49 protein-coding genes and 1 riboswitch (2 of these 50 cut by a window edge) are annotated in these 57,671 nt (G+C 37.6%); of the genes, 38 read left to right on the top strand and 11 right to left on the bottom strand.

From position 1 onward, the window contains the following. The 3 genes from FD46_RS01615 to FD46_RS01605 form a co-directional block, all read left to right on the top strand. On the top strand, positions 1 to 443 hold the 3' portion of the coding sequence (locus FD46_RS01615) for a class A sortase (protein ID WP_057895443.1). The gene continues 232 nt to the left of window position 1, outside the view; 443 of the gene's 675 nt are visible here — the last part of the coding sequence; its start codon lies beyond the left edge, outside the window; its stop codon occupies positions 441 to 443. A 118-nt stretch (positions 444 to 561) separates the two neighbouring features. Next, on the top strand, positions 562 to 771 hold the full coding sequence (locus FD46_RS01610; protein WP_057895442.1) for a CsbD family protein: 210 nt from the start codon (positions 562 to 564) through the stop codon (positions 769 to 771). 102 nt (positions 772 to 873) lie between these two features. Then, positions 874 to 1,119 carry a GlsB/YeaQ/YmgE family stress response membrane protein gene (locus tag FD46_RS01605; protein WP_057895441.1) on the top strand — a complete coding sequence of 82 codons (246 nt, stop codon included), beginning with the start codon at positions 874 to 876 and terminating at the stop codon, positions 1,117 to 1,119. A 375-nt stretch (positions 1,120 to 1,494) separates the two neighbouring features. On the opposite strand, the gene FD46_RS01600 is transcribed toward FD46_RS01605, so the two are convergent. The 3 genes from FD46_RS01600 to FD46_RS01590 form a co-directional block, all read right to left on the bottom strand. Then, complete coding sequence (locus FD46_RS01600) at positions 1,495 to 3,480, bottom strand: ABC transporter ATP-binding protein/permease (RefSeq protein WP_057895440.1); 1,986 nt, start codon at positions 3,478 to 3,480, stop codon at positions 1,495 to 1,497. Positions 3,481 to 3,616: 136 nt separating this feature from the next. Continuing rightward, positions 3,617 to 4,048: a universal stress protein gene (locus tag FD46_RS01595; RefSeq protein ID WP_057895439.1), complete on the bottom strand. Its 432-nt coding sequence runs from the start codon at positions 4,046 to 4,048 to the stop codon at positions 3,617 to 3,619. A 30-nt stretch (positions 4,049 to 4,078) separates the two neighbouring features. Then, positions 4,079 to 5,647 carry an Nramp family divalent metal transporter gene (locus FD46_RS01590; RefSeq protein ID WP_057895438.1) on the bottom strand — a complete coding sequence of 523 codons (1,569 nt, stop codon included), beginning with the start codon at positions 5,645 to 5,647 and terminating at the stop codon, positions 4,079 to 4,081. A gap of 201 nt (positions 5,648 to 5,848) precedes the next feature. Between FD46_RS01590 and FD46_RS01585 the strand changes: the two genes are divergently transcribed. Together FD46_RS01585 and FD46_RS01580 are read left to right on the top strand one after the other, a co-directional pair. After that, on the top strand, positions 5,849 to 6,730 hold the full coding sequence (locus FD46_RS01585; RefSeq protein WP_057895437.1) for a diacylglycerol/lipid kinase family protein: 882 nt from the start codon (positions 5,849 to 5,851) through the stop codon (positions 6,728 to 6,730). 134 nt (positions 6,731 to 6,864) lie between these two features. Beyond that, a complete protein-coding gene (locus FD46_RS01580) occupies positions 6,865 to 7,785 on the top strand; it encodes an aldo/keto reductase (protein WP_057895436.1) in 921 nt (306 codons plus the stop codon). Positions 7,786 to 8,045: 260 nt separating this feature from the next. On the opposite strand, the gene FD46_RS01575 is transcribed toward FD46_RS01580, so the two are convergent. After that, positions 8,046 to 10,691 (bottom strand): cation-translocating P-type ATPase, encoded by a 2,646-nt coding sequence (locus tag FD46_RS01575; RefSeq protein ID WP_057895435.1) that lies wholly within the window; start codon positions 10,689 to 10,691, stop codon positions 8,046 to 8,048. A 179-nt stretch (positions 10,692 to 10,870) separates the two neighbouring features. Between FD46_RS01575 and mscL the strand changes: the two genes are divergently transcribed. From mscL to addA, 18 genes are all read left to right on the top strand, one after another. Next, the gene (gene mscL / locus FD46_RS01570) at positions 10,871 to 11,233 is read left to right on the top strand and encodes a large-conductance mechanosensitive channel protein MscL (protein ID WP_057895434.1); all 363 of its coding nucleotides are present in this window, start codon (positions 10,871 to 10,873) and stop codon (positions 11,231 to 11,233) included. Positions 11,234 to 11,705: 472 nt separating this feature from the next. After that, a complete protein-coding gene (locus FD46_RS01565; RefSeq protein ID WP_057895433.1) occupies positions 11,706 to 12,608 on the top strand; it encodes a helix-turn-helix domain-containing protein in 903 nt (300 codons plus the stop codon). 77 nt (positions 12,609 to 12,685) lie between these two features. Next, positions 12,686 to 12,826, top strand: a complete 141-nt coding sequence (locus tag FD46_RS10445) for a hypothetical protein (protein ID WP_169790349.1) — start codon at positions 12,686 to 12,688, stop codon at positions 12,824 to 12,826. Between the two features lie 135 nt (positions 12,827 to 12,961). Further along, the gene (locus tag FD46_RS01560; RefSeq protein ID WP_057895432.1) at positions 12,962 to 14,509 is read left to right on the top strand and encodes an ABC-F family ATP-binding cassette domain-containing protein; all 1,548 of its coding nucleotides are present in this window, start codon (positions 12,962 to 12,964) and stop codon (positions 14,507 to 14,509) included. A 12-nt stretch (positions 14,510 to 14,521) separates the two neighbouring features. After that, positions 14,522 to 15,163, top strand: a complete 642-nt coding sequence (locus tag FD46_RS01555; protein WP_057895431.1) for a L,D-transpeptidase — start codon at positions 14,522 to 14,524, stop codon at positions 15,161 to 15,163. A 182-nt stretch (positions 15,164 to 15,345) separates the two neighbouring features. After that, positions 15,346 to 17,082 carry a pyruvate oxidase gene (locus FD46_RS01550; protein WP_057895430.1) on the top strand — a complete coding sequence of 579 codons (1,737 nt, stop codon included), beginning with the start codon at positions 15,346 to 15,348 and terminating at the stop codon, positions 17,080 to 17,082. Positions 17,083 to 17,333: 251 nt separating this feature from the next. Continuing rightward, positions 17,334 to 17,966 (top strand): NAD-dependent epimerase/dehydratase family protein, encoded by a 633-nt coding sequence (locus FD46_RS01545; protein WP_057895429.1) that lies wholly within the window; start codon positions 17,334 to 17,336, stop codon positions 17,964 to 17,966. 67 nt (positions 17,967 to 18,033) lie between these two features. Continuing rightward, positions 18,034 to 19,455, top strand: a complete 1,422-nt coding sequence (locus tag FD46_RS01540) for a C69 family dipeptidase (protein ID WP_057895428.1) — start codon at positions 18,034 to 18,036, stop codon at positions 19,453 to 19,455. 38 nt (positions 19,456 to 19,493) lie between these two features. Further along, positions 19,494 to 19,958 (top strand): hypothetical protein, encoded by a 465-nt coding sequence (locus FD46_RS01535; protein WP_057895427.1) that lies wholly within the window; start codon positions 19,494 to 19,496, stop codon positions 19,956 to 19,958. Between the two features lie 286 nt (positions 19,959 to 20,244). Next, positions 20,245 to 21,084, top strand: a complete 840-nt coding sequence (locus FD46_RS01530) for a homoserine O-acetyltransferase/O-succinyltransferase family protein (protein WP_057895673.1) — start codon at positions 20,245 to 20,247, stop codon at positions 21,082 to 21,084. Between the two features lie 98 nt (positions 21,085 to 21,182). Then, positions 21,183 to 22,559 carry a hemolysin family protein gene (locus tag FD46_RS01525; RefSeq protein ID WP_057895426.1) on the top strand — a complete coding sequence of 459 codons (1,377 nt, stop codon included), beginning with the start codon at positions 21,183 to 21,185 and terminating at the stop codon, positions 22,557 to 22,559. A gap of 103 nt (positions 22,560 to 22,662) precedes the next feature. After that, positions 22,663 to 23,460, top strand: coding sequence for a glutamate 5-kinase (gene proB, locus FD46_RS01520; RefSeq protein WP_057895425.1), 798 nt, complete (start codon positions 22,663 to 22,665; stop codon positions 23,458 to 23,460). Between the two features lie 16 nt (positions 23,461 to 23,476). Further along, complete coding sequence (locus tag FD46_RS01515; protein WP_057895424.1) at positions 23,477 to 24,724, top strand: glutamate-5-semialdehyde dehydrogenase; 1,248 nt, start codon at positions 23,477 to 23,479, stop codon at positions 24,722 to 24,724. A gap of 96 nt (positions 24,725 to 24,820) precedes the next feature. Continuing rightward, positions 24,821 to 25,792 (top strand): ribose-phosphate diphosphokinase, encoded by a 972-nt coding sequence (locus tag FD46_RS01510; protein WP_057895423.1) that lies wholly within the window; start codon positions 24,821 to 24,823, stop codon positions 25,790 to 25,792. A gap of 134 nt (positions 25,793 to 25,926) precedes the next feature. Next, positions 25,927 to 26,580: a carbonic anhydrase family protein gene (locus FD46_RS01505; protein WP_057895422.1), complete on the top strand. Its 654-nt coding sequence runs from the start codon at positions 25,927 to 25,929 to the stop codon at positions 26,578 to 26,580. Between the two features lie 43 nt (positions 26,581 to 26,623). Continuing rightward, complete coding sequence (locus FD46_RS01500) at positions 26,624 to 27,940, top strand: C1 family peptidase (protein WP_057895421.1); 1,317 nt, start codon at positions 26,624 to 26,626, stop codon at positions 27,938 to 27,940. 254 nt (positions 27,941 to 28,194) lie between these two features. Then, positions 28,195 to 31,782, top strand: a complete 3,588-nt coding sequence (locus FD46_RS01495; protein WP_057895420.1) for a PD-(D/E)XK nuclease family protein — start codon at positions 28,195 to 28,197, stop codon at positions 31,780 to 31,782. Next, the gene (addA, locus tag FD46_RS01490) at positions 31,769 to 35,494 is read left to right on the top strand and encodes a helicase-exonuclease AddAB subunit AddA (RefSeq protein WP_057895419.1); all 3,726 of its coding nucleotides are present in this window, start codon (positions 31,769 to 31,771) and stop codon (positions 35,492 to 35,494) included. Before FD46_RS01495 ends, addA begins: the two co-directional genes overlap by 14 nt. On the opposite strand, the gene FD46_RS01485 is transcribed toward addA, so the two are convergent. Next, positions 35,491 to 36,336: an alpha/beta hydrolase gene (locus FD46_RS01485; RefSeq protein WP_057895418.1), complete on the bottom strand. Its 846-nt coding sequence runs from the start codon at positions 36,334 to 36,336 to the stop codon at positions 35,491 to 35,493. The genes addA and FD46_RS01485 overlap by 4 nt on opposite strands. Before the next feature lie 117 nt (positions 36,337 to 36,453). Between FD46_RS01485 and FD46_RS01480 the strand changes: the two genes are divergently transcribed. The 6 genes from FD46_RS01480 (at position 36,454) to FD46_RS01455 (ending at position 43,355) form a co-directional block, all read left to right on the top strand. Further along, positions 36,454 to 36,867 carry a helix-turn-helix domain-containing protein gene (locus FD46_RS01480; protein WP_057895417.1) on the top strand — a complete coding sequence of 138 codons (414 nt, stop codon included), beginning with the start codon at positions 36,454 to 36,456 and terminating at the stop codon, positions 36,865 to 36,867. A gap of 79 nt (positions 36,868 to 36,946) precedes the next feature. Next, the gene (locus tag FD46_RS01475) at positions 36,947 to 37,669 is read left to right on the top strand and encodes a TerC family protein (RefSeq protein WP_057895416.1); all 723 of its coding nucleotides are present in this window, start codon (positions 36,947 to 36,949) and stop codon (positions 37,667 to 37,669) included. A 17-nt stretch (positions 37,670 to 37,686) separates the two neighbouring features. Beyond that, positions 37,687 to 38,544 carry a Cof-type HAD-IIB family hydrolase gene (locus FD46_RS01470; protein WP_057895415.1) on the top strand — a complete coding sequence of 286 codons (858 nt, stop codon included), beginning with the start codon at positions 37,687 to 37,689 and terminating at the stop codon, positions 38,542 to 38,544. An 81-nt stretch (positions 38,545 to 38,625) separates the two neighbouring features. Further along, complete coding sequence (locus FD46_RS01465) at positions 38,626 to 39,615, top strand: aldo/keto reductase (protein ID WP_057895414.1); 990 nt, start codon at positions 38,626 to 38,628, stop codon at positions 39,613 to 39,615. Positions 39,616 to 39,817: 202 nt separating this feature from the next. After that, entirely contained in the window at positions 39,818 to 42,298 is a 2,481-nt protein-coding gene (locus FD46_RS01460) for a GH25 family lysozyme (protein WP_057895413.1), read from the top strand. 508 nt (positions 42,299 to 42,806) lie between these two features. Continuing rightward, positions 42,807 to 42,854, top strand: a riboswitch (PreQ1 riboswitch). Positions 42,855 to 42,863: 9 nt separating this feature from the next. Next, positions 42,864 to 43,355 carry a QueT transporter family protein gene (locus FD46_RS01455; RefSeq protein WP_057895412.1) on the top strand — a complete coding sequence of 164 codons (492 nt, stop codon included), beginning with the start codon at positions 42,864 to 42,866 and terminating at the stop codon, positions 43,353 to 43,355. A 252-nt stretch (positions 43,356 to 43,607) separates the two neighbouring features. On the opposite strand, the gene FD46_RS01450 is transcribed toward FD46_RS01455, so the two are convergent. The 5 genes from FD46_RS01450 to FD46_RS10440 all read right to left on the bottom strand — a co-directional run bounded on the left by FD46_RS01450 (position 43,608) and on the right by FD46_RS10440 (position 49,811). Beyond that, positions 43,608 to 44,003: a VOC family protein gene (locus FD46_RS01450; RefSeq protein ID WP_057895411.1), complete on the bottom strand. Its 396-nt coding sequence runs from the start codon at positions 44,001 to 44,003 to the stop codon at positions 43,608 to 43,610. A 124-nt stretch (positions 44,004 to 44,127) separates the two neighbouring features. Further along, entirely contained in the window at positions 44,128 to 45,033 is a 906-nt protein-coding gene (locus FD46_RS01445; protein WP_057895410.1) for a proline-specific peptidase family protein, read from the bottom strand. A gap of 65 nt (positions 45,034 to 45,098) precedes the next feature. Next, positions 45,099 to 47,531, bottom strand: a complete 2,433-nt coding sequence (locus tag FD46_RS01440) for a Xaa-Pro dipeptidyl-peptidase (protein ID WP_057895409.1) — start codon at positions 47,529 to 47,531, stop codon at positions 45,099 to 45,101. Positions 47,532 to 47,663: 132 nt separating this feature from the next. After that, positions 47,664 to 49,052, bottom strand: coding sequence for an APC family permease (locus FD46_RS01435; RefSeq protein ID WP_057895408.1), 1,389 nt, complete (start codon positions 49,050 to 49,052; stop codon positions 47,664 to 47,666). 582 nt (positions 49,053 to 49,634) lie between these two features. Further along, positions 49,635 to 49,811, bottom strand: a complete 177-nt coding sequence (locus FD46_RS10440) for a hypothetical protein (protein ID WP_169790348.1) — start codon at positions 49,809 to 49,811, stop codon at positions 49,635 to 49,637. A gap of 131 nt (positions 49,812 to 49,942) precedes the next feature. On the opposite strand from FD46_RS10440, the gene FD46_RS01430 reads away from it, so the two are divergent. From FD46_RS01430 to FD46_RS01395, 8 genes are all read left to right on the top strand, one after another. Continuing rightward, positions 49,943 to 50,500, top strand: a complete 558-nt coding sequence (locus FD46_RS01430; protein ID WP_057895407.1) for a guanylate kinase — start codon at positions 49,943 to 49,945, stop codon at positions 50,498 to 50,500. Positions 50,501 to 50,576: 76 nt separating this feature from the next. After that, entirely contained in the window at positions 50,577 to 51,014 is a 438-nt protein-coding gene (locus FD46_RS01425; protein ID WP_057895406.1) for a Fur family transcriptional regulator, read from the top strand. A gap of 62 nt (positions 51,015 to 51,076) precedes the next feature. Beyond that, on the top strand, positions 51,077 to 51,550 hold the full coding sequence (locus tag FD46_RS01420; RefSeq protein WP_057895405.1) for a hypothetical protein: 474 nt from the start codon (positions 51,077 to 51,079) through the stop codon (positions 51,548 to 51,550). Positions 51,551 to 51,561: 11 nt separating this feature from the next. Continuing rightward, positions 51,562 to 52,380 carry a DUF6681 family protein gene (locus FD46_RS01415; protein ID WP_057895404.1) on the top strand — a complete coding sequence of 273 codons (819 nt, stop codon included), beginning with the start codon at positions 51,562 to 51,564 and terminating at the stop codon, positions 52,378 to 52,380. A 335-nt stretch (positions 52,381 to 52,715) separates the two neighbouring features. Next, a complete protein-coding gene (locus FD46_RS01410) occupies positions 52,716 to 53,450 on the top strand; it encodes an amino acid ABC transporter ATP-binding protein (RefSeq protein ID WP_057895403.1) in 735 nt (244 codons plus the stop codon). 12 nt (positions 53,451 to 53,462) lie between these two features. Next, complete coding sequence (locus FD46_RS01405; protein WP_057895402.1) at positions 53,463 to 54,302, top strand: transporter substrate-binding domain-containing protein; 840 nt, start codon at positions 53,463 to 53,465, stop codon at positions 54,300 to 54,302. After that, positions 54,299 to 54,937, top strand: a complete 639-nt coding sequence (locus FD46_RS01400; RefSeq protein WP_057895401.1) for an amino acid ABC transporter permease — start codon at positions 54,299 to 54,301, stop codon at positions 54,935 to 54,937. The genes FD46_RS01405 and FD46_RS01400 overlap by 4 nt, the downstream gene beginning before the upstream one ends. A gap of 14 nt (positions 54,938 to 54,951) precedes the next feature. Continuing rightward, positions 54,952 to 55,605 carry an amino acid ABC transporter permease gene (locus FD46_RS01395; RefSeq protein ID WP_057895400.1) on the top strand — a complete coding sequence of 218 codons (654 nt, stop codon included), beginning with the start codon at positions 54,952 to 54,954 and terminating at the stop codon, positions 55,603 to 55,605. 241 nt (positions 55,606 to 55,846) lie between these two features. Here FD46_RS01395 and hflX read toward each other — a convergent pair whose 3' ends face one another. Next, positions 55,847 to 57,100, bottom strand: coding sequence for a GTPase HflX (gene hflX, locus FD46_RS01390; protein ID WP_057895399.1), 1,254 nt, complete (start codon positions 57,098 to 57,100; stop codon positions 55,847 to 55,849). Between the two features lie 355 nt (positions 57,101 to 57,455). Between hflX and FD46_RS01385 the strand changes: the two genes are divergently transcribed. Next, a protein-coding gene (locus FD46_RS01385) for a peptide ABC transporter substrate-binding protein (protein ID WP_057895398.1) crosses the window boundary here: on the top strand, positions 57,456 to 57,671 show its start. 1,413 nt of this gene lie beyond the right edge of the window; 216 of the gene's 1,629 nt are visible here — the first part of the coding sequence; it begins with the start codon at positions 57,456 to 57,458; its stop codon lies beyond the right edge, outside the window.

Genomic DNA, 57,671 nt, shown 5'->3' with positions numbered 1-57,671 from the left:
ACGATTCTGGGTCGATCGGTAAAATTTCCATTCCAAAGGTGGGTTTATATTTACCTATTTTTTATGGAATTGATAATGAAAATCTACTGCGTGGAGCAGGGACCATGAAACCTGCAGAAAAAATGGGCGAAGGAAATTATGCCTTGGCAGGGCATCATATGAGTAATTCGACAATCCTTTTCTCTCCGCTTGCAAAAGTTAAGACGGGTATGTCCATATATCTTACAGATGGAGCTAAAGTCTATCGTTATCGGGTAGTTCAAAAAAGAACAGTTGATAAGTACCAAATTAACTGGATAAATGATGTACCACAAAAAAAATTAGTAACGCTAGTAACATGCCTGACAGCAACTGCGGGAGAAACAAATAGAATTTTGGTCCAAGGAGAACTTGAGCAAGTTCAAGGTGTAACAAAAGATACTTTAAGATATTTTGCTGACTAAAGTGCAAAAAAATTGCTTAAAATATTATGCTTTGTTAGACTTGTAATGTAAACATATTTAACCATTTAGCAATTTGGTTAAATTAGTGTAAGTTATATGAGTGAAGGGAGATGTGACTATGAGTTTGAAGAACAGAGCTGATAATGCAAAGGATAAGGTAGCCGGAAAAGCAAAAGAGACTGAAGGCAAGGCTACAAATGATAAAACACGTGAAGCTCAAGGCAAGGCACAAGGAGTTTTGGGCAAAGCCAAAGATAAGTTCGAAGATGCAAAGGGAGCAGTAAAAGAAACTGTGGATGATTTAAAGAAAAAGATGGATAAAAAATAGAAAAACTGCACAACATCATAGTAAGTAATAGTTTGTTACAAGCTATTTATTTGTCCTTTTGTTAGATAGTTATCTCAATTATATTTAAGGGGGAATTGGAGTATGCATTGGTTATGGGTTTTGATCGTAGGTGCAATTATTGGTGCAGTTGCAGGCGCAATTACAAGTAAAGGAAAGTCAATGGGCTGGATCAGCAACATTGTTGCCGGCCTTATCGGTTCAGCTGTTGGTGAAGCTATTTTGGGTTCGTGGGGACCGCAATTAGCTGGAATGGCAGTTATTCCTTCAATAATAGGGGCAGTTATCCTAGTATGGTTGGTTTCTTTCTTGCTTTCTCGAAGAGGATAGAATTGTGAAAGACTAACCGGAATAAAATATTTTTTTGGTAAAAACAGTGAGTAACAATTATGGTTGATTATTCATGTTTAAGCTTAAAGAATTGGTTATTGCAACTAATATGGCTATTGTAAAATAAAAATAAGGGATCAGGTCAAAACCTAGGTTTTGACCTGATCCCTTATTTTTTAATCTTTTAATCTGTAGTACGAAGAATCAATTTTTTTCATTTAACCACGAATTACTTATAGTTAAACCACACTGCTCATAATTTGTAGTTAATGTTCGAAGCCTAACGTTAATGACACAAGCTTTCTTAGTCATATTCTTTTTAAAACTTTAATAGCATACATATAGTGTTATTTGTTATTGGTCGTTTAAACAGATTTATTCAGCTGAAAGAGCCTCAATTGGATTTAAACGAGAAGCTTTTCTAGCAGGCAACAGTGCAGCAATCAATGAGATAAAGAGTGAAACTAGAATTGCGAACACAACATTGCTTAAATTGATTTGAACAATATTGAACTTAATTAAGCCATAAATCGCGTGGTTGAGTATAGCACTTACAATCCAGGCAATCAATAATGCGAAAATTGCTGAAAAGAAGCCGATCATCAGTGATTCTGCAGTAAAGAGTCGTCTAATATCTTTTTTACGTTCACCTAGTGCACGCAAAATTCCAATTTCCTTTGTTCTTTCTGCTACAGACATATACATCGTAACAACAATCATAAGCACTGAAACTATCAGTGAGATTCCTGCAATTGCAGCTAGAACAGTTGAAGCAAGGCTGACATAGGTATTAACTGTATTAAGAATATCGCCGACAGTCATTACTGCAAAAGCATTTTTACCGTCAATTTTCTGATTTCTAATATTATTAGCAACTTTGTTAACATTATCTAAGCTTTTAGCGTTAACAGAGATGAAATTAGGTTCGGTACGTGCGCCGGCATCTTTTAGCAAGCTACGGAGTGCACTGTAATTCAGTAAAGTAACTTGACCACCAACACTACTTGAACCAGTAATCCCAGAAACCTTAAGATCAGCTTTTACTTGTACAGGTGTATTTTCAGAAGATAACCAGTTAATTACCACACTAACATTTTTGCCTATCAAAGAACGATAATTATTATTTCCTAAAAGCGCAACAGCTTGTTCTTTAGAAATAGCAATCTGTTTTCCCTTTGGCCAATTACCATTCTTCAAGATGCTATCTGCAAAGGCTTTGGTATAACTCTGAATACCTGATGAGTTGCTGTTGTTACCATTATAGCTAAGTGAATAGGTTCCCAATTGATAGCCAGGTTCAACAGAAGTAGTTCCCTTAGTCTTATTAATTTTAGAGAGCTGCTTATCTGAAATGAAAAACTTAGTTGGATCTTGATTAAATTCTTGCATAGATTGCTGTGCTTGAGTATTGGAAAGCTTTTTACCACCAGGATTACTCATTACAGTCATTGAACGTGGATTTGCTAATGAATTGACCTGATCTTGAATATAAGAATTAATACCGTTGCCAAGTCCACTGAAAAGTAAAACGGCGAAAATTCCAATAGCCGTTCCTATTACAATCAATGAATTTTGCTTAAAATTATAAAGGAGATGTTTAAATGCTGAGCGGTAGCTTGCACCGGCCCTCAAAGGGCGGGACTCAATTTTTTGAGAATTGTTATTTTCGGCATATGGTTCACCTAAGTGAACATCACTATCGATTTTTCCATCAACTAAATGAATAATTCTTGTTCCATGATTTGCAACTTCTTGCGAATGGGTTACTGCAATTACAAGTTTGCCATCTTTAGCGATTTTTTTCAAAATAGTCAAGACTTCTTGAGTGTTTTTAGAATCCAAAGCTCCAGTTGGTTCATCTGCTAAAATTATCTCGGGATCACTGGCAAGTGCACGTGCAATCGCAACGCGTTGCTTTTGCCCACCAGATAACTGATTAGGATGTTTTTTAAGATGCTCGCTTAAGCCAACTTGTTCAAGCAGCTCTTTCGCACGTTGAATTCTTTCTGAATGTGAAAGGGAAGTCATGTCAAGCGAAACTAGTACATTTTCGAGTACTGTTAAATGAGTTATCAAATTGTATGATTGATAGATGTAACCAATTGTTCCACGTCGATAATTATCGAGTTGTTTTTCCTTTTTGTGGTCCAATTTTTCATTATTGAGGAGTAGCTCACCTGAAAATTCACGATCAAGTCCACCGATAATATTCATTAAAGTTGACTTGCCGCCCCCCGACTCTCCTAGTATTGAGACAAATTCACCAGAATTGAATTCGAGATTGATCCCTTTCAAAACCTTACTTTCTTCTTTTCCAAGGAAATAAGATTTATGGACGTTGCTGAGTTTTAATAGGCTCATAAAGTTAATAACTCCTTTTTTAGATGGGTATCATTAATACTAACATATTGAAAATTTTTTTGAAAAAAGATTATGCAATTGCCAACGAAAAATATTCGCAATTGCATAATCTTTGATGTATACTAGTTAACTCTTATTACCGCACAACAAGGACGGAGATCGGTGCATACTTTGCCATATAAGCTGCTTGACTGCCGAAGTGTCGTCGGAGTCCCTTTTTTGATTCAGAACCGATGATCAAGATATCCGGCTTTACCTTTGGGATTACATCCTTAACGATTGCCTCACCAGCGTTACCTTCAGCAATAACAGTCCGCACCTTGTTAACTCCTGCATCTAGAGCTTTTTCACGATAATCTAGGATATGTTCTTCAAGCTCTGAACGCTCGCCATGGATATAATCTTTGTCCATTGCTTGGAAGACACTGAGCTCGTTGCTTTCCAAGATAGAAGTAATGATGAGTTCCGCGTTTTCTTCTTTTGCACGTTTAATAGCATAATCAAAAGCTAAAAGTGCATCTGCCGAATCATCAACGCCTACAAGAATTTTTTTAACATCTTTTATCATCTAAACATCTCCATTCATTTACGCTCCAAGTTATTCAGTTTTTTTGGAATTAGCGAAACGTTTATTGCCGTAATATAAATCAACAACAGTCCAAATCAATAGGAGAAGTACACAAAGAATCAAAAAGTAAGCAATGTTATCTGCAAGTACCAGCTGGGCTTTAGAAGCCTCTGAACCAAAGAAATCTTCAACTTGACCCGGTAAACCGATTAAGTTTAAGTAAGTCAATCCAAGAACAGAAATCCACCCTAAAGCTTTTATCCAAAGTGTATTTTTGAAACGTTCTCCCATTTCTGCACGGCTATCAGTCATCATTAAAAGAGGCAGCATGGAAAATGGCAAAGCAAATGCTAAGAATACCTGAGAATTATTCATCAATGTGTTAAGAGCCGTATGTTCTGCGATCTCACTTTTTCCACTAGTAAGTATAACGCAGATCAAAACGGGAACGACAGAAATCAACCGCGTGACCAGCCTGCGTAGCCATAATGGCATCCTTAAATGGACAAAACCTTCCATGATAACCTGCCCAGTTAAAGTACCTGTGATAGTTGAATTTTGGCCAGATGCCAGTAATGCGACTGCAAAGAGAGTAGAAAGGATTCCTGAACGTGCTACTTCGATTAAAATCCCATTACTTAACATGGAAGTATCTGAAAGTGCATGAAACAAGCCAAAGAATGAAGGATCTTTAACGGCACCTGTTTTGAAAACAGCAACTCCCATGATTAATAGTAATGAATTAACAAGAAATGCAGCAGATAACTGGATGTTTGAATCCCAAGCGGTAAAGCGAACAGCCTGCGCAACATCATCTTCGTTGCTATGATCGATTTTACGTGTCTGTGAAATAGCAGAGTGCAAATAAAGGTTATGCGGCATAACGGTAGCTCCGATAATACCTAAAGCACCTGTCAAAGGAGTCTGTCCACCGATACTTGGTGAATTTGCGAAAGTCTTGCCTGTGGGAATAAAACCTTTAAACATATCTCCCCATGCAGGATTGGAAAGTGCAACTTGGTAGATAAAGATAAAGAGGATTACAAGGATCAAACAAACAACAATTGCTTCAATCTTTCTAAAACCGATTTTAGTTAATAAGAGCAGTAACAAAACATCGAAAACCGTTATAAAGACGGCAATTACTAATGGAATATGGAAGAGAAGATAAAGTGCAATTGCTGCACCGATAACTTCTGCAATATCTGTGGCCATAATCGCTAATTCAGTTAAAAGCCATAAAACGATTCCAAGAGACTTGCTAGTACGTGCACGAATTGCCTGGGCAAGGTCCATCTGGCTCACAATACCAAGTTTGGCAGCCATGTATTGTAAAAGCATCGCGATCAAACTTGACATTAAGATAACGGACATTAAAAGATATTGGAAGTTTTGTCCACCAGTAATAGACGTTGACCAATTTCCTGGATCCATATAACCAACAGCTACTAAAGCTCCAGGTCCAGAATAAGCAAAAAGCGTTTTCCAGAATCCCTTTCCGCGCGGCACGGCAACTGTACTATTGATTTCCTCAAGGGACGGTCCATTGGCATATTCAATTAGTTTATGCCGATTTTGCTTGTTTTTTTCTTTGCTCAATTTTGTTAACCACCTTTCAAGAATCTCTGAGCTATTCACATTGTACACCCAATTTTACACATTGAAAACAATTTTTAGGCGCACCTCAGAAATTAAGAAAACAGCTTAATAATTATTAGCATTCAAAGGTAGTTGTGCAGATGAAATATTTGGGAATATGTTAAAGTTAAGGGTGAAAAGCAGAAAGTTGGAGTTGTCGAAATGAAAAAATTAACAGTACTTTTTTTTAATCCGCGTGCAGGGGATGGAGCAGCACAAAAAATTGCAGTCGAAGTGAAAACTAGGTTAGTACAAAGAGGTGAAACCCCATATCAGTTTGATAGCACTACTAAAGCTGAAGCTGTAAAAAAGCTGCGGGAAACTTTAGCAAAAAAACAGATCGCAAGAATTATCTGTATCGGCGGCGATGGAACTTTGAATGTTGTTGCAACTGCACTGATTCATGCAAGAGTCCAAGTGCCTGTGGGCTTGATTCCGGCTGGAACGGTTAATAATTTTGCAAAGAAGTGGAAAATTCCATTAGAGGCAAAAAAAGCAATTGAAGTTGTTTTGAGCGGGAAACAGCGTTTGGTTGATATCGGAGTTTGCAATGAAACTGCAATTATCAGTTCACTTGTTTTTGGAAGTCTTGCAGATATTTCAAATGATGTTAAGCAAAAACAAAAACAAAAATTTGGGCTTGGAATTTATGGTTTAAGCGCTGTGAAAAATCTTAGTAAAAGCCGCTCATATAAAGCACTGTTTTTTAACGATTCTTTTTCGCTATATGCCAAAGTATGGGTTTGTTTAATAACAACCTCTAATTATATTGGGGGACGTCAGTACTTGGAAAAAACCTACAATGGATTGCACATTACGATGCTTAATAATATGAAAATCAGCAAGTTATTAAACTATGGTTTTTTTGCACTGACCGGAAACCTCCGTCGTTCAACAACACTGACTTCTTTTGACATAAAAAAAGTGATTATCAGGCCAGAAGATGGTCAAACAATGGTTGTCAGAATTGATGGTGACGAAGGCCCAATGCTACCGGCAAAGATCAGCTGGTTGCATCATTTTATGAAAATTTACGTAAAATAAAACAAAGATGTTAACAACTTTTTATTATTTTTATATCTCTAGGTTTTACTGAAAACACTAAGCAAAATTACAGTAACTTTTGGTCTGCTTGTCTTATAATTAAAGTTAGTTCAAAATAAATTGGAGGAATGCTGATGACTCACGAGATTAAAATAGGTAATTCTGATGTGGTAGTCTCACCTAAAATTGGCTTGGGAACTAATAAGGTTGGTGGACATAATCTGTTTAAAAACCTTAAGGATGAAGACGGCTATTCTGTGGTGAAGACTGCCTTAGATAGCGGAGTTTCGTTATTGGATACCGCATTTATGTATGGACTCGGACGTTCAGAAGAAATAATTGGAGAAGTTTTACGGCAATATGATCGCTCTAAAGTAATTATTGCTACCAAAGCTGCACAAGATCCGCAAAACGATTATAAGATTAACAACGATCCGGCGTTTTTAAAAGCGGCTGTTGAGAACGCACTTAAAAGGCTGCAGACTGATTATCTCGATATTTTTTTCATTCATTTTCCGGATGAAAAAACACCAAAAAATGAGGCTGTTGCAGCATTAGCTGAATTAAAAAAAGAAGGGAAGATTAGAGCAATTGGTGTTTCTAATTTTTCACTTGAACAGATTAAAGAAGCGAATCAGGATGGCCAAGTTGATATAGTTGAAGATAGCTACAATCTGGTTTCTCGAAAGGCAGAAAGGGAGCTTTTTCCTTATTTGCAAAAAGAGCAGATTTCATTTGTACCTTATTTTCCGCTTGCATCTGGGTTACTAACAGGTAAGTATAGTACGGAAGATAGCGATAAATTTAAGCAGTTTACAAAAGCAGAATTTACGGATATTATTACTGCTCTTTCGCAAGTACGTGAATTGGCAAAAAAACATGGTGCCACTGTTGCCCAGATCTTTTTGAGCTGGTACTTGCAAAATCCAGCTATTAGCGTGGTTATTCCAGGTGCACGTAAGCCGGAACAGGTAAAAAGTAATGTTGGAGCACTTAATGTTGAACTAACACAAGGTGAGTTTGAACAAATTGACAAACTTTTTGCTGATTTTTGATCTCTCTTAATACGAAAGCTTCAACTTAGTTAAAGGGTTATGTAATGGGAAACGATAATCTTTGAGTGCTTAACTATTAGTATTCAAAGATTATTTTTTAAGTTTTAAGAAAAAATTGCAAGAAAACAAAAAGAGGGGCTGGACCAAAATATGACTTTTGGTCCAGTCTCCTATTTTAACCTGAAATATGTGAATTAACGTGTTTAATGTTCAAAGCCTAACGACTATTTAGGCCCTTTCTTTTTGATATAGACGAAGCTTTACTTATAAAGAAGTTTACGTTGTATAAATTTGACAATTTCTACGATAATCAGCATAAGCACTCCACCGATGAAAACAGCCAGCCATTGCTGTGGTGCAAGCGGAGTAACTTTAAACGTATCATTGAAAGCAGGTAAAAGAATAGTAGCAAACAGCAAGATTCCAGAGATCAAGATAGACCAGTTAAACATTTTGTTGTTGAACAAGCCTTTTCTAAAAATTGAACCATGAAGTGACTTAGAGTTGAAAGCATGGAACAGCTGAATTAAGCCCAGAGTAGCGAAGGCCATTGTTAAAGCGTCCGCGTGGATCAAGGCATAGGAATGATGGAAGGGATATTGTAAGGCAAACCAGTAAACACCTAAAGTTAATCCCCCTTCTAGTATTCCTTGATAAAGAATGCTGGACATTACCCCATCGCTGAAAAAGTTGGAGCGGTTACCACGCGGTTTTCTTTGCATGATGGTTGCTTCAGCATGTTCAATTCCTAACGCAATTGCTGGGAAAGTATCAGTAACAAGGTTGATCCATAAGATTTGAGCAGGAGCAAAGATATCCCATCCTAACATTGTCATAAAGAAGAGGGTGAGAACTTCCCCCAGGTTAGCAGATAGAAGGTATTGAATTGCTTTTTGAATATTTGCGAAAACTTTGCGGCCTTCTTTAACTGCTACAATAATAGTTGCAAAATTATCATCAGCCAAAACAATATCACTGGCGTTTTTTGAAACTTCTGTACCAGTAATACCCATGCCGACACCGATGTCAGCTGTTTTAAGAGCAGGTGCGTCATTTACTCCGTCACCTGTCATTGCCACGATTTTTCCTCTATTCTGCCAAGCTTTAACTATTCTTACTTTATGCTCGGGAGCTACACGAGCAAATACTGAGTACTGTGTAATAGTTTTGTTAAGGTCTTTTGTAGAAAGATTATCAAGTTCACTGCCAGTAATGACCGCATCCTTTGTGTCCTTTTTAAGAATCCCTAAACGCTTAGCAATTGCAGTAGCCGTATCTTTATGGTCTCCTGTAATCATGAGGGGCCTAATACCTGCTGCGCGTGCTTCTGCCACAGCTGCGTGGGCTTCGGGACGTTCAGGATCAATCATTCCGATCATTCCTACAAAAATCAGTTCTTTTTCGAGATTTTCAGAACTAGGAGAACTTGAAATGGTCTTTAATGGCGAATATGCAAAACCTAATACACGCAAAGCTTGAAGAGCAAGCTCATGGTTAACTTCCAAAATTTTTGTGCGGTCTTTTTCTGTGATCTTCCTGATATTACCGTGATCTTCAATTTTGGTGGTTCTTTTTAAAAGTTCATCAATAGCACCTTTTGTCATTACATATTTCTTTTGGTTGTGTTCAACTACAGCAGACATTAACTTCCTTGTTGAGTCAAAAGGTAATGCAGTGATCCGGGAAAAGCTGTTGTGCAACTCTTCGACAGCTGTTTTTTTATTTAAATAGTATTGAACAAGAGCCGTTTCTGTGGGATCGCCTACTAGCCCCTCGGCAGTTTTCTGACTGTCATTTGCAAGGACCATAATTTGAGTCAGATGATCATTAGGCCCGAAATCAGCATTTTCAGCTTCCTGAAGTTTGTCTGGAACATATATTTTCTCAACTGTCATTTTATTTTGGGTAAGAGTCCCTGTTTTATCAGAAGCAATTATCTCAGTTGTTCCTAAAGTTTCAACTGCGGGCAATTTTCGAATTAGTGCATTGCGTTTAGCCATTGTCTGTGTTCCAAGCGCAAGAGTGATCGTTACGATTGCGGGTAAGCCTTCAGGAATAGCTGCAACAGCCAATGAGATGGAAGTCAACAGCATTTCAAGTACAGATGCGCGATCAGCTAAAATACCGATAACAAAAACCAGAACAGCAATAATTAAGACAAGTACACTGAGAATCTTGCTGAGATGGATAATATTCTTTTGCAAAGGAGTAATTGACTTATGAACGCTATTAAGCATTGCAGCAATATGCCCTACTTCAGTATCCATCCCAGTAGCAGTTATGACACCTTCTCCTGTGCCGTAGGTTACATTCGTATTCATGTATGCCAGATTTTTACGATCGCCTAATGAAAGATCTGATTCTTCAAGAGATTCTTCGTTTTTATCAACTGGAACGGATTCTCCTGTCAAAGCTGCTTCTTCGATTTTTAAAGAAGCTGTTTTTATTAAACGCAAATCGGCAGGAATGATATCGCCTGCTTCAAGTAAGACGATGTCGCCCGGAACGAGTTCAGAACTTTTTATTGTCTGAACCTGACCATCTCTGCGCACATGCGAAGAGGGAGTGGTCATTTCTTTGAGAGCATTAATTGCATTTTCGGCCTTTGCTTCTTGAAAAACACCAAAAGCTGCATTTAGTATTACTACTAAAAAGATTATGATAGCGTCAGAGGCATCACCAGCAAAAAAAGCAATAACAGCTGCAATTATTAAAATGATAATCATCAGGTCTTTAAATTGACTGAAAAATTTTTGCAGCAATGTACTGCCCTTTTGCTCGCTTAAGACGTTGGGGCCGTATTGGTCCAAACGTTTATCAATTTCAGCTGATTTCAGCCCGGTACTGCTAGTGTGAAGCTGCTCCAGTACTTTTTTAAAGGGAAGCTGGTGATATGTTTGTTTCATTGTGTGATAATCCTTTCTTTATACTAAATTTAGTTTAGCATACGGTAATCTTTTTAGGAAGTTTAATACTCACTAAAGGAACATATTTTGCCGCTTTACTTTTAACAGTTACATTTAGTTGAAAATTTTATTAATTATTGTTACATTTAAACTAATTTAATTACATAGGGGTGTTTGAGTTGATTCGAGAATTTAAGGAGTTTATTTCACGTGGAAGTGTTATGGATCTTGCTGTTGGGGTAATTATCGGAGGAGCATTTACTTCGATCGTTAAAGCTTTGGTCAGTTACCTGATTAATCCTTTGATAGGTTTATTTGTCGGAGGAATGGATTTTTCAGATTGGGTTTTGAAGATTGGAGATGCAACTTTTAAATTTGGCAGTTTTATTAATGCAATTATTAATTTTTTGATTATTGCTTTTGTAATCTTCCTGCTGGTAAAACTTGTAAATAAGGTAACACATAAACAAAAGGAAGTTCCGATTACCCCTGAGGTTCAGTTACTAGAAGAAATTCGTGATCTTTTGAAAAAGCGGGATTAATGGAGCAAAACTAAAGATACTAAGCAGTTTTTAAGCTGTGTAGTGTTTTTTTTTATAATTTTTTTTGCATTTTTGCCGAAAATTAAATTTAAATTTCAAAAAAGATTAGCCGATATAAAAATTTAGAACATTATTAGAAAAATAAAGGGAATTCATAAGGAAAAAGCAGAAATAGTGGTTACTTTTAGAGAATAATCTGGTATCATAATTTCCGTACGTTGGGTACTAGAAAGTATTTATAAGTTTCCAAAATTTTCTTGATTTATGGTATGTGTATCTCTATTTTAAAACTTATTACCTAGTATATTGTTTATTTCGTGTTTTTATCAATACTGTTATGGGGGCTGGCTTAAGAAAAAGCAAATAAAACGCGACAATTTTTTGAGGATTCGTTTACATAATAAAGCACCATTTTTATACACATTATATATATTAAACACATGTGCACCAATTACTAAAAAGGGGCGAGAAGATGAAGACAGGGGAATTGGTCAAGGATATACGTACTGCAAAGGGGATTAAGGCAAAAACAATTTATGATAATTTACTTTCACGTTCAATGTACTATAAGTATGAGAGTGGATTGGTAGAGACAACGGCAGACACTTTCTTAAGTATTTTGGACAGATTGAATGTAGGCGCAGATGAATTCATGAAGCTTTTCGGTAGCATACTCAAAAGAGGGGATCACTATGGCAGTTATCGTCATGATTTGAAATTGGCATTTACACAGGAAAACTTAACAGAAGTAAAGGCAACTGAAAAAAAGATTGAAAGAGAATATCAAACTACTCAGCTTTTACGCTTTCATTATTTAGCTGTGATAGCATCTGCAATGAAGAAAAAGCTTGGTAAGACGAATGAAAGTGTTTTGAATGAACGAAGAGAAGTTGTGCACTATTTAGCTAGAGCACGTCAATGGGGATACTTTGAGTATTCATTGTTTATTGATTCTATCCTTATGTTTGACAGTTCTTCAATAGAAAAGCTTTTACAGAATCATGACTGGAATGAAGATGATGAAAGTCATGACAGAACGCTAGAGAATCTGAAGGTAAAAACACTTTGCAGTGCCATCCTCCTTTTTATGAAAGCCGATAAAAAAGAACATGTAGCATACTATTATAATTTACTTAATAAAATTAAAGTTGGTTCTAGTAACATAACTGCATTAAGTAATAAAATGTTTTTTGAAGGCCTTAAAATTATTAATGATGGTGATTATGAACAAGGTCTTAAAATTATTTCAGACATTTTTGCATTGTATCAAAAATTAGGAATGGAGAGCCTTTATAGGCACCATGTTGCTATTTTACAGGAAATGTTAAGCATTAAGCTTCAAAAGTCGAGGCCGCGGCGCAGGCGTAAAGCTTAAAAAAACCAACTTGAAAAAAAAGAAAATAAAGTTTAATATGAAGTGATGCACAATATACGAAAGGAGGAATTTCTCAAATGTCACAAAATACACATGTAGGGGTAGCTAATGACCGTCGTCCCGTAAACCAAAAAAATATCAAAAAGCGTCGTGCACAACATCAAAATGTTTTAGACTTTTTGAAAAGTCGTGCAGAGTTAGAAAAATCAGCAAAATAAACGGCTTATTTTTTCTTAAAAATGATTGGCCAGCATGGGGCGTCAGTGACGTTTTGTGGTGGCTTTTTTGATAGAAGAAATTATTGGCTGCGGAAAAAAATATGATATAATCACCCGGTAAGAGGATGGAGAATAATGAGTATTTTAGAAGTTGAAGGTCTTTCGCATTCATTTGCAGAAAAGCAATTGTACCAAAACGCCGAATTTAGGCTGAATAAGGAAGATCATATGGGAGTTATAGGGCAAAACGGTGCAGGAAAAAGTACGCTTATTAAGATAATTACTGGCCAAGAATTGCCTGATGAAGGTAAAATTAAGTGGCAAAGAGGAGTTAAGATTGGTTATTTGGATCAATACGCACAAACTGCGCATAATCTGACAATCTTTGATTTTTTAAAGTCAGCTTTTACGAAATTGTATCAGATCAGTGCAGCTCAAACTAAATGTTATGAGGAATATGCTGCTACTTTGGATGAAGAATTATTGGAAAAAGCTGGCCAATACCAAGAACAGCTTGAAGCCGGACGCTTTTACGAGATAGAAACACGGATCGCACAGGTAATGACAGGCCTAGGAATTGATGCGATCGGCAAAGACAAGGAAGTTGACCAGTGCAGTGGAGGACAGCGTTCTAAAATTATTCTAGCAAAACTTTTGCTTGAAGAACCCGATGTCCTTTTACTGGACGAACCGACTAATTATCTTGATACTGAGCACATTGAATGGCTGATTGGTTATCTTAACGGTTTTTCTGGCTGTTTCATGGTTATTTCGCATGACTATAAATTTTTAGAGCAGATTACGAACACAATTATTGACGTTGCATTCGGGAAAATTACTAAATATACCGGGAGTTTTAGCGCAGCAGTCAAGCAGAAGGAACAGAAAAAAGAAGTTCAGTTAAAAGCTTATGAAAAACAACAACGCCAAATTGAAAAAGATGAGGCTTACATTAGAAGAAATAAAGCCGGAACACGTTCTACAATGGCTAAGTCACGCCAAAAAAGGCTTGATAAGCTGGAACGAATTGATCCTCCAAGCGATTCAATGCAGGCACACTTTAAATTTCCTTACAGTGAGCTTCTTTCTTCGGCTACTCTTGTAGTAGAAGAGCTTTCTGTTGGGTACAAGGTGCCATTACTGGAACCTGTTACTTTCTCACTCAGCCACGGAGAAAAAGTAGTTCTTAAAGGCTTTAACGGAGTGGGAAAGTCCACTTTGATTAAGTCGATTTTAGGTTTGATTCCAACTTTTGGCGGCAGCGCTAAATTTGTAGATGCAGCAGAAATTAATTATTTTACACAAGACCTTGAATGGAGTAATCCAAATCAGACACCATTGAGTATAGTTCAAGATACCTATCCCCGGTTGGAAGCAAAAACTGTGCGGCAGCGTCTTGCACGCGCAGGGTTAAGTCCGGCTAATATTTTAAAGCCGATTCATCTTTTGAGCGGCGGAGAGCAAACAAAAGTAAAATTATGTATCCTTGAACTTAAACAAAGCAATTTCTTAATAATGGACGAACCAACTAACCATTTAGATGAGCAGACAAAAAATGCTTTGCGGGATGCATTAATCGCTTTTCCTGGAAATATTTTGCTAGTTTCGCATGAAGAACAGTTTTATCGTGGATGGATAGATCGGATTTTTGATGTTGAGAGTGTCAGGCTTAATAAGGACTAAAGGATGGGACAGATGAATAAGAAAAAAGTAATTTCATGGGCCATTGCAGTGATACTTGTGGTCATTGCTGTTTGGAGTGTAGTTTATATGCACCAGACCGAAAAGAAAAATGAAGTAAAGATTGCTAAGCTGGCTAAAAAAGAAGCAGCTTTAAAGAAAAGGAATATTGATCCTGATATGCGGCGTCCCATTAATTGGCGTAAATCTTCAGAAAAAAAATCTTATCCGAATGCAAAGCTGATTCCAAACCTGTGGGTTAAAGTATCGCTTTCTAAACAAAAAATGTACATAATGTCCGGTAAAAAAACAATTTACAAGATGTATGTTTCTGCGGGCACCAATGAAGCGGGTTTTCCAAACAACAGCAAGAAGAAGTTTCCAAAAGGGACTTTCCATATTCAAGAAAAAAGAGGGACCTTTTTCTATTCACCGGTTTTTGATGAGGGTGCTAAATACTGGGTATCGTGGAGAGGTGACAGCAAGAGCATGATTCATACTGTTCCAACTGATGAAAAGGGAAAATATAAGCTCGACCAGGCCCAAAAATTAGGGAAGAAAATGAATACCAATAGCAGTATCAGGTTATCTGTAAAAGATGCTAAATGGTTTTATAAAAACGTAGCTGCCGGTACCAAACTTGTAATTAAAAAATAACAAAAAGGTCTTTGCCAAAATGATATGCGGCAGAGATCTTTTTTTATTTTTTGAAAGCAGGTTTTTCAGGTTAGTTGAAAATTTTAATGCAAAAACCTGTTGTGCAAAATATTTTTGCAGTAAGATTGAAAGTGAGCCCGCATTAATGAGCTATTATTATATGGTTTAGGGAGTGTTTTTTTATGGCAAATACAAAGGGATCGGACTTGCTGGTTGACGTTTTAGCTGACTGGGGAGTCCAAAATGTGTACGGTCTGCCAGGTGATTCTATTGATACGACAGTTGATGCTTTGCGCAGACAGCAGGAAAAAATAAAGTTTACTCAGGTTCGACATGAAGAAGTAGCTGCATTAGCAGCTGCAGCAGAAGCTAAGTATACAGGTAAATTGGGAGTTTGTTTATCGATCGGCGGTCCAGGTGCAATTCATTTATTAAACGGTTTGTATGATGCTAAAATGGATCACGTTCCAGTATTGGCATTATTGGGTCAGGTAACTTCTTCTTCACTGAATGAAGGCTATTTTCAAGAAGTAAATACGGCTAAGTTGTTTGATGACGTTGCTGTTTTCAATAGAAATATTACTTCTGTAGATAACCTGCCGGAAGTTGTAGATCAAGCGATCAGGAGTGCCTATGAAAATAAGGGAGTAGCAGTTCTAACAATCCCAGATGACATCCCCGACCAGAAGATGCAGGGTGAATATAAATCTTCAGCACGGGCTTTCTCACTGGCAACGCCGGAAGTAAACGAGGCTCAGCTTACACAGGCTGGCCAGTTGCTGAAAGAAGCTAAGAAGCCGCTTGTTTTATTAGGTGTTGGAGCTAGAAACGCTGGAAAAGAAATCAAACAATTTATTGAAAAAAATAATTTGCCATTTGTTGAAACTCTTCCTGCAAAAGGAATAATTGCAGATGACCATCCAAATTCTTTGGGTCAGGTCGGCAAGTTGGGGACAAAGCCTGCTTATGAAGCGATGCATAGTACAGATCTGCTTTTTCTTTTTGGAACTAACTATCCGTACCTTCCATATCTTCCTGCAAAGGGGCAGGCTAAGTGTGTTCAGGTTGATCTGAAGGCCGAAAACTTAGGAAAAAGATATGGCGTAGATGTTGCTATTCAAGGTGATACGGCAAAAGTAGTTAAAGCACTGAATACTCAAGGTGTCCTTCATCAAAATGAAAATTTCTTGAAAGCATGCCAAAAGAGTATGTCTAACTGGAATAAGTGGATGGACTCAAAGCGCAAGTTAAACACAAGTCCTGCTTCTCCTGAAAGTCTTGCGGCTTATATTGATGAAACTGCGCCGGATGATATGGTATATTCAATTGATGTCGGAACTTCAACCTCATGGGCTGCAAGGTTTTTACATGTTAAAGAAAGCCAAAAGTTTGGAATTTCGTCATGGCTGGGCACGATGGGCTGCGGGCTTCCAGGTGCGATTGCTGCACAACTGGCGTATCCAGAGCGTCGAGTACTCACACTTAATGGTGATGGCGCCTTTGCAATGGTCATGCAGGACTTTGTAACTGCAGTCAAGTACAAGCTGCCTATCATCTGTGTGGTTATCAACAATCAAAAACTGGCGTTTATTGAATATGAACAACAGTCTGCTGGACAATTGAATTATCAAATTGACCTTGCTGATATGGACTATGCTCAGTTTGCAAAAGCTTGCGGAGGTGTTGGTATTACTGTAAAGTCCAATGATGAATTTAAAGCAGCTCTTGATAAAGCATATACGATCAAGGATCGCCCGATTTTGATTAATGCCTATGTTAAAGATGATGCACCGTTACCAGGCAAGATAGTTATGGATGAAGCTAAGGGTTATATGAAGTTTGGCCAAGAATACCTGGAAAATTATTGGAAGATACCTGAATTACCTCCTCTTAAGGATATTTTAAGACAATTCTTTTAAGTGCTGCTTTTTTTAAATATGTTGTTAAATTAAACGATTATTTTAGGAAAAGAGTACGTAAAGGTCGTGAAAAAGGACGATGACAAACTATGAATTTTGTCATCATCCTTTTTTGCTAAAAATGATGAAAGTATTTCAGAAATTGTTTTATAACTTTTCTTATTTTGGGTTTAAATGCCCAACGACGGCCTTTTTTGTTTCAAGATGGTGGTGTGATATAGTGTGGATTAAGAAATGAAAGGGTGCTGTAAATGAAGATTATATTGTTGGGAGGTTCAGGTTTTGTCGGACAAGGATTAATAGCTGAGATGCTTCAAGATAAAAATTTTGAAATTACCAGCATTTCTCGTTCAGGCGGTAATGCCGTACTTTGGAGACGCTGGCCTCAAGTTAAGTGGATTCAAGCCGATCTCAGTGTTAATGAAGCTGCTTGGCAAAAACCGCTTTCTGAAGCAGATTGGGTTGTTGACCTGATAGGGGTGCTTTTTGCACCTGATTATACTGTGTACTATCAAAAAACAATCGTTCCTTTGCAGAAGGTAATTCATTTTCTGCAGTTTGAAGCGCTTAGACCCAAAGTGTTATTTGTATCTGCTAATGCAGCTCCACGTCCATTGGCCGACTATATTCATGCTAAAAGAGAACTTGAAAAACAGTTGAAAGAACGGTTGGTTCAACGGGTGTTTTTTGTTTATCCAGGTTTAATTTATGCACCTGAACGTCCGATGGTCAATTTAATGGGCAATTTTTTGAGAAGAAAAATAACTAATCGACTAGCCCCGCACCTTGTCAAATCACTGCGTCCACTCAAACGCTGGGAATTTTCTCAAGAGGTTAAGAAAGTTTTGCTGTCCAAAAAAAGCTGGTTGTGTGTAAGAAACTAAAAAATGACAGTTGCATAAGACTGTAAGGACTTTATAATTAAGAGTGTTAATTTTTGAGGAGGAATAAATGGTAATGGAAAAAGCATGTACGACCATTTTGGTGGGGAGAGAAGCCACTATTGACGGCTCAACAATGATTGCACGTAATGATGACACCTTCTTGCCGCTTACACCGCAGCGCTTTTTGATGAAACCCGCAAGTAAAAAAGAAGGCAGAAAGCTCGTTTCTAATCAAAATGGGTTTAAAGCTCCTTTGCCTTCAAGTAGTTATCGTCTAACTGTTACTCCTAATGCTGATATAAAACATAATGGGGTTTTTGATGAGAGTTCTATTAATGAGAAGAATGTAGCAATGTCCGCGACCGAAAGCGTATACGGTAACGAAAAAGCACTTGCCTACGATCCGCTTGTACCAAACGGTTTAGCAGAAGACAGCTTGCAGACGATGGTAGCGCCATATATTGATTCGGCTCGTCAAGGCGTCACATATTTGGGAAGCTTGATTGAAAAGTATGGATCTCCAGAAGGAAACGGTGTTTTGTTTGCTGATAAAGACGAAGTCTGGTATATGGAGATTGTTACTGGACATCATTGGGCAGCAACACGTATCCCTGATAATGCGTACGCAATTGCAGCAAATCAGGTGGCACAGCAGCAGATCGATTTTGATGATCCAGAAAACTATTTGTGGTCAAAGGGCATTCAGAAGTTTGTTGAAGAGCATCATCTCAATCCAGATAAGTCTGGTTGGAATTTCAGACATATCTTTGGAACAGATACAGAAAAAGATCGGCATTATAATACACCGCGTGTTTGGTTCGGCCAGCGCTATTTAAATCCTAAGACACAGCAAGATCCAATGTCCAGTGAGTTACCTTTTATCTGTTATGCTGAACGATTATTGGCAGTGGAAGATCTGGAATATATTTTAGGCTCACATTATAACGAAACTCAATATGATCCTTTGGGGCATGGCAGTGAGGAAGACCGTCTTAAATTTCGGCCGATTTCTCTTAATCGTACTCAAAATTCACATGTTCTCCAACTGCGTAATGATGTTCCTGAAAAGAATTCTGCTTTGATGTGGATTTGTTTTGGGATCCCATCCTTTAGTCCTTATGTGCCCTTCTATACTAATGCCGATGATACTGACCCAAGCTGGAGCAAAACCCCACTTGAATTTGATATTAAGAGCGCCTATTGGATGTATCGAACACTCTCTATGCTGGTTGAATCTCACTATGCAAAATTCATTCAAGCAGATTTAGACTACTTGAAGGACTGTCGTGAACTTCAACGAACAATGATTGCTGCCGCGGATGAAAAGGTAGCTGAACTTACTGACATTAAAGCAACTGCTTACTTGACACAGAAGAATTACGAATTAGTTGCACAAATGCGTGAAAAAACAATGGCTTTGATTGGTCAATTGGTTATGAAAGGTTTGACATTCTCAAAGCTAACTTTTAATATGGATAAGAATCTTTAATAGAAAGCGGAACCCGAAAGTTTGGATGTGAATCAAGGATGAAGATCAAGGTCGGAGAATTTATTGAGAAAGTTGAAAATGATGGTTTTTACAAGAAAGAGCTGCCCGTGATAAATTGTAAAAGTGCAGCTCAGTTTGTATCGCAGTCACTTAGTGCTTTTTTTACAGAATTTAAGAAAAATATAGAAAAAGAAGAACTTGTTCAAGTAAAACAGCCGATTTTAATGGGTACTAACCAGATTTTATTAGTTCTCGAAACTGGAATAATCAATTTGCCTTTTGCTAATACGAAACAAGTCGATAACTTTTTCGAATTGAATGATGAAACACAAGAGGTTGTTAACCTGGTAGTTGCAGCTGATAAATTAAATAAATCTGGATTACGGATAGATTCATTTGGGACGGTAGCTGCTTTTAATAAAGAAAGTGTTGTCATTGAACAAAAACTGACTAATAATGTTTTGGATAAATTAGCGGTAATTGAAGAAAATGCCGCTAAATAATAGAGCTAATTATAACAATGTAAATATTTTATTTGTTTAAAAAACGTGCCAGAAGTGAAGTGCTTTCAAGACTTGTTATTTAATAACCTAGTTTTGCAAGGTATTTAACTTTTGGCATCTTTTTTAATTTATAATCTTTAAAAAAAACAGCGGAGCTGCATTCTTAGTCTTAAGCAGTAATAATGTTAGACATGTTTTTCTCAATTAATTATACTAGAATTTTTTTAGTTGATACGCTAAAATTAAAAATCAATAAAAGATTTGTTGTCCAATACGCAAAAAAATGATGGGAAGACAACCTATGAATATCGGAATTTTAAACATTATGCACGATAAAATTGATACGAAAAAGCGTTTTGATAGTGTGCTGAAAGCAGCAAAACAGTCTTTAAAAATAACTTATTTTTATCCAACAATGCATTATAGGGGAAGAGAAGTTCCAGAATACCTTTTAAAATTTGCAGAACCACTTGCCTTAGATAAGGTTAGTAAAATGGATGCTTTTATTGTTACGGGGGCTCCGCTTGAACGGCTTGACTTTAATGAGGTGACCTATTGGAAAGAATTGAAAGAACTCTTTGCATTCCTTAAGAAAAATGAAATGCCACAATTGTATATTTGCTGGGGTGCAATGGCAGCTGCAAATTATTTTTATGGAATAGATAAAAAGATGCTGGTGGAAAAAATTTTTGGTGTCTATCAGCACAAAATTTCTGGTACTTGCTTACTTTTAGAAGGATTAAAGTCTGGCTTTAAAGCTCCTCATGCACGCTATGCGGACTTGAACAAAGATCAGATTTTATCTTCTGATATGCTGAAGATAAATGCTTTATCCATGAATGGCGAATTGTTTTTGATGGAAGCACGTACACAACCGCAAACTTTTTTATTTGCGCACCTTGAATACGGTAAAGATGCACTGACGAAAGAATATCAGCGTGAAGCAGCTGCTTACCCTGAAAAAGCAGCCAGCTTGGCTAAGCCGCAAAACTATTATTTGAATGAAAATAAAATGACAGGTGAACTTTTCTCTTGGGCAAATACCCAAAAGGTCTTCTTTGAAAACTGGCTGAAGCGAATTTATTGTCAAAAAAGAAATTTAGACATAGATAAGCTCTCATTTTAATTTTAAATTGTTTTGGATAGTATGTTCAGCCGCTCAATGAACGTGAAAAATGATATGATAATGTTATATGAAGTAAGAATTGAAATGGGGAATGAATTTTGACAGGTGGCCAATTGGCAACTAATTTGATCATTATGGTTGTTGTTTTTTATTTTGCAGCCTTTTTTGTTGCTACGGAGTTTGCACTCGTTCAAACTAGAAAAAGTGCGTTGGAAAGTGCACTTGATGCAGGAAAAGGTAATCGGCGCAAGTTGCAGACAGCCTTAAAAATGGTTCAAAATTTAAATGAATACTTATCAACTACTCAAGTAGGTGTAACTCTTGCAGGAATCATTCTTGGCTGGATTGGTGAAGGAACAATAGAAGTACTGATCGTAGATGCATTAAGGATTGCACCTGTTAGTGAAACAGCTTTGCATGCTCTTGGGGCCGTAATCGGGGTAATGCTGTTAACTTACTTAGAAGTTGTGCTGACAGAGATTGTTCCTAAAAATTTAAGTATTGATATGCCGATGAAAATGATGATGCTGGTAGTTACGCCTCTACATTATTTTCATATTCTTTTCTATCCTTTTGTATGGCTGTTAAACGTTTCTGCAGCAGCAATCATTCATTTATTTGGTTTACGTCCTGCAAGTGAAAGCAACGATGTTTTGACACAAGCAGAGATTTTGCGACTATCCCGAAATGCTGTAACTGGAGGGATGCTGGATAAGAATGATCTGCTTTATATGCAAAGGGCGTTTGATTTTAATGATAAAATTGCTAAGGATATTATGGTCGATCGCACGAGCCTTGAAGTGGTAGATATCACCGATTCTGTTAAAACGGTGATTAATTACTATCTGCGTCAAGGGTTTAGCCGTTTCCCTGTAGTAGCAAATAATGATAAAGATAAAATTTTAGGGTATGTTTACATTTATGACTTGATCAGACAGGCTCAAGTTGATGACAGCATTTTGGTCAGCAAGCTTTTACGAACGATCATTACTGTCCCGGAAGTTACTCCGATTCAGGGATTATTGCAGCAAATGATTCAAAAACAGACACCAATTGTAGTAGTTTTAGATGAGTATGGCGGTACAAGCGGAATCGTAACGGATAAAGATATTTATGAAGAACTTTTTGGAGTTGTTAAAGACGAAATCGATAATGTTTCAAGCGAATATATTTTTAAAAATCCAGATGGATCATACAAGATTTCAGGGAAAACAACTTTATATGATTTTGAGCGTTTTTTTAGAACCAAGAATAAAGATTTTGATGAATCAGAAAGTGTTACGATTGCGGGTTATTTATTGGAAAACTATAAAGTAAAACGTGGCGATGTGATTACAATTGGACAGTTTGACTTAAAAGTAGTGGACTTTAATCGTAATTATATTGATTGGCTTGAAGTCAGAAGACATGCTGTAAAATCAGAAGAAGAACCGTCTGTTCCTCAGGCAAAGAAAGAAGACACAAAAAAAGAATGATCTGGTCTTCTTGTTTACAATGGAGATAGACATTTCTTTACCAGTACTATATGATTATTGCAATATAAGTACCTTAGAAGCTAAAGGAGAAGTGACCGAACAAATGCGGCAAATCAATGCAAAACGAATTGTTATCAAAGTTGGAACGAGTACCTTGACGCATAGTAATGGGAAGCTGAATCTGCAAGCAATCGATCAGCTTTGTTATACATTAAGCGGATTAGTAAATGAGGGAAAAGAAGTTGTTTTGGTTTCATCTGGTGCAATCGGGGTCGGCTTGGGAATCTTAGGGCTGCAAAGTCGCCCTGTTGCTATTCCAGAACAACAAGCAGTCGCTTCTGTGGGACAAACACAGCTGATGACGGTTTATCAGCAGCGTTTTTCCGTTTATGGACAAAAAATCGGTCAGATTCTTTTGACTCATGATGTAGTTGATTATCCAATAAGCAGACAAAATGCGCTAAATACCTTCGAAAATCTGTTACAGCTGAACGTTATTCCGATTGTTAATGAAAATGATGCTATTGCAGTTGACGAGTTGGATCATCATACCAAGTTCGGCGATAATGATCAGTTATCTGCAATTGTTGCAAAGGCCATTGGAGCTGATCTTTTGATAATGCTTTCTGATATTGATGGTTTTTATGATAAAAATCCGCGTAAGTTTGACGATGCATCTTTGATTGATAGGGTAACTGAAATCGACGATGCAACCTTTAAACTTGCGGGTGGACGGGGTACCAAATTCGGCACAGGCGGAATGATTACAAAATTAAAGGCAGCAGAAATAATGTTAGAAACCAAAAAAGCGATGGTGCTTGCAAATGGTGAAAATCCTTCGATTATCTTCAAATTACTTGATGGTACTAACCTAGGAACCTTATTTATGGGGACTGACTAAGAACGGAGGGGAAGAAATGGCTTATGATTTAACAGTACTTGGGAAAAAAGCTGAAGCTGCTTCATATCAACTGGCACAGTTGGAGACAAAGAAAAAAAATACTGTTCTGTTGGCAATGGCAAAGGGTTTACGTGACCGTACCGCAGAGATTATTGCAGAAAATAAGCTGGACCTAAAAAAAGCTGCTGGGTTGACACAAGCATTTGTTGACCGTCTCACACTTGATGAAGCCAGAGTTGAACAAATGGCAGAAGGACTTGAAAAGGTTGCACAGCTTCCTGATCCGCTTGGAGATCTGGTTGGCGGCTGGGTTAATGAAGCCGGGTTGCAGATTGCACAGCAGCGTGTTCCGTTAGGAGTGATCGGAATTATCTATGAAGCACGTCCAAATGTAACGGTCGACGCTGCTGCTCTGTGTTTTAAATCCGGTAATGCCGTGATTTTGCGTGGCGGTAAGGAAGCTTTGCATACCAACCTGAAATTGGTGTCTATTTTGCAGAATGCTCTGCGAAATACTGGAGTTACACCGGCAGCCTTGCAGATTGTAGAAGATACTTCGCATGAAGTAGCTAATCAGTTAATGCAGCTGACTGAATATTTAGATGTATTGATTCCGCGTGGAAGTGCCCGTCTTATTCAAGCAGTGGTTAGAAATGCAAAGGTACCTGTGATTGAAACAGGCGCTGGCAACTGTCATCTTTATGTTGATAATGCTGCTGATTTGGAAATGGCAAAACAAATTATCATTAATGCCAAATGCCAACGTCCTTCTGTTTGCAACGCAGCTGAAAAGCTGCTGATTCATAAAGATGTGGCTGCTTCTTATCTGCCGCAGATAGCACAAGCCTTATGGGATCACCACGTTGAGCTCCGGGGCGACAAGCAGACACAAAAAATTTTGGGAAGTAGAATCAAGCTGGCAACAGAGCAAGATTGGTATCAAGAATATAATGATTATATTCTTGCGATTAAGGTTGTTTCTTCTCTTGAAGAAGCAATTGCACATGTTAATAAGTATGGAACAAAACATTCAGAAGCTATCATTACTAATGACTATAAAAAGAGTCAGCGTTTTTTGGCGCAAGTCGATGCCGCTGCAGTATACGTTAATGCTTCTACAAGATTTACTGATGGATTTGAATTTGGCTTTGGTGCGGAGATTGGTATTTCTACACAAAAACTGCATGCTCGCGGTCCAATGGGATTGCTGGCCTTAACTACGACTAAATATTTGATTCGCGGAAACGGCCAAATTCGAAAATAAGGAATATGCCTTACAACCTATTCGGCTAATAAAACAATAGTATTATAAGCTGTTTTTTATTATAATAACTAAAAAGACATTAATTTGGAGGCAATCATGGTTGAAAAAAAGGAACAGGGTAAATTAAAACTGTTCGCGTTAAATTCAAATCGGGAACTGGCAGAAAAAATTGCAGATGAGTTAGGTGTTGGGCTGTGTGCAGCGTCAGTTAAACATTTCAGCGATGGTGAGATACAAATCAGTATCAACGAAAGTGTTCGTGGAGCTGATGTTTTCATAATTCAATCTATTTCTGATCCTGTTAATGAAAATTTTATGGAATTGATGGTTATGATTGATGCATTACGTCGTTCAAGTGCCGGAACCATCAATGTAGTTTTGCCATATTATGGTTATGCGCGTGCTGACCGTAAATCACGTCCCCGTGAACCGATTACTGCTAAGTTAATTGCTAATTTTATTCAGCTTGCCGGCGCGGATCGGGTGGTTACAATGGACTTGCATGCAGGCCAGCTGCAAGGCTTCTTCAACATTCCAGTGGATCATTTATTGGCAATTTTCGTACAAGCCCGTTACTTTATTAACAAGGGAATTACCAGCGATGTTGTAATAGTTGCTCCAGATCATAATGGAGTGAAGGCTGCGCGTAATTTAGCAACATTGTTGAAAGCACCAATAGCGATTGTTGACAAAAGAGAGACTAAACGAGTTGTAGATGCAAAGAAAATGACAATAATTGGCGACGTAGTTGATCGGCGCTGTATTGTCTTTGATGACATGATCGATACTGGCGGCAAAGTGGCTGATGCTGCAGCTGCTTTAAAAGCCGCAGGAGCAAGAGAAGTCTATGCTTGTGCTACCCACCCGATTTTTTCAGGAAACGCTGTTAAGGAACTACAAGATTCTGCTTATACAGAAGTAGTTGTTACTGATACTATAGAAATTCCGCAGGAAAAGCGTTTTCCTAAGCTGAAGATCCTTTCAGTATCGCAGACTTTTGCAAAAGCAATCAGTTTAATTTATAACAATAGGTCCGTTGATGCACTCTTCAATAAGAATCGTCTTTGATTTGCTGAGTATTGTCTTATAAGATTGAAAGGTCCTGCATGATTAAGTGCGAGGGACCTTTTTGTGGCTAAACAAGAATAAAAATTTTAAAATATCTAAGACAAATTTTTATCTGAAAAATGGAGGAATAACTTATGCTGGATTATCAACATCAAAAAGATTGGCCAGACTTTCCTTCAACTTGGCAGTCTCCAATTAAATTTTCATTAGAAAAAGCAAAAAAAGTTAAGTTGGATGAATGTGAAGTCAAGTTTACTGCAACCTATGAATTTTCTAAGGTAACAGCTAAGGGAAACAATTTACAATATGATGGCAAAGGCCAGACACTTATTTCTGGAAGGTACTTTACATTTCAACAGCTTCATTTTCATTTGCCTGCAGAACATCTTTTAGAAGGAACAGCAGCATACCCGCTGGAATTACATTTTGTACAAAAAAATGAGGTTGGCCAGTTGGCAGTGATAGCTTTTTTTGTAGAAGTTGGTGATTATAACGAAGCTTTAGCTCCTTTTTTTCAGCATTTCAAACTGCAAGAAGGTGCTGGAGCAGATTTTAAACAGCATTTGGATGTGAACAAATTGCTGACAAAAAAAGCTAATGTTTATCGTTACTTAGGTTCATTAACTACGCCGCCCCTTCTTCGCGGAGTTGAGTGGTGGGTTTTTGAACAGCCGCTTGCAGTTTCAAAACAACAGTTGCAGATTTTGCAAAAAGATTTTACTAGACCAAATGCGCGGGCTGTTCAGCCCAGAAATGAACGCAATATTTTATACTATGATTTGCAGTAGTATTCATTTTATAGTTTAAACAATTCGGAAAGCAGGCTTTTATATGATGAAAGATTTAACATTGGAGGACATCAAAATTTTTCGGTCTGGTTTTACAGCGAAGCAGGTTTATGCAGTAGCAGCACGTGCTGTTCAAAAAAATGGTGTGAATGCTGCTAGTGAAAATTACGCTGCAAAACGTGATCTTAACAGAACTTTTTCAGTTGAACTTTCAACAGATAAAGTTACTAATCAGAAGAAGAGCGGAAGATGCTGGCTCTTTTCAACACTGAATACATTGCGCCATCAATTTGCTGTGCAATACAAGATAAAAAATTTTCAGTTTTCACAAAATTATAATTCTTTTTACGATCGTTTAGAAAAAGCAAACCATTTCTATGAAAGGGTAATTGAGACTGCTGGATTACCGTTTGATAATCGTTCTGTAAAGGAATTGTTTGCAGCTCCTGATGATGACGGCGGGCAGTGGGCAAATGCAGCAGCTTTGATAAAAAAATACGGTGTGGTTCCGCAATCAATTATGCCAGAAACCTATAATAGCGAAAAAACAGATGAGATTAGTGATGCGTTAATATTAAAGCTGCGAAAAGATGGGGTGAGATTGCGGACTTTAACTAATCAAAATAAATCAAAAGAAGAACTTGCTGCTGCTAAGAATAAGTACCTAAAGGAGATTTACCGTATGCTGGTTTTTGCCTTTGGCGAGCCGCCTTTGGCTTTTGATTTTGAGTATCGCGATGATGAACACAAGTATCACCTTGAGCGCAACCTTACTCCACAGCACTTTTTTGAAAAGTATGTTTCGTGGAATTTTGATGATTATGTTTGTTTGACGAATGCTCCTGATCATGAAATGGAAAGCCTTTATGGTTTGCCAAGTCAGGATTATATCTTTGATGGTAAAAAGATTGTTTTTGTTAACACTGAACTAAAGGCATTAAAAGACGCAGCAATCATGCAGCTTAAAGATGGACAGTCAGTTTGGTTTGGAAATGATGTTGCTAAAGATCTTGAACGAAACCAAGGAATTTTGGACCCAGCTTTTCATGAACGGGCAGAACTTTTTGATATAGATCTGAGATTAACCAAGGCAGATCGATTACGGACAGGTGAAGCAAGCGTTTTACATGCAATGACTCTAGTAGGTGTCGATCTGATTGACGGCAAACCGACAAAATGGAAAGTCGAAAACAGCTGGGGTGAAAAGATTGGCGACAAGGGTTATTTCGTAATGAGCGATGAGTGGTTCAACGAATATGTGTATGAAGTGATCATTAACAAAAAGTATCTTCAAAGTAAACAAAAGCAGGTTTTGCAAAAAGAAATGATTGCTTTAAAACCGTGGGACTCTCTTGCATAATTTTAGTGAAGTACTAGTAGGGGTTGTATCAGTAGTCGCTAGGCTTTGAGTATTAATTGCAAATTACGGACCTAGTCTGAATTTGACTGTGAGTAATCAGTAATCTCATGGTTAAGCGGAAAAGGCCGGCTATTGAAACACGTTGGTTTTTATATTACTTAAAAAAATAAAGGGGCCAGGTCGAAAGCTAATTTTGACCTAGCCCCTTTATGGTAAAATAAGCATAAATGAAGTAGAAAGGAGTTTTTCTGTAAATGAGCTTAGGATTTATTTTAGGAAAAGCATCTGCTGATCATCAAAAAGCGTTAGCAGCACAGTTGGTTTCTTTGAAGAAGAAAGATCCGCAGGGCAAGTTTTATTTTCTTGTTCCTAATCACATTAAATTTGCCTCTGAAGTAAAAGTTCTTCACCAGTTGAAAGCCTTAACAAAGAGTGAGCAGACTTTATTTGCAGAGAATTCTGTTCAGATTTTTTCGTTTTCGCGGTTAGCTTGGTATTTTCTCTCAGACACTGCTTTTTATCAGACACCGCGTATTTCTGAAGCTGGGCGTAATATGATCATTCAGGATATTTTACAGAAGCATCAGGATGAACTTACAGTTTTTAAAAGCGAACAAGAACAGCTTGGTTTTGTTAGTCAAATTAGAAAACAGCTGGATGAATTCGAAAAGGGCTGTATTACGAGTGAGGATCTTGTGCAGTTTGCCTCAAAGACACCAGATCAAATGGATTTAAGAGCCAAATTGCATGATCTATCTTTGGTTTACGCAGATTATACTCAACAAACTGCAGGAAAATACCTTGATAATAATGTGTTGTTAGAGGAACTTGCAAATGTTTTGAACGAAAAAGATATGGAGCATAGTTACTTTTTCATATATGGTTTTACCCAATTTACAGCGAGTGAATTCCGGCTTGTTACAACTCTGTTTAAAAAATCAAAACTGACTTTAGTATCTTTAGTACTTGATAGGGCTTATACAGAGCAGGTTCCTGAAACGCATGAACTTTTCTATCGTGCTGGCTTGCTATATTTTAAACTTTATCAAGCTGCCAAAAAGGAAAAAGTTCCGCTTTTAGTGGACAGCTATGTAAAAGATAAACGTGTTGAAAATCCGACATTGATTACACTCGAAGATTACTGGATAGCATCAACAAGGATGAGTCCGTTAAAAGAAAAGCATGCAGCCGTAAAATCTGGCTTGCAGTTTTTTTCCGCTGATAATCGTTATCATGAAGTAGCAGAGGTTGCCACTCGCTTGCGCCAGCAGGTTGCTTTGCATAATTACCATTATCATGATTTTGCTGTACTGACACGGCATTTAGATCTTTATCGGAATATAATCGGCCCAGTTTTTAAGCAATTCGGTATTCCTTATTTTATTGATTTGCAAAAACAGATGAGTGATCATCCGTTAGTTGAATTTATCAATGCTTTGTTTGCAGTCCATAAGCGTTATTATCGTTATGACGATATGATGCGCCTTTTAAAAACTGAACTTCTATTACCTCAAGAAAATGGCAAGGATATGCCAGTTTCTTCTTTTCGTGATTATTTGGATGTAACAGAAAATTTAGTTTTGAGGTTTGGCTATGAAGGCAAGCGCTGGCTGCAAGAGGATGATTGGGATTATTATCGCTTTTCAGATGCAGACACTGGGGTGCATACTGAATTTGAAAAAGAACAAACCAGAAAAGTTAATTGTATTAGGCATTTTGTAAAGAAAGTTTTGCCGCCCTTTTTTAAAAAAATGGAAAAGGCAAAAACTGGGCGTGAAGGGGCTTTTACCCTTTGTAATTTTCTAGTGGAAAACGGTGTGGTTAAAAGATTATACGAGTGGCGGGATCAAGAGCTGGCTGCTGGTCATCTGACAGAAGCAACACGTCCAGAGGAAACTTGGGATACTTTTTGCCAACTGTTAGATGAATATGTAATAACACTCGGAGAAACAAAGTTTGACAATGAACGTTTTATTGAACTTTTGCAAAGTGGATTTGAAGGAGCTGAGTATAGGCAGGTTCCTTCTACTCTTGATCAAGTAATTATTTCTGAAACCGGTATGGTGCAGATGAATGACCGCAAGGCAACTTTTTTGATTGGTGCAACTGATACGGCAATGCCTGATCGAGTCAGCCTTAACGATATTCTGTCTGATGAAGATCGTCAATTTTTGGAACCTGTTCTCAGTGAAGATCAGTTTTTGAATGAAGAATCTGCAAAGCAGCTTGCAGCAGAGCCATTTCTAAGTTATTTGGCATTTATGAGCAGTTCTACCGCACTTTTTGTCTCATATCCGCTCAGCAACGATGGAGAAGGAATGCTGCATCCCTCTCCTTATACAGAACGAATCAGAAGGTATTTTGAGCTTCCTCTTGAGCATTTTGGACATGAACCGCTTCTAGAAGATAAAGATACTGATATTTTACTGCATTATACGGGTACTAAAAGAACGACTTTATCCCATCTTTTGTCAATCAGCCGTCAGGCAAGAGCTCGTTACAGTGAATTACCTTCTTTGTGGGCGAAACTCTACTTTGAATTAAAGAATAATCCGCAAAGTGCTTTTTTGACGAAAAAATTGTTTGCAAGCTTGGATTATCAGAATACCCCTGAAAAGCTGCGTTCAGAGACTGTTGAATTATTATATGGTGATACAATTAATACTTCGATTTCAAAGCTTGAAGAGTTCTATACAAATGAGTATGCCTACTTTTTGAAATATGGGTTAAAGTTGCAGGAACGTGATGTTTTTGAACTTTCCGCTGCAAATACAGGCGAATTTTTCCACCTGGCGCTAGACTCGCTAGTTAAAGTAATTAATCAAAAAGGATTGGACTTCGCTGCACTTTCTGAAGAAAGCCTGGATGCTCAATTAAAAATAATTACTGTTCAAATGCTGAAACTGCCTCAATTTCAAATTTTAAACAGCTCACAGCGGATGAATTATCTAAGTCGTCAGCTTACAAAAACAGTAAGGCAAATCAGCTGGGCACTTCGTCAGCAAAGCGTTCGCAGCAAGATGAGGCCTAAACATACTGAGGTTCTTTTTGGCCATGTAGGAGCAAAAACGGGACTCAGACCGCTGCAATTTGAACTTTCTGGTAAGCGTAAAGTAAATGTCAGGGGAAAAATAGATCGTATTGACCAAATTAAAACGGAAAATGAAATTTATCTTGGAATTGTTGATTATAAATCGAGTGCACATAATTTTGATTTTAGGGATGCTTTTTACGGGGTATCTCTCCAGATGCTTACTTATCTTGATGCATTGGTGAAAAATCTCGACTTGTTAAGTGAAGATAAAATGAATATTTCTAAACCTGCGGGTGCCCTGTACATGCATTTGTATAATCCCAAGTTAAAGATGAAAAGTATTGTGAAGCAATCGAAAGAAGATGCTTGGCTGAAAGCTAACAAATATGATGGGTTATTGGTAGCTGAGCCGCAGCTTCTAGGACAGCTCGATCAGGAATTAGAACAAGAAAGTAGCGGACATTCAAAAATTTTTCCTTTCAAAAAAAACAAAAGCGGCATATTTGGTTCAAGCAGTCTTCAACGTCATCAACTTGTTACGATGAATGAGTTGTTATTGTTATTGCAGCATAATGAAGAGCTTATCCGTAAGGCGGCTGAAAAAATTTTTGCAGGGGAACTTGCGCTTAACCCTGTTCAGTGGCCGGATAAAAGAACGGCTTTGCAGTACTCGCCTTTTAAATCTATTTTCCAATTTGATGCAATGCTGCCTGAAAATAATTATCGTGTGCTGCCGCAAGCGACACCTCAAGATATTTTGGCGACGTTAAAAGAGAAAAAAGGAGGATCAAAAGATGGCAAAGATTAATTTTACTCCAGCACAAAAAGAAGCGATTGAAGAAAAAAGTGGTAATATTTTAGTTTCAGCTTCTGCTGGTTCGGGAAAAACTCGCGTACTTGTAGAACGAGTTTTACATCATCTGCGTTCTGGAATTGGAATTGACGAGATGCTGATAGTAACTTTTACAGAAGCAGCAGCTGAAGAAATGCGTGAGCGAATTCAAAGTGCTCTCCAAAAAGAAGTCAGTACAGCTCCTGTTGAAAAAAAACAGTGGTATGTAACACAGCTGACAAAGCTTAATACTGCTAATATAAGTACTTTGCATGCTTTTTGCCTCCATCTTATTCAACGTTATTACTATATCATAGGGCTAGATCCTGTTTTTAGACTTTTAAGCGATGATACAGAACGTGAATTGCTGCGTGAAGATGTTTGGAATGAAGTCAGGGAAGAGTTTTACGGACAAAAGGATGAATTATTCGAGCAATTAGCACAAAACTTTTCAAATGACCGCAGTGATGAGGGATTGACTGATGTTGTTTTTCGTACGTTTGATTTTGCAGGTGCTAAAGCTGACTCAGCAAGTTGGCTGCATCAAATACCTACTATTTATCAAAATGAGAATGAAAATTTAACTGAAAGCTCTTTATATAAGAAAAAACTGGTTCCTATTTTAACTGAACGCCTAAAACAAGCTGAAGCTGTATTTGAAGCTGCAGCCGGCATTGCAAAAAATTATTCTTTAAGCAAGTTTGAAGAGACTTTGAAAAAGGATCAAGAAATGGTCGAGGAGCTACTTCAAAAGCTTCAGACTGAATCTTGGAATACTTTGCGCAATATTTTTCAAAATTTAACTTTTCAACGAGCGCCACAGTTAAGAAAACTGGAAGATGAACAAAAAAAGGCCAAAGATGAATTACTGGGGTTGAGAAATGCGGCCAAGAAAGTTGTTAATGATCTTAATGACAAATACTTTTTACTTGATGAGAAACAAATAAAAGATGTGCTTCAAGAGTCCCAGAAGTTGGTTACTGAATTAATGCGAGTGGTTGTTTCTTTTTCAGAAGCATTTACTGCTGAGAAAAGGCAGCGTCATCTTCTGGATTTTAATGACCTTGAGCATTTAGCCCTCAAGATTCTGCAAGGAAAAACACCGGAATCAAGACAGGTACAAGAAAATCTGCAGCAAAAATTTTCGGAAATATTGGTTGATGAATATCAGGATACTAATCAGCTTCAAGAAACGCTGATAAGTCGGCTGGTGGGAACGGCTGGAAACTTATTTATGGTAGGGGATGTCAAACAGTCTATTTATGGTTTCAGGCTGGCTGATCCAGCCTTGTTTTTACGTAAGTATCACGCCTACGCCCAAGCTGAAAGCAATGGTAAAAGGATTATTCTTGCAGAAAACTTCCGTTCGGTAAAAGATATAACTGCTTTTTCAAATTTGATATTCATGCAGCTGATGGATAAACAAGTCGGCGGCTTAGACTATGATAAAAATGCGCAATTAAAATATGGTGCAAACTACTATCCGCCAATGAAGACCGAAACAGAGGTCTTGATTTACGAATCGGAAACAAAAGAAGAATCAAAAAAAGAGAAAGAACCTTTTGACGAAAGCTTTACAGTAGATAATGCGGCTGAAGGGCAAGTACTCGTAGCGGTCCAGAAAATAAAAAGATTACTGGCAGAAAATAAAAAGATTTATGATCGCAAGCTGGGGGAAAAAAGAAATGTACAATTTGGCGATATTGTTCTGTTGGTGCCTACCCGTAATAATAATCTTTTAATTATGAGTGAATTTCAAAAAGCTGGACTTCCTGTTTACATTAAGGACGCACAGAATTATTTTCAAACAACTGAAATCCAGATAATGCTTTCTTTATTAAAAATAATTGATAATCCTTATCAAGATATTCCCCTTGTAAGTGTTTTGCGTTCACCAATAGTGGGGTTAAAAGAAAATGCACTTGCATATTTGAGAATTAACAAAAAAACGGGCGACTATTATCAGGCGGTTAAAACTTTTCAAAAAAACTTTGACCCGCGTAAAGAAAATGACTTTGGGCAAAGGGTTTATGAAAAAGTAGGCAAATTTTTGAGAATGTTGACGAGCTTTCGTGATTTGGCTCACCAAAATCAGCTGGCAGATTTAATCTGGGAAATATATGATCAGACCGGCTTTTTGGATTATGTAGGGGGGATGCCTGGCGGGGCTCAGCGTCAAGCTAACTTGCATGCTCTTTATGAACGTGCAAGTGAATACGAAAAGATGAGTTTCAGGGGACTTTTTCAATTCATTAGGTTTGTTAATAAATTGCAAAAAAGAGATCAGGATCTAGCAGAAGCAAATTCTAAAGTAGCACAAGATGCTGTGCAAGTGATGACGATTCATGGAAGCAAGGGCTTGGAATTTCCAATTGTATTTTTGATGGATGCAACCCGCCAGTTCAATGAACGTGCCCTTAAAGAAGATTACCTGCTTGATGATACTCAGGGATTGGGAATTACACTGCTTTTACCGAAGGAACGTATTAAAGTAGATACTTTGCCTAAGCTTATAATTAATGAACATAAGCAAAGGCAAAATGCAGCCGAACAGATGCGTCTTTTATATGTAGCTCTGACACGAGCGGAACAACAGCTTTATATTGTAGGAACATATCGAACTAAAAAAGAAGCAGTTTCTAAATGGAAACAAGCATTCCAAGCTGAGGGAGTTACCCTAGGAAGTAGTTTGCGCCAAGAAACTAAATGTTTCATGGATTGGATTGGCATGTGCCTGATTCGACGAAGCGAAACACAAGCACAATTTGGGTTGGAACAGCCTAAACTGGCAGAATTAGAAAAAAACACAGCGCATTTTAAAATTAGTTTCTTCACGCAAGGTGAACTTAAGCCGGCTCAAAAACAAGAAGGTGCTGATTGGCTTAAACAACTGGAAAGTAAGAAAGGAAACGTTTTTGATTCGCAAACAGAGCAAGTCTTTCAAAAAGCTGCAGTTATTTTAAATTACAGCTACCCCAATGATGAGCTTACGAAGACTACTGCTTATCAGTCTGTTTCGGACATCAAGCGTTTGTTTAGCGATCCTGACGAGTCGGAATTAACGCATCTTGATGATTGGAACAGGCTCCAAACTCCTACGCGTGGGCATAGAATTGTTCAAAGTGAGTTTAGGCTTCCACAGTTTATGGAACAAAAGGAGTATGTCACAAGTGCTCAAGTTGGGACAGCAACCCATGAACTTCTCAGGCAAGTGTCATTAAAGCAAGAACCTACAATAGCAGAACTGACAAATCAACTTAAGAAACTCGAAACACAAAAAGTCATTGAAAGAGCGGTAGCGCAAAAAGTCAATATACAGCATGTGCGCCGTTTTTTTAAATCATCTCTAGGCCAATTACTGTTAAAAAATAGTGAAAATGTAAAAAGAGAAGTTCCGTTTTCAGCGTTGATTCCAGCCAAAAAGTTGTTTTCTACGATTGAAACCAATAATGACATTTTATTGCATGGCATTATTGACGGGTATGTTGATACAAAAACACAGGTAGTAGTCTTTGATTATAAAACTGATTTTTTATTACCTGAAGATATAGAAAAAAAGAAAGAGCTTACTGCCCGTTATCAAGGACAGCTCAATCTTTATGCACTTGCCTTAGAGAGTATTCTAGGCAAAAAAATTGATCATAAGTATTTATACTTGCTGGCGACAGGTCAAGTCGTTGAAGTTTAATTGTCTACTTGTTGTTTCTTGTCATCATCAGCTGGAAGAACCTGAGAAAGCCACTGTAAAGAAAGTTCAAACCAACTCGCTGTATGATGATCAATATCAGCTGCACCCTTTTGCGGTCGTGCAGTCAACTCATTTGCTAACACGGTTCCATGAATACCAGAAGAAAAAGTATGTACTTCAAAAGAAATTTTGTTCTTAACGAGCGCCTGCACATAATTTAATGTGTTGGAAAGCGGGACCGCTTCATCTGTTTGCGAGTTCCAGATAAATGTCGGAGGGGTGGTTTTATTTACTAATTTTTGAGTATTTATCAGTTCAGGTGTCTCTGAGATTTTGTTGATTTCAGCTAGTTCTTTAGGCCATCCACCGGTAAGATCTGTTACGGGATAAGCTAAAAGCTGTGCATTAGGACGGATCATCTTATTTGCCAACTGTGTTTCTTCAGCTAATCTTACAGTTGCCCAAGTTCCTGCTAAAGCTGAAACAATATGGCCACCAGCAGAAAAGCCTAAAACTGCAAGTGCTTGCGGATTTTGGTTAATCTTCACAGCATTTTTACGCAAAAAACCAAGGGTTGCAGCTAATTCATAAATTGGCTGAGGATAAAGGGGAGTGAAATCCCCTATGAGCGAATAGTGTAAAGAAAAGACATTATATCCACGAGCATAATAAGCAAGCGCTGCTACTGTGTTTTCTCTTTGCGATAAATGTTTGAAACTGCCACCTGCACAAATAATCAGTCCTGGGAAAAGCTGTCCTTCAAAGAGCTTGGGCCGCAGATAGGCTGTAACAGTTACTGCTGTGTTGTTATTGAGAGGAATTTTGAATTCTTTAATCGACATAGTTTTGCCTGCCCTTCTTTTTTTCTATTTTAGCACGTTGTTTCGTTGGTGTGACAATTTAAACAGAGTATGATAGTGAGTATAAGGTGTAATTCCTAATTCAAGGGAGTGATCTGAATGTTTCCAGAACAACTAAAAGCCCTACGTACAGGACGCGGGCTTACACTTGCAGAACTGGCTGCAAGGCTGAACAAAATGGATACTGAAACGGATGAGCGTCCTAACACGGGACCGCAAATAGGCAGTTGGGAGCGGGGTATTAATACTCCTTCATATCTAGAGGTTTATAAGCTGGCCCGCTTTTTTAACGTTTCGCTTGATTTTATGGTTGGCCGTAATTCTCAGGTACTTGACTTATCAGATATTTTTGCCTTGAATAATCAGCTTGTACTTGAGGGACATCGTTTATCTGGGAAAGAACGTGCTGCGGTTTATGGAATAGTTAAAGGATATCTTCAAGGCAAACATTTTCAAAAAAGTAAGGATAATGACAACTTGGCAGATGAGAGTGTTACTTTGCCTTTGGATTAAAATAAAAAGTTTTTACCTGGAAATTTTCTATGCTAAAATTGGTAGGGCAACTATCTAATTTTAGAGGGGAGATACTTTTTTGGATATCATTTCAAAGCTTTACGGTCCTTTTTTTGATGTGAATAATTGGACGACAGTTATCGAGTCGGGCAGTGACTGGATGGTAATTTTGTCACTAGCTCTAATCGAATGCTTGCTTTCTGTTGACAATGCGATTGTACTTGCAGCACAAACTAAGGTATTACCAGATAAAAAGCAGCAAGAAAAGTCGTTGTTTTATGGGTTATGGGGTGCATATGTCTTTCGTTTCCTGATAATTGGAATAGGTACGTACTTAATCAATTTTTGGGAGATTAAGGTTTTAGGTGCAGGGTATTTGATGTACTTGTCAGTAATGCACTTTTATCATATCGTCCATCCAGCAAACACTAAGAAGCGGGCAAAAAAAAGAAGAGTTTTGCCATTGTTTTGGTCAGTTGTTATTTCAATTGAAATGATGGATATTGTTTTTTCAATTGACTCAGTCCTAGCTTCTTTAGCAATTTCAAATAATCCGGTAATTGTTTTGATCGGTGGAATGATTGGAATTCTTTGTATGCGTGGAATCGCAGAAATTATTATCAGATTGATGGAAATCATTCCTGAACTGGAAGTTATGGCATATGCATTAATTGCGTTGATTGCTGTCAAACTTTTTTTGTCGGTTCCATTTATTGGAATCGAAATTCCAGCTGTGTGGTTTGCAGGTATTGTACTTGCAGCTATTTTATTAACTTTAGTTATTAATAGAATTCGACGTTAGATAGGGTTGGTGAAAAGATGTATCGGATGATAACGTGTGATTTGGATGAAACTTTATTAACTGATGAAAAACAGATTACTGTTGAGAACGTGCAGGCAATAAAAGAAGCACTTGCACAAGGGGTATATTTTGTACCGAATACGGGACGTAATTTTTTAACAGTGCAAGCTAATTTACGGCAACTGGGGCTTTACCAAAGGAAGGATGCTTATGTTATTTCCTTTAATGGCGGTGCGATTATAGAAAATTATCATAATAAGGCCATGGTCGTTAACGAAATGCCCTTTGATGTAGTAGAGGTACTTTTTAAGCTAGGGGTTGCAGCACACTATTGTGTGCATGTGTATACCCTAGATAAACTATTTATTTGGAATATTAAACAAGAAGAAATTGATTATCTGAGCGGCAGGATTAATGGGTGGATTGACTTAAAAGAACCCGATATTTCACATTTGCGAAGTGAAAGATTAGTGAAAGTCATTTTCAGTGTTCCTGAAAGCAGCAAAAGAAAGAGAGTCAAAAGAGAAATTACCGAAAAATTTCCTTTTTCGCTAAATATTACTTTTTCTTCAGGCCGTTATGTTGAGTTTAATCCGGCTGCAGCAGATAAGGGACAAGCTATCCTAGCACTTGGGGAAAAACTAGGAATTAAGGCTGAAGAAATTGTTGCAATTGGGGACAATAGTAATGATCTTGCGATGATCCGTAAAGCAGGACTGGGAGTTTCAGTTCAAAATGGATTACAGTTTGTCAAAGATGAAGCAGACTATATTACAAAGTGCGATAATAACCATAGTGCTGTAGCCGAAGTTATAAAAAAGTTTGTTTTGCCGCAAGCAAGCCAAGAGAGTTTAGGCTTTAAAAGAACTGTATAGTGTTAGATTCAAGGCGTGTTTTGACTGTTTTTGAAAACGCAACCAGTAGTGCAATGGAATTTAAGAAGGGAAATGAGACGTATGTATAATGCTGATACTGAAAGATATGACCGTTTACCGCTTAGGCAAGTGGGAAACACAGGACTGTCTCTGCCAATTATTTCACTGGGTTTATGGCACCACTTTGACAGCAGCAGTCCAGCGTATGACCGTAAGAAATTAATTTTAAAAGCATTTGATCATGGAATTTTCAGTTTTGATTGTGCAGACCGTTACGGTTCACCTGAAGTAGGATCAGCAGAGGCCTTCTTGGGAACTTTACTGAAAGATGAATTAAAACAATACCGTGATGAACTGGTTGTTACTACTAAAGTCGGCTTTCGAACTGGGCCAGGTCCTTTTGGGGAGTTTCTTTCGCGAAAAAAGATTTTGCAATCGATCGACCATAGTCTGCAACGTCTAGGCACAGATTATGTGGATATCTATTATGCGCATCGTTTTGATCCTAAAACGGATCTGTTTGAATCGCTTCAAGCACTTGACCAAGTAGTCCGTGAAGGAAAGGCGCTTTATATAGGTATTTCAAATTTTGATAGTGAACAAACTAAGCGTGCGGCTGAGATTTTTAAGGATTTGGGAACACCGTTTACAGTTAACCAGGTTTCTTATAATATGTTAAACAGAGACGCTGAAAAAGATAATCTGTTGAAGGTACTTGAAGATGAGCATAAAGGGCTGGTTGCTTATGGTCCGTTAGCTGAAGGTTTGTTAAGTGATCGTTACTTGGAGAAAATTCCAGCAGGATTTAAGATACATCGGACCAGCCAAGCAGTTTTTGACCAAGGAACTCAAAAAGTTGAAGAAAAATTGCGCAAACTTAATGGTTTAGCCAAAAAACGCGGGCAGAGTCTTTCACAAATGGCACTAGCTTGGTTATTACGCAAGCAGGTTGTGGCTAGTGTGATTATCGGTACCACCAGTCTGCAGCATTTGGAAGATAACTTAAAAGCAGTTAAGAATATGAATTTCTCTAAAGATGAGCTGGATTATTTGGAAAGAATCTTGCAGTAATTTTTTTGAATTGGAAGTATGTCAAAAAAGATTAAAAAGTGCTTAAAATTTACAAAGTTTTTTGTTAAAATAACGAGGGGATGTTTCTCGTTATTTTTTATTTTATAAAAATGTTAAAAAAACGTGAAATCCACCGATAGTAAATGATAGATACCTACATCTGTTTAGTAAAGGGCGAATTAGCGACCAAAGGGGAAACAAAGTGAAACCAAAGAAGATCAAAAAATTATTACGTGAAAAAAGAATCCGTAAAAAAAAGAATTATGTTGTTTCAAGTGTGGCGGCATTGGCTTTAACTTCAGGAGTTTTGTTTGCACAACCTGTAAGGGCTGATTCTGCGCCTGAGCTTGTATCTTCCGTTGCCCAGAATCAAAAAGATGCCAGCTTGACTTCCGTTGGTTCTTCTTCCACAGAAGGAACAACTGAGTATACTGCGCAAGAAAGCAGCACGATTTCTGCTAATTCAGCCAGTGGTTCGGCTGTTTCAAGTGAGCAAACTGTATCAGAATCTGAAACAGCCAAAACACCGTCGACATCTCAAGAAAGTAGTCAGACTTCAGCTGCTGATAAAGTTTCAAGTTCAACGGCAGCTGATGAATCAGATGCCAGCTCGGCAATACATAGTGAGACATCCTCGGGGAAAGTCAGTTCTTCTGAGGATATTGTAAATAGTCAAACATCAGCAAGCAACTCTTCTTCAAGTGTTGAGAGCGATTCTAAGACAGCAGATGTATCTTCTGCAAGTGCTCAGGAAGATATATCTTCAACTTCGGTAAAAGCTGAAAGTAGCAGCGTTTCTCAAGATAGCCAAACAACTGACGAATCGGCTGCCCCTACTGTGCCTCTGATAGCTTTGTACAGCGTACAGTCTTGTGATACTTGGACAGTTGGTGATTCCAACCGCCCACGGGTAGATGCTGTGGATGTTTCTTCATATCAAAGCAATATGACACAGGCAAACTTCAATACCTTAAAACAAAAGGGTGTCAAGACTGTTATTGTTAAGTTGACTCAAGGAACCAGCTATACTAATCCTTATGCGCAACAAGAAATCAGGTATGCGCAAAACGCTGGTTTAGGCGTGATGGTTTATCATTATGCGACTTTTAATAGTACAATTGATGGACGAGAAGAGGGTCTTCACTTTGCAAGTATCATGAACAGCTTGGACCTTTCCAAAAGTACCAGAGTTTTCGCTGACATTGAAGATAGTTCTACATTATCGGCTGATATTTATAATAACTTAATGAGTTTTTGGAGTGCTGTCAGCTCTTATGGCTATAATGACCATGCAGTATATGTAGGTCGCTATTATGAGTATCTTAATAGCGTGACGAGCACTGTCGGCGCTTCAAAAGTCTGGCTTGCACAATATCCATATCAACCTGCTGCAGACGACCTGTGGAATACGCAATATGGTGGCTGGCAGGATAGTTCTCAAGTGAAAATTCCCGGGTACAGCGGATATGTAGATGCCTCGATTGATTATAAGGGATTGCTGACTTACGAGGGTTTTAAGTCTGAAAACGGCAAAACAGTATATTACAATAATATTGATAAAAAAGTTTACGGTCAGCAAAAAATCAATAATAACTGGTATTATTTTGATGATAATACCGGCATAATGGTCACTGGTTTTAAATGGATTGGATCTCAAAATAAAGAGGTCTATTATAATGCTCAAGGACACATGCTTTATGGAGAACAAAAGATTAATAATGGATGGACTTACTTTGATTCGAGCAATGGAGCTCAAGCTAGAGACAAGTTTGTTTATTTAAGCAACAATCATAAGACGGTTTACTATGATCCTACGGGTTACATGCTCTATGGCCAGCAAAGGCTCAATAATAACTGGTACTACTTTAACGAAGGTAATGGGTCGATGGTTACGGGCTTTAAGTGGATTGGCTCTCAAAATAAAGAGGTCTATTATAATGTTCAAGGACACATGCTTTATGGAGAACAAAAGATTAATAATAGATGGACTTACTTTGACCCAAGCAATGGAGCTCAAGCTAGAGACAAGTTTGTTTATTTGAGCAACAATCATAAGACTGTTTACTATGATCCTACGGGTTACATGCTTTATGGCCAGCAAAGGCTTAATAATAACTGGTACTACTTTAACGAAGGTAATGGGTCGATGGTTACAGGCTTTAAATGGATTGGCTCTCAAAACAAAGAGGTCTATTATAATGCCCAAGGACACATGCTCTATGGGCAGCAGAAGCTCAATAATAACTGGTACTACTTTAACGAAGGTAATGGGTCGATGGTTACGGGCTTTAAGTGGATTGGCTCTCAAAACAAAGAGGTCTATTACAATGCCCAAGGACACATGCTCTATGGGCAGCAAAAACTCAATAATAACTGGTACTACTTTAACGAAGGTAATGGGTCGATGGTTACGGGCTTTAAGTGGATTGGTTCCCAAAATAAAGAGGTCTATTACAATGCCCAAGGACACATGCTTTATGGAGAACAGCTAATTGGAGGCAAGTGGACTTATTTTGATCCAAGTAATGGAGCTCAAGTTAGAAACAAATTTGTCTACTTGAGTAATACTAAAACGACTTATTATTATGATTCCTTAGGATACAAAGTTTATGGTCAGCACAAAATAAATGGTATTACATACTATTTTGATAATTCAACCGGCGCTTTGATTTCTCATAGTTAAGATAGAAAAGAAAGTTTGATTATCAAATTATGTTATGGCTTGATAAATTAATAGTTATAGAGGCTGTCTTTAAATTATATAGTCGTTAACTGCAAAGGGCTGAGTCAAAAATTACGTTTTGGCTTAGTCCTTTGTACTATTTTACTTACAATATCTGTATTAACGTGTTTTAGTAATCAGTTCTCTTCATTTAATTATGAGCTGCAAATATAGTTAAACTTAAATTCTTTTTGTAATTTATCGTTGGTACTCAAGATGTTGCCCTTTTTTAAATTAATTTGGGCTCATAGTCATAGTCTTGCGAGCTAAAAACTCATTTGTTTTGCACACATAATTAATCCAATTCATAAAATTTTATGTTGCTGTTTTTAAAAGACAGGTTGCTATGTTTAAAATTAATTATGGCAGCTACAGTTTTTAAGCTTTGTAATTTTTTATTTTTAAAGAACATGAGCCTTAACAAACTTTTGTATTTGGCGAATGTTTGGTATAATCAGTTTCGTTATGTAAAATGGTGGTTCGCAAACATCCCACCGTAATAAAAAACTAGAAAGAAGTTTTCAAATTGGAAAATACTCACCAAAAAACGGCTGGACTGATTAAGGCCGGTCTGGTTGCTGCACTTTACGTTGTTTTAACGGTTGCGTTTATCCCCTGGAGCTATGGCCCTATCCAGCTGCGTTTATCTGAAATGCTTAATAACCTGGCAGTTTTTAATAAGCGCTATATTTGGGCTTTAACTATCGGCTGTGTAATTGCAAATCTTTGGTCCAGTTTAGGCGCATTAGATGTTATTTTCGGTTCTCTCGGAACACTGATGATGACAGGAATCAGTTATTTGCTTAGCCGTCATGTTAGTTCAAAGGTGGGAAAGCTTGTAATCAGCGTGATTGTTTGTGCGCTTTCTTCTTGGAGTGTTGCACTCGAACTCTATTTCATCAGTAATGCTCCCTTTTGGGCAACTTATCTGACCGTTGCTATCGGAGAATTCATTTCGGTTATCTTAGGCGCGATTGTGATCGGGATTATTAGTTACCGGATTGACCTTAAAAGTTAACAAAGCAGCTTTATAACGAACAAAAGCTATATGATATGTGACACTTTGGTAATTGTGTGCAGGGCGCCAATAGTCGTTAGATTTTGAGCATTAACTGTGAATTACGAGTATAGTCTGAATTTTTGACTACGGGTAATTCCGTGGTTAAGCTAGAAATTGACTATTGAAATACGTTGATTTGCATACTTCAGTTTAAAACAGAGGGATTGGATCAAAAGTTAATTTTTGATCCAATCCCTTTTTAACTGCCAGTTAGCAATTTTTAAATTTGCGGTAGCTCGCAATTTCCAGTAGATTTTGGTCATAATCCTTAATATAAATTGAAGTCATTTTCCCCTCTGAGCCTTTCTTTTCTAATGGTCCGGCAATTACTGGGACATAATAGCTTGCTAAATGATTAATGACATTTTCTAGCGGATCCGCTGTGATAATACAAATTGCAGCGGATCCAGTAGTCGGATTTTGAGCTGCCAGTTCTTGCGGTTGTTCAGAAAGTTGGAACTCGATTAGCTGATGGCCGCAGCGTACGCAGCCAGTTGTTTGTCCTTTGGCAATAATCGGCATGTCAAAAACTTCGTGATAAAAACGAAGTGTACGTGCGATGTCAGTAACTGTCAGTACAATGTGATCAATTCGTTTAATATTCATAAAGACCTTCCTTAATAAAAAAGACGGGCAACTGTGATCACCCGTCCTTAATGTAAGTATTTTATCCTTAATTTGTAAAATAAAATAAGAATACCCTAGCTAAAAGGGTTTAGCTGTATATGAATCAGTCATTAAAGGTTCCATCTTCAACATCTGCAAGAAACTTTTTTAAGTGTGCAAAATATACAGGTGCATTATCAATCATATGATGGTGGCCGCCATTTGGTGTTGTTTCAAGACGTGCATGGGGAATGACGCTCGCCATCCGCCGAGCAGTTGCCAGCGGCATTGTTTCGTGTTCACCATAGGTAATTAAGGTAGGAACATTGATTTTATGGATATCGTTACGACGATCCCAACCCTTCATTTTGCCAGTAACAACGAATTCGTTATCACCTTGGAAGTAATTGTAAACGGGCGTTGCCATAGTGTTTGTTAAGTGGGAAATTGCCGGCGGCTGCTTCCGATCAACATAGCCTCGGTTTAAGGCATCTATTAATTTTTGATAGCGCTCGTTTGCATAATCATTTTTAGCTTCACAGTCTTTCATGAAGGCTAATTCGTCAGCGGAAAATTCTTTTTCGCGAATTGCATTGACATTTGCCACGTATTCATCAATATTATCAGTCATGCTCGAGATAATAATACCCTTAAGATGTTTTGGATATTTAAGTGCATATTCTTGAGTAAGGATTCCGCCCCATGACTGACCGATAAGATAAAAGTTATCTAACCCTAACTTTTGTCGAACTTCTTCGACTTCATCAATAAAATAATCCATATTTAGAAACTTATCGATATTTTCCTGTTTAGTGAAGTCGGGCTGATCAGAGTACCAAGAACCGAGTTGATCGTACATTGAAACCTGCACTCCAAGGTCCGCTAATTTTTCAGCAAAATTCTCGTAGTACTCGTGATTACCCCCTGGGCCGCCGTGAAGACAGAGTAATTGTATCTTACCGTGACCTTCTGTATGGGTCCACAAATGGTAGCCATTATCCAAAGTCAGGATTGTTGTTCCTTGTTTCATTTTTACACCTGGTTTCTTAAAGTTTAATTTAATAATAGCACTTAAAGAGTGGATAAAACTAGGGACTACTCTCCAAGTTCAGGATTTACTACTTGAATTTTCAAGCAGCTGCTACCGAATTGCAGTGAGTATGCAAGGTCCTCGTTAGGCCTAACTGTGATTCCAAAATCAGTAGAATAAACTACCAAACCGAGCTGATGACCCTTATTGAGATGATAAAAGATCGGCTGTAAAGTAAGGTTTACTGTATAGAATTTATTCGGATCCAGTTCGTCATTTTGCCACGTGTTGTGCCGATTCTGCAAGTTAATATGGCCTAGTGAAATCATTTTCCATGGTGTAGTTTTTGCCAATTCAAATTCTACCAGATCTTCTTTTTGCCATTGATAGCCACGATCTAAAGCTTTGCGTGCCACAATTTGCGGAACCGTTCCTAATCTTTTAGCATTTCCGTAATCAACCAGCATAAAGCTCAACATTCCATGGTCCTTATTAACAGCAACATTTACAGAAATTTCGGGTGTACCGCGCAGAAGAAGATCGTTTGAAAAAGCAGGTGTTCTAAACAGCAAACAATTATTTTTTAAAGGCGAGTTCTCAACTATAAGCAGATCTCTTCTCCAAGCAGTAGTGTTTTTTTGATAGTGATCAAAAGTTTCAGGGCTTAGATGGTCTTTAAAAGTTGCTGCTCCGGAGCGGACTGCAGTCTTTACAGTAGTTAACTCGTGAGGCTGCAGCCAGAAAGTTTCTTTTTTCTCTTCAGGTTTTTCCCAGTCTGCATACCCGGTCCACTTTTCAGGTTTCAGATTGTCTTGGACAATTACATCAGGCAGCAGTTTATCAGCATGATTATCGACCTGGTAGAGCTTAAAGGATAACCAGAGATTAGCTATGTCAGTAAAATCAAGTGAGCGAAAATTATTGATGTAAATGTGCTTTCCCTGATGCAGAATAAGTTTTTGTGTTATAGGCCTGTTTTTAAGTGCCTGCCACAAGTTATATACGTTTTTGGGTTTAACATTCCAATCATTCAAGCCATGCACCATCAGGATATCTGCAGTAACATTTTTGGTATCCTTAAGGTAATTACGAGCATCCCAGAAAGTGTTATAGTTGCCACTGCTGCGGTCTTGTTCACTACTGATTTGTGAAAGTATTTTTGAAAAGTTATCCTTAACTTTTAAGTAATCACCTGCCTGTTTTTTTCGGCTGAAGCATTCAAGCGCCAATACATCGGCATCTTCTCCGGGAAAACCACCGGGAGCAGCCACAAGCCCGCCTTCTCGATAATAATCGTACCAACTGGAAATTGCTGCTTCAGAAATAATGGTTTTTAGTCCTGAAACACCGGTGGTTGCGGCGGCTGTTGCAAGTGTTCCTAAATAAGATTTTCCGGTCATAGCAACTGCACCGTTACACCACCAAGCCTTGATTGCGATCTGATCAGACTTATTCGTGAAGGCTGTCCGTTTTCCATTCAACCACTCAACAACTGCTATTGTGGAAGCTGTTTCGGCCGGTGAACCGCAAGTGCGGACACCATCAGAATCTTTGGTGCCGATACCAGCTGCATAGACTGCAGCAAATCCGCGCGCCAGCAAGTAATCATTCAAAGTATAAGAAAATTCATTACTAAAAGATTCTTCTGGTTTTAAAGTCTGCCCCTTTATTTTCCTATGTGCCGGTAATTTCCGACTTGGAGCATGATATTTGATTTTGGAGTAATCGATTGCTCGAGGAACTTTATGAAGAAGAGGAGTTGCCATGCAATGCATCAGTTTATCCGCTTCTTGATCATTTGTACCTTGATTATAAGGGCTCGCAGTATAAATTGCAGGGACTTTTAGCCCGCTTTCAGTTTCACTGGGTCGAATATAATTAACTTTAAGTAAGTCTAAAGCACTATCTTGATCAGTATCCAAGTCTGTTTCTACATAGACTGTTTCATAGATCAACTTAGTCGTATCGAAAACGGGTTGTGCTTTGCCGTTAAAAAAAAGGGGAGAAGAGCAGCTGCCAATAAAAGAGGTAAAATAGCCTTGCGCAGCCAACTCATCGAGAAAGAGCAACCCGTTTTTTGTGTGGGTGCAAAGCAGATCATACCAAGCAGCTAAAAGGTCTTGTCTGGTAGCCAGCCGATTAGCATAGTACAATCCGATTTTTTCCATATCTTTTAACGGATCAGCAAATGAAAAGTCCTCTTCGGGTAAAAAGCCCAGTAACTGTAACGCAACATTATAAAAAGCTTTTAAAGAGAGCTCGTCCCTTTCCAAAAATTCAGTTACATTCTGTTTATCGGTTGCCAGCAAGGATTCAGCCTTTTGTTTTTTTGTCGCTTGGGTACGAGCTTGTGGAAAGGCCTTTTCCAATAGCTTTTGCCAAACTTGATTTAGATTTTTCTCTTGGAGCAGTTCATCGTTAATGTAATGGATAGCACGTAGTTCTGCTATTTTTTGTGCGTACGGGACTTTAAGCCGCGCAAATTGATTATTGTGCATGTTTTATTCCTCCTGGTCAAATACTTCATTGTCTGATTATACTCTAACAAAAGCGCACATAGAGGATTATTGTAATAAAAAAACCAAAAATACCCTAAGCTGCAGGGTATTTTTGGGATAAGGTCAAATAGATTATTTGGTTAACTGACTATGTTTAATACCATAGGTAAAATAGATTCCCATTCCTATTACAAACCAGATAATTGAAGCGATCCAAGTCTCAGAAGGCAATTTTGTCAACATGAAAACACAAAGCCCAAACGAAATTAGAGGAAGTACGGGATAAAATGGCACTTTAAAGCCATCATTTGGAATATCCTTTCTTTTACGAAGAGGTAAGACGCCCAGTGAAATGAAGGTAAAGGCGATCAAAGTACCGATGTTTACCAAGTTTGTGAGCTGGTTCAAAGAAACAAAGCCTCCCATGAAAGCGATGATGATAGTAACTACAAGCATGCTGTTATTCGGTGTATGGTGTTTGGAATCAATTTTTCCTAGAGCTTTTGGAAGCAGACCATCACGCCCGATTGAATAAATTAAACGTGAGCTACTGTAGATCATTGTAACCATCATGGTAAACATTCCTGCTAGGGCTCCAAGAGAAATAATTCCAGCGATCCAATTTTGGTGGACAACCCGCAATGCAAATGCTACCGGATCAGCAACATTTAATCTTTTATATGAAACCATGCCGGTTAATACAATAGAGACAAGTGTATACAAAATAGTACAGATTACCAGAGTTCCGATAATACCAAGAGGCATATTTTTATGCGGTTCCTTAACTTCAGCAGCTGAAGCGGAGATAGCATCAAATCCCAAGTAAGCGAAAAAGACAAGAGAGGCTCCGGTTAAAACACCATTGCTGCCGAATGGCAAGAAAGGACTCCAATTAGCAGGTTTTACATAAAAGAAACCAACTAAAAGAAAGATAAAAATAATAGCAATTTTAATAACTACGATAATATTATTAAGCCTGATCGAAGTTTTGACACCTTTTGAAAGAATAAATGAGATAAGGAAAACAACAAGAATAGCGATAATATTTACATAAGTGCCATTAGCAGGATCAAAGTATCCGCTGACTGCCCTTGGAAGATGGATTCCAAAACCTGCAAGTAAAGAATTAAAGTAAGCCGCCCAGCTGGTTGAAACAGCAGCAACAGCGAGCATATACTCTAAGATTAAAGCCCAGCCCAAGAACCAGCCGATAATTTCACCGAAAACAACATTTCCGAAAGAATAGGCGCTCCCTGCAATCGGCAAGGCAGAAGAAAATTCCGCGTAGCACATTGCAGCAGTTGAACAAACAATTGCGGCCAGTATAAATGAAAGGACAATACCCGGTCCTGTATGAAGTGCTGCTACTGTTCCAGGAAGAACAAAAATACCAGCACCGATTACAGCCCCAACCCCCAAGGCGATCAAATCAAAACCGTTCATACTTTTGATTAAGCGCCTATCTTTTGCCAAGTAGCGTGACAAACTTTCTTTTTTGAAAATTCTAGTCCATAGATTCACAAACTCAACTCCTTTTTTAAAATAAATATACGCCCTTGATAATATACAAAATTAGAGCAGGATGTCAATTAAATTTGAAAATTAAAATTAACCCCCTCTTTAGTTAGGATTCTTAAGTAGACTTTTAACTTAGTAGGGAAAGTCTGGAAGCTAAAATGATAGTTATCTCATTTAAGTACAGAGCTTCTAAAAAGTGATTGTTGAAATGAATCCAGATATTAACAGGTTTGCATTTTAAAGCTGATTACCAGGAGTATTGAGATAAAATTAGGGGCTGGGTCAAAAATTAAATTTTAGCCTAGTTCCTCTACTTATTCCGGATAAACGTGTTCCATAAGTCAAAATTTTCCGTCTAACCTCGAATTACTCACAGCAAATTACTCGCTATGTTCGTAATTTTTTGTTAGTATTCAAATTTTACCGACTTATGTCATACTCTCATTGAGATAAAATTAGGGCTGCTGCCAAAATTATCTTTTGACAGCAGCCCCATTTATTAGTTTCTGTACTCTTTATAGCAGTTACTATATAAAAATTTCTGCTATAAATGTTGGACTTAAATTACTTTTTAAAAATTTAGAATTAGTTGAGAGCGTGTTTTCTTAGAGTAACTAAATCTTCAAGTTTTGCAATAGCTTGTTGAATTGTAATACTTTCAGCAAAAAGTTCAGGTCTTTCTTTTGAACGTGCAATAAAAAGTTGTTTATCAGTATTAAGCCCAATGGAGTACCATTTTTTGTTATAAGAACCAAAATTCATGGTCAAATTCCTCCTTTAAAACTATAATAAAAATAGCGTTTCAGCAAACTGCGCTTAGCGCTTACAATTTTTATTTTATGCTTATTCTGTATTTTTTCAATTATTATGCATCGAGGAGGAAATGAGAAAAAATGAGAAAATTACTTGTACTTTGTGGTGGTTCCGGTGCCGGTAAGACTACCATTCAACATTATTTGGAGAAAAAATACAGTTTTTCTCGTGTTCTCACACATACTACACGGCGTAAAAGAAGAGGAGAAAAAAACGGAATAGATTATTATTTTGAAACTAAAGAAAGTTTTTTTCAAAGACAATATCTTGAATATATCCAATATGACGGTAACCTTTATGGTTCTTCAGTGGAAAGTTTACTAAACACCTGGGGAAAAAATGACAAGGCAGTGATTGTGCTGGATACAAAAGGAGTGCTTGCTTATCGGCAAAAGCTTTTAACTGAAAAAGTTATTTTTTGGTATGTTGCGGTTACTGACAAAGAAATTTTTAACAAACGTATCTTGAAAAGAGGAGAAAAAGAAGAAATAGCTCAGAGGCGTTTAAGAAGTAAAGAAGCTGTTCGGGATATGCAGATGCCCCAGCAGCTGAGAAGCTTTTGTGAAATTATCCTGAATGACAACTGGGAAAAAACCAAGGAAGAAATAAAATTACAGTTGCAGCAAAGTGGTTTTTAAATTGATATTGTAACATAGTGGTTTATGATATACTGTTGTGTAATGGTAATTATTATTATTTGAACGGAGGATGACTATGATTGAAGTTGCTATTAAATTACTGCAAAAAAACAATTATAAAATTACAAAACAGCGGCGAAGCCTATTGGATTATCTAAGTCATTTTCAAGAGCAATACGTTACTATTTCTGCAGTAGATAAATACATGCATAAAATATATCCGGGTATGAGCCATAATACAATTTATCGTAATATTAAGGAATTTGAGGAAATCGGAATTATTGAACACAGGATACGTGATGGCAATGCCAGCGTAAAGTATCAGTGTGACTTTGTACATCATCATCATCATTTTATCTGCAAAAGGTGTGGAAAAGTGCAAGAAGTTCAAATGTGTCCGCTCGACTTCTTTGAAGAGCAGTTGCCGGGTTGCAAAATCGATGGACATCATTTTGAGCTTTATGGAATTTGTGCTGATTGTATAAGAATAGCCAAAGAGAATTCAAATGCATAGTTTTTCGGAATACTTTTTGGGTATAATTAGATAAATTCAAAATTAAGAAAGGAAGGGATGAAATGGCATATCGGACACCACCCTTTATTACACCCTTCGCCGTGATGTCAGTTGTTTTGGCGTTAGGGGCTACTAATGTTGCCGTGAACACAGCAACTAAGACTAATGAAGGCCGTCCTGTAGTTCAGCAGTCTTCTGCTGTCAGTTCAGTGTCAGGTCCAAAAAGTTCACAAGAAACAAGTTCTGAAAGCAGACCATCTTCTTCAGAAAGTGAACTTAGTTCTTCGTTGTCAGACTCCTCTTCTTCTGAAGAAGAGTCCCAAGAAACTACTTCAGAAACATCGGCAAGTGAAACTGCTGAAGATCAAAGCTCTGTTCAATCATCTTCAAGCTCTTCTTCCAGTTCAAGAAGCTCCTCTCAAAGTGAAAATCAAGATGGTGAAGAAAGCAGCAGCACACAAAGTCAAAACAATGAACAAAGCGCAAGACAAAATAATGATGCTTCGTCAAGCGCCCAAGACACTACGGCAGAATAGGAGGTTCTTAATTGTTTAGTATTATTGGAATCATTAATAGTTATCTTGGCTACATTAACATGAACGTCAAGATTAAGAATCAGATTTATACGATTCTTGGAGCAATAGGGGACTTTTACCTGCTATATGTAGCTTATCGTTTCTTTGCAAATGGCTTCTTTGCCCGCGGTGCTTTGTTTATTCTGGTTTTTTTTGCGTTGCTATATTTATCCTATTTAAACGTATTTTACTATTTCACTAAAAAAAGGGCGCCCTTTGATTTTTCACCATTTCTTGAAAAAAAGTTTGGGCTGAAGCCCAAAGAAGTGACACCACGTGGCAAACATGCAGGTCCTAATCCAGGATTTGTACAAACAAATGGGCTTTTCAATGGTGAAAAACTAATGCCGGCTGTAATAGAAATGAAGCCGTTGCATAAAAAGAATTTAAGAACGGTAGTTGAGCAGCTCCAAAACCAAGACTATTTGAAGCTCGATTATGGCGGGTTGGACGAAGATGAGCTTTTTCGTGAACTTCGTAAAACAAAAAAACATGTTAACGCTTTGAAAGATCCAATCGCTTTGCCGTACTTTGAACTTGCAGCGCGCTCGGGCGAGCTTGTACTGTTTGGCGGGCTTAACCCTATCCAAAAGAAGGAACTGGGAGCAATAAGGAAAGTAGGTCTAATGCCAATAAAAAGTGCAATGGAGCAGTACGATATTTTTATTGCTACTGCGGTTATTAATGGCGGACCGTATAAATTTGCGGGAAGAACAACAGTAATGCAAGAGGATCATGAATTCGGACTTGGAGTTCAAGTGGTTTACCGTGAAAAGACCAATAAAGGCTGATTGAAGTTATTTGCTTGGCAGAATATGAACAGTGAAAAACGAATAAGTGCACAGAAGTAATAGGAATTGTGGCAAGCCAGGAACTTGTTGCAGTTCCTATTATGTTTCTTGTAATATATTTTTTAAAAGGTTAAGATTCTTTAATATAATCATTATAAAATTACGAAAAGAAAGTTTTTAGTATTAAACAAGCGGTTACATATAAGAAAAGAAAGTATTTTACTGATAAAACGGCTAAAACTTAACTATGGATTACAAAGTAATTTGTTGCTAAAAGTTAAAATAAAAATTAGAATAGTTATTATCAAAAATTAATCTTTACCAGGAGGAAGAAAATGCCAATTATCGAATTTAAGGATGTTGAGAAATATTATGGTAAATTCCATGCTTTGAAACGGATCAACCTAAAAGTTGAAAAGGGAGAAGTTGTTGTTGTCATTGGTCCATCAGGTTCAGGCAAAAGCACTTTAATCAGAACGATTAACGGTTTGGAAGATATCAGCAGCGGTCAATTATTGGTCAATAATAGGGATCTTTCTGATAAAGATACTGATTTAAACAAGATTAGAAAAGATGTCGGAATGGTATTTCAACATTTTAATCTGTACGATAATAAAACTGTGTTAGAAAATATTATGCTTGCACCGCGGCTAGTCTTGAAACGCCCTGAACAAGAAAATAAGGAAATTGCTTTACGATTATTAGATTCAGTTGGTGTTGCAGATAAGACGGAATCATATCCTAAGCAACTTTCAGGCGGACAAAAACAGCGTGTTGCAATTGCACGCAGTCTTGCAATGAAACCTAAAGTACTTTTATTTGACGAACCAACTTCAGCCCTCGATCCAGAAATGATTGATGATGTTTTAAATGTTATGAAGAAAATTGCCAAAGAAGGAATGACTATGGTAGTTGTAACTCATGAAATGGGCTTTGCACAAGAAGTTGCAGACAGAGTAGTTTTTATGGATAATGGAGAAATCTTAGAAAATGATCGTGCTGATGAATTCTTTAAAGCACCAAAAGAAGTGCGGGCACAACAATTCTTAAGTAAAATTATTAAGCATTAAGGGGGAAAACAAATGAAGCGACTTAAAAATTTACTATTACTGCTGTGCCTTATTTTGGTGGTATTTTCCCTGAATGCTTGTGGTAATAAAAAAGATTCTGCGCAAAACCAAAGTGTTTGGCAAAAAGATAAAAGTACAAATACAATTACATGGGGCGTGAAGGCAGACACTCGATTATTTGGTTTAATGGATGTTAAATCTGGGCAGATCCGCGGTTTTGATATTGATATGGCAAAAGCAATTACGAAGAAGGTTTTGGGAAAAAGCGGGCACGCAAAGTTTGTACAGGTAACTAGTAAAACAAGAATACCTTTATTGAAGAACAAAAATATTGATGCGATTATTGCAACAATGACAATTACACCAGACCGGGAAAAGATTGTTGATTTTTCGCAAATTTACTTTGCTGCAGGCCAGTCACTGATGGTTAAAAAGGGCAGTCAGATAAAAAATATCAAAGATCTTAATAAGGACGGTACAACTGTCTTAGCTGTCAAAGGGTCGACTTCGGCTGTTAATGTTAAAAAATACGCGCCTAAAGCAAAAGTACTGGAGCTTGAGGACTATGCACAAGCATTTACCGCTTTGAAATCTGGACAAGGAGAAGCTTTAACAACTGATAATGGGATTTTATTCGGGATTGCTTCTGAAAACCCTGCATATCACGTTGTCGGGGGCACTTTCACTAAAGAGCCTTACGGTATTGCCTTTGATAAAGGTCAAGGCAAAATGCGCAATAAGGTTAATGCAGCTATAACAGAAATGAGAAGAGACGGCACATATCAAAAATTGTTGCAAAAATGGTTTGGAAATGTTGCCGGTTTTGATTTGAAGGAGGCGAGTCAGCAATGATCAGTGTTTTCCAACAACATGGGCAGGAGTTACTAGTGGGTTTTGGCAATACTTTGTTATGCAGTGTAATTGCCTTATTTTTCAGTTTGATTATTGGCTCTACATTTGCAATCTTTGAGGCTGTTCCATCTCGCTTCCTGCATATCATAGGTCGGGTATATATAGAAGTATTCAGAAATATTCCTTTATTGGTAATTGGAATGTTCTTTTACGCAGTGGTTCCGCAATATATTGTTTCAATTGATGGTTTTACAGCTGGTACGATCGGGTTAACTCTTTATACTTCGGCATTTATTGCAGAAACTGTGCGAGCAGGAATACAAGCAGTTGACGAAGGACAGATGGAAGGTGCACGTGCAAACGGACTGACTTTTATGCAAGCTATGCGTCATATCATTTTACCTCAAGCTTTCAGGTATGTTATTCCGCCTTTAGGAAATCAATTTATCAATATGGTTAAAAACTCCTCTGTTTTGGCGTTTGTAGCTGGTTTTGATTTGATGTACCAAGGAGATATGATTGCTTCCACAACATTTGATACTTTTAATACTTATATCGCTGTAGGTATCTTGTATTTAGTAATTACTTTACCGCTTAGTTATTATATGCGTTATCTTGAAAAAAAGATGGATTAGGGGAGGTGGATTAAATGTCAAGTTTTGCTGAAGCATATACATGGATCAATTTTCGTTTCTTGCTTGAAGGTTTATGGGTAACAATAGAAGTTTCACTAGTCTCAATTGTTTTAAGTTTTATTATCGGTTCTTTTTTGGGGATCATCCGTTACATCCGCGCACCTTTTATCTCTGGCTTGTTTGGCGTGGTGATTGACTTAATAAGAAATTTGCCGTTACTGCTTTTAATCTTCTTCACCTATTTTGGATTACCTAAAATTGGAATTAGAATGAATCCCCTGGCAGCTGCAATCGCTGCAATGACAGTTTTTGAGTCGGCCATGATTGCTGAAATAGTTAGAAGCGGTATAAAAGCTGTAGATACAGGGCAAATGGAGGGTGCTCGTGCAAACGGTTTGACCTACTGGCAGGCTTTGCGTGTGATTGTCTTACCACAAGCGTTGAAAAAGATGATTCCTCCTCTTGTAAGCCAATTTATTTCATTGATTAAAGATACATCTTTAGCTACAATCATTGTTTTACCAGAATTGCTGTATCGTGCACAGATTATATATGGACAAAATACTCGCTACATGATACCGATGTTTTTGGCTTTAGCAGTAATGTACTTTGCCGTTTGTTATGCTCTTTCACTTGTTGCAGCACGGCTTGAAAAAACAACTGGCTGATTATAATATATAAAAATTGGTAAGAACCTGTTTTGCAGTATACAGGTACCCTTGTCAGAAGTTAATCAATATTTTTTAATGAATAGTCAGACTTCAAAAAGGAACCATGTCAAAAAATGACATGGTTCCTTTTTGAGTTCGATTCTTTAGCTAATATTTAAAGTTTCTACAACACCGTTTTATTTTATGCCTTTTTAGTTGCTGCTTCTGTGTACCTTTAAAAATTCCAACCAGGTAAGCTTCAACTTTTTACCAAAAATTTTGCGTAATAGCCTGCTTGCCTTGGAGAAACCTCTGCTGTCACTTTACTACCGTCTGGGGTGTAATCTGTAGCGAGGACATTAGCATGGACATTAAGTTTTTCAAGGTAGCTTCCCTGAGTATAAGGAATTAAATAGGTGTATGTTTTGTACCCCTTGAAAAGGAAACCCTTTATTAAACCTGCGAGCTGCTGTAATGAAGATTTTTCTTTTGCACTATAGGTTATTTGTAAACCTTCGATACTTGGAAAATCAATTCCTGCTTTATCAGCCTTATTATACGCATAGATCATGGGCTTATTTGCAGCTCCAATTTCTTCTAAAGTTCGATTAGTAGTTTCAATCATTTCTTTTGAACTTTCATCAGAAATATCAACTACTTGGATCAGCAGGTCAGCTTCACGGACTTCAGCCAGCGTTGACTTAAAAGCTTCAATTAAGGTATGGGGAAGTTTATTGACAAAACCGACTGTATCGCTTAAGAGAAAAGTTTTGTTATCAGAAAAAGTTAATTTGCGCACTGATGTATCAAGAGTAGCAAAAAGCATATCTTTTTCAAACACCATCTGCTTTTCTTCTCCGCCGAGCAAAGAAATGAGACCATTCAACGTGGTCGATTTTCCAGCGTTAGTGTATCCTACTAGTGCAACCCTAGGAACTTCGGACTCTCTTCTTGATTTGCTTTTAACATCATATTCCTTTTCAATTGCCTTCAACTCACGGTTCAAAAAGGCAATTCTATGCTGAATGGTCCGACGGTTAAGCTCGAGCTTAGTTTCTCCGGCACCACGATTAGCAGCTGAAGAACCGGCACTTTGCTGGTCCATACTGATAGCTGAAGAACTGCGTAGGCGCGGTAATTGATACTTCAAACGTGCAATTTCGACCTGAAGCTGAGCCTCTTTGGTATGAGCACGATTAGAAAAGATCTCTAAAATCAATTCTGTACGATCAAGAACAGAAAGTGCAGTTTCTTTTTCCAGATTTCTGATCTGAGTTGGAGAAAGTTCATCATTTAGGATCAAGTATTGTGCATCATAATGCTGCGCAGCCTTTGCAATTTCTTCAATTTTGCCTTTACCTAGATAGGTTGCTGCTATAGGCTTGTCAATTTTTTGACTGAAGTCTGCTACAGTTTCCATGCCATTAGCTTCTGCTAATTGTGCAAGTTCCTTCATTAAGTAGGAAAAGTTTTTTTGTTGGTTTTCAATGCCAGCAATTATTGCTCGTGTCATGCGAAAATCTCCTTTATCAAAAATTATAACATTAAATTAAGTTATCTTCTTAAAGATAGAGTGCAGTTAATAAAAAAGGGCAATATTAAGGTCTTGTGTTTTTTAATGAAGAATAAAAATAACTTTGCTTTTTTTGTTTCTAAAGTTTTTGCCCTAAAAGCTTTCTTTTTTAAAGTGTGAGGCCATTTATTTAAGGATACTTAATCCTGATGTAATAAAGTGTTACATTTCTAAGTACTTTTTATGAATAAAATAAGAATATCTACTTGTATTTAATTTAATTTTCATATAGAATTTAAACACTGCATTAAATAATTGTTTCAGTAAGAAGCAAAAAACAAGGAGTAGTTGTGCGATGAAATTAAGTAAGTTTGCCAAGCTTGGGGCTGTGGTTGCACTTTCAGCAGTTTTTCTAGCTGCGTGTGGTTCCAAAAGCGGTTCAGGCAGTGATTCAAAACAAACACTGAATTGGAATGAATCTGCTGAGTTACCAACGATGGATCTCTCAAAAGCAACCGATGTTGTGAGTTTCAATACGTTGAATAATACAAATGAGGGCCTTTATCGTTTG

The sequence above is a fragment of the Liquorilactobacillus oeni DSM 19972 genome (assembly GCF_001436275.1).
Classification (GTDB): Bacteria; Bacillota; Bacilli; order Lactobacillales; family Lactobacillaceae; genus Liquorilactobacillus; species Liquorilactobacillus oeni.
This window is presented reverse-complemented; position numbering and strand designations above follow the sequence as displayed.

Excerpts from the sequence above, each read along its gene's own strand:
- FD46_RS01610 (WP_057895442.1), top strand. The coding sequence starts at position 562 with ATGAGTTTGAAGAACAGAGCTGATAATGCAAAGGATAAGGTAGCCGGA.
- FD46_RS01605 (WP_057895441.1), top strand. The coding sequence starts at position 874 with ATGCATTGGTTATGGGTTTTGATCGTAGGTGCAATTATTGGTGCAGTT.
- FD46_RS01600 (WP_057895440.1), bottom strand. The coding sequence starts at position 3,480 with ATGAGCCTATTAAAACTCAGCAACGTCCATAAATCTTATTTCCTTGGA.
- FD46_RS01595 (WP_057895439.1), bottom strand. The coding sequence starts at position 4,048 with ATGATAAAAGATGTTAAAAAAATTCTTGTAGGCGTTGATGATTCGGCA.
- FD46_RS01585 (WP_057895437.1), top strand. The coding sequence starts at position 5,849 with ATGAAAAAATTAACAGTACTTTTTTTTAATCCGCGTGCAGGGGATGGA.
- FD46_RS01580 (WP_057895436.1), top strand. The coding sequence starts at position 6,865 with ATGACTCACGAGATTAAAATAGGTAATTCTGATGTGGTAGTCTCACCT.
- FD46_RS01575 (WP_057895435.1), bottom strand. The coding sequence starts at position 10,691 with ATGAAACAAACATATCACCAGCTTCCCTTTAAAAAAGTACTGGAGCAG.
- FD46_RS01565 (WP_057895433.1), top strand. The coding sequence starts at position 11,706 with ATGAAGACAGGGGAATTGGTCAAGGATATACGTACTGCAAAGGGGATT.
- FD46_RS10445 (WP_169790349.1), top strand. The coding sequence starts at position 12,686 with ATGTCACAAAATACACATGTAGGGGTAGCTAATGACCGTCGTCCCGTA.
- FD46_RS01560 (WP_057895432.1), top strand. The coding sequence starts at position 12,962 with ATGAGTATTTTAGAAGTTGAAGGTCTTTCGCATTCATTTGCAGAAAAG.
- FD46_RS01555 (WP_057895431.1), top strand. The coding sequence starts at position 14,522 with ATGAATAAGAAAAAAGTAATTTCATGGGCCATTGCAGTGATACTTGTG.
- FD46_RS01550 (WP_057895430.1), top strand. The coding sequence starts at position 15,346 with ATGGCAAATACAAAGGGATCGGACTTGCTGGTTGACGTTTTAGCTGAC.
- FD46_RS01545 (WP_057895429.1), top strand. The coding sequence starts at position 17,334 with ATGAAGATTATATTGTTGGGAGGTTCAGGTTTTGTCGGACAAGGATTA.
- FD46_RS01540 (WP_057895428.1), top strand. The coding sequence starts at position 18,034 with ATGGTAATGGAAAAAGCATGTACGACCATTTTGGTGGGGAGAGAAGCC.
- FD46_RS01535 (WP_057895427.1), top strand. The coding sequence starts at position 19,494 with ATGAAGATCAAGGTCGGAGAATTTATTGAGAAAGTTGAAAATGATGGT.
- FD46_RS01530 (WP_057895673.1), top strand. The coding sequence starts at position 20,245 with ATGGGAAGACAACCTATGAATATCGGAATTTTAAACATTATGCACGAT.
- proB (WP_057895425.1), top strand. The coding sequence starts at position 22,663 with ATGCGGCAAATCAATGCAAAACGAATTGTTATCAAAGTTGGAACGAGT.
- FD46_RS01515 (WP_057895424.1), top strand. The coding sequence starts at position 23,477 with ATGGCTTATGATTTAACAGTACTTGGGAAAAAAGCTGAAGCTGCTTCA.
- FD46_RS01510 (WP_057895423.1), top strand. The coding sequence starts at position 24,821 with ATGGTTGAAAAAAAGGAACAGGGTAAATTAAAACTGTTCGCGTTAAAT.
- FD46_RS01505 (WP_057895422.1), top strand. The coding sequence starts at position 25,927 with ATGCTGGATTATCAACATCAAAAAGATTGGCCAGACTTTCCTTCAACT.
- FD46_RS01500 (WP_057895421.1), top strand. The coding sequence starts at position 26,624 with ATGATGAAAGATTTAACATTGGAGGACATCAAAATTTTTCGGTCTGGT.
- FD46_RS01495 (WP_057895420.1), top strand. The coding sequence starts at position 28,195 with ATGAGCTTAGGATTTATTTTAGGAAAAGCATCTGCTGATCATCAAAAA.
- addA (WP_057895419.1), top strand. The coding sequence starts at position 31,769 with ATGGCAAAGATTAATTTTACTCCAGCACAAAAAGAAGCGATTGAAGAA.
- FD46_RS01485 (WP_057895418.1), bottom strand. The coding sequence starts at position 36,336 with ATGTCGATTAAAGAATTCAAAATTCCTCTCAATAACAACACAGCAGTA.
- FD46_RS01480 (WP_057895417.1), top strand. The coding sequence starts at position 36,454 with ATGTTTCCAGAACAACTAAAAGCCCTACGTACAGGACGCGGGCTTACA.
- FD46_RS01470 (WP_057895415.1), top strand. The coding sequence starts at position 37,687 with ATGTATCGGATGATAACGTGTGATTTGGATGAAACTTTATTAACTGAT.
- FD46_RS01465 (WP_057895414.1), top strand. The coding sequence starts at position 38,626 with ATGTATAATGCTGATACTGAAAGATATGACCGTTTACCGCTTAGGCAA.
- FD46_RS01450 (WP_057895411.1), bottom strand. The coding sequence starts at position 44,003 with ATGAATATTAAACGAATTGATCACATTGTACTGACAGTTACTGACATC.
- FD46_RS01445 (WP_057895410.1), bottom strand. The coding sequence starts at position 45,033 with ATGAAACAAGGAACAACAATCCTGACTTTGGATAATGGCTACCATTTG.
- FD46_RS01440 (WP_057895409.1), bottom strand. The coding sequence starts at position 47,531 with ATGCACAATAATCAATTTGCGCGGCTTAAAGTCCCGTACGCACAAAAA.
- FD46_RS10440 (WP_169790348.1), bottom strand. The coding sequence starts at position 49,811 with ATGAATTTTGGTTCTTATAACAAAAAATGGTACTCCATTGGGCTTAAT.
- FD46_RS01430 (WP_057895407.1), top strand. The coding sequence starts at position 49,943 with ATGAGAAAATTACTTGTACTTTGTGGTGGTTCCGGTGCCGGTAAGACT.
- FD46_RS01425 (WP_057895406.1), top strand. The coding sequence starts at position 50,577 with ATGATTGAAGTTGCTATTAAATTACTGCAAAAAAACAATTATAAAATT.
- FD46_RS01420 (WP_057895405.1), top strand. The coding sequence starts at position 51,077 with ATGGCATATCGGACACCACCCTTTATTACACCCTTCGCCGTGATGTCA.
- FD46_RS01410 (WP_057895403.1), top strand. The coding sequence starts at position 52,716 with ATGCCAATTATCGAATTTAAGGATGTTGAGAAATATTATGGTAAATTC.
- FD46_RS01405 (WP_057895402.1), top strand. The coding sequence starts at position 53,463 with ATGAAGCGACTTAAAAATTTACTATTACTGCTGTGCCTTATTTTGGTG.
- FD46_RS01400 (WP_057895401.1), top strand. The coding sequence starts at position 54,299 with ATGATCAGTGTTTTCCAACAACATGGGCAGGAGTTACTAGTGGGTTTT.
- FD46_RS01395 (WP_057895400.1), top strand. The coding sequence starts at position 54,952 with ATGTCAAGTTTTGCTGAAGCATATACATGGATCAATTTTCGTTTCTTG.
- hflX (WP_057895399.1), bottom strand. The coding sequence starts at position 57,100 with ATGACACGAGCAATAATTGCTGGCATTGAAAACCAACAAAAAAACTTT.